We start from the raw sequence: 57671 nt of genomic DNA, 5'->3' as shown, positions 1-57671 counted from the left end.
ATGGACGGAGGGATTTCGCATGGCGGCAGGGGACTGGCAGCGCAAGATGGTTGAGTGGCTGAGGGGCCGGCAGGGGCCGGACGACCTCGCCGTGTTCTGCACCAACCTCGCGATTATCATCGTTGTGGTCAACCTCTTTGCGCGCGTGAGCCTCCTCGGCTGGATTGCGCTCGCGCTCATCGTCTACTCGATGTTTCGCATCCAGTCCAAGAACCTCGGCGCGCGCTCGCGGGAGAACGAGGCCTTTCTCAAGGCACTCGGGCCGGCTCGCCCCTGGGTTCAGAACCCTCGCGCCGCCTGGACGGAGCTGCGCACCTACAAGCACGTGAAGTGCAGCTCGTGCCACCAGAGGGTGCGCGTCCCGCGCGGAAAGGGCAAGCTCCGCGTGACGTGCCCGCGCTGCAAGAGCAAGTTTGAGGTCAAGTCCTAGCGAAGTCCTCACGCCGCTCGCAGAGTAATCGATCAACGCGAACCTTCCCGTGCTATCGTTGTTTCATCTGAGCAACTTGCATGGGGAGGTTTTCATATGATCAGCAGAAGGCGTTTTCTCGAGGTGGCCGGTGCTGGCGCGTCTGCGCTCGCCCTGGCGGCGTGCACCGGCTCCAATGACGAGCAGCCGAGCAAGCCCGCCGAGCAGCCCGAGGAGGAGCCGGAGGAGCAGGCGGAGCCCGTCCCGGTGCGCACCACCGCCCTCAAGGGCCCCACGGCCATGGGCCTTGTCAAGTTCATGAGCGAGGTCGACGCCGGCAACCTTGCCGACAACGGCTACTCGTTCCAGATCGTTGCCTCGCCGGACGAGGTCACGCCGCTCATTGCCAAGGGCGAGACGGACATTGCGGCCGTTCCCGCCAACCTCGCCTCCGTCCTCTACAACAAGACCGAGAAGGGCGTGCGCGTCATCGCGATCAACACCCTCGGCGTCCTCTACATCTGCGAGCTCGGCGACAGCGTTCAGAGCGTGGTCGACCTCAAGGGCAAGACCATCTACGCCTCCGGCAAGGGCTCCACGCCCGAGTACGGCCTTCAGTACGTGCTCGAGAAGAACGGCCTTGTGGTGGGCGAGGACGTGCAGATCGAGTGGAAGAGCGAGCACGCCGAGTGCGTCCAGGCGATCGCGACCTCCTCGGGTGACGCCGTGGCGATGCTCCCGCAGCCCTTCGTGACCACCGCGCAGACGCAAAACGACAAGATCCGCGTGGCGCTCGACCTCACCGAGGAGTGGGACGCCGTGCAGACAGGCGACGAGAAGAGCTCCATGATCACGGGCGTCGCCATCGTGCGTGCCGCGTTTGCCGACGAGAACCCCGCCGCCGTGGACGCCTTCCTCGCGCACTACGCGGAGTCGGTCGACTTTGTGAACGACAACGTTGCCGAGGGCGCCGAGCTCGTGGGCAGCTACGACATCGTCCCCGCCGCCGTTGCCGAGAAGGCCATCCCCGAGTGCAACATCGTGTGCGTCACCGGCGAGGAGATGAAGGAGCGCCTCTCTGGCTACCTTGAAGTCCTTGCCGAGCAGAACCCCGAGGCCGTGGGCGGCGCCGTTCCCGGCGACGACTTCTACTACGGCGCGTAAAGCGGTGCGCGGACGCCCTGACAGGAGTCAAAAGGCAGGTGGAGACCTCCGTATGTGGGGCGTCCGCCTGCTTGCCGTCTGCTTCTGGCTGCTCGTGTGGCAGCTGGCGGCGTGGGCCATTGACGCCCGCATCATCCTCGTGGGCCCGCTCGAGGTGCTCGCGCGCCTCGCTGCTCTCGCCACGACGGGCGAGTTCTGGGCGTCCGTGGGGCTCTCGCTGGGCCGCATTGCGCTCGGTCTCGTTGCGGGCATCGCCGCGGGCGTCGTGCTCGCGGCTGCCGCGAGCCGCGTGCGGGTTCTGCGCGAGCTGCTCGCCCCGCTCGTGGGGGCGCTCAAGGCAGTTCCCGTGGCGTCCTTCGTCATCCTGGTGCTGCTCTGGGTCTCGTCGAGCAGCCTCTCCATCGTGATTGCGTGGATCATGGCGTTTCCCATCGTCTACGCTAACGTCCTCGAGGGCATCGAGCAGACCGACTCCCAACTGCTCGAGATGGCGGACGTCTTTGGCGTGCGTCCGCTCGACCGCCTGCGGCTCATCTACCTCTCCCAGGTGCTCCCGTACTTTAGGGTTGCCGTGTCGCTCGCCCTGGGCCTCTCGTGGAAGGCGGGCATTGCCGCCGAGGTCATCGGCCTGCCCGACCTCACCATCGGCGAGCACCTCTATGACGCCAAGGTCTATCTCGACACGCCCGACCTCTTTGCGTGGACCGTTGCCATCGTTGTGGTCTCCGTGGCGCTGGAGGCCATAGTGGGCCGCGCGCTCGACGCGGCCCTCGCGCGTTGGGAGGCCAGGCCATGAGCGGAGAGCTCGCCCTCAGGGGCGTCGACAAGCGCTATGGGGACATCGTGGTCCTTACGGGTGCGAGCGCCGCCTTTGAGCCCGGTCGCGCCCACCTGCTCATGGGGCCGTCCGGCGCTGGCAAGACGACGCTCCTCCGCCTGCTTGCCGGACTCGAGCGGCCCGACGGGGGAGAGGTGACCCTGCCCTCGGGCACGCGTCTGGCGATGACCTTCCAGGAGGACCGGCTCTGCGACAACCTCACGGCCACGGCCAACATCCGGCTCCCGCACGCCCACCTGCGCGGCGCGGCGCTCGAGGCGTTTCTCGCCCGCGAACGCGAGGCCCTCGGTGCGGTGGGGCTCCCAGTTGACTCTCGGCCCGTACGCGAGCTCTCGGGCGGGCAGCGGCGTCGCGTGGCCATCCTGCGCGCCGTCCTCGCGGACGCGGACGTCCTTCTCTTTGACGAGCCCCTCAAGGGCATGGACGAGAAGACCGTCGAGCAGGTCATGGACTACGTATGCCCCCTCATTGCCGCAAAGACCGTCCTCTGGGCCACACACGACCCCCGCGAGGGCCGCTTCTTCCCCGACCCCACCCTCTGGGAAGTCCGTGACGGGGGTGTATTCCACCTGTAAGGGTGGGGCGGGACGACGTACCCCATCTGCTCAAACAGCTGCTGCGCAGAACACGCATCTGAGGTACGTCGTCCCGCCCACGCGGGCGCGCGGGCATACCTTCATCCGCGAGTTCTTGCGAAGCAAGCTGTCTGAGCGGGGAAGGTATGTCCGCGCGCCCCACCCCCGCATGTGCGATGATAGAGACCGGTGTTAGCAGAGAGAGGATTCACGTATGCACGTTATCTATCTGGCCGGGGGGATCGCCTCCGGAAAGTCGACGATATCCAGGACGCTCCAGGAGTGCGGTGCCGTGCGCATCGACCTCGACGATCTCTCGCGCGAGGCGCTCGCCGCGGACTCGCCCATCCTTCCTCAGATTATGGCCGAGTTTGGCGACGACATCCTCAACCCCGCGGGCAGCGTGAAGCGCGAGCTTCTCGCCCAGCGCGCCTTCTCCTCCACGGAGCGCGCCGTCACGCTCGAGGAGATCGAGCTGCCCCTCATTGACAAGCTCCTGCGTGAGCGCGTTGCGGAGCTCGCCGCCCAGGAGGAGGCCGAGCGGGCGGCCGATCCCGCTGTAGCCGAGAAGGTCGTGGTCGTGGAGGTGCCGCTGCTCGACCGCATGCGCGGCTCCTTTGACCTTGCCGACGAGATCATCGGCGTGGTGTGCCCGCTCAACGCGCGCCGCGCCCGCGCCGGTCAGCGCGGCATGGATCCGCGCGACTTCAACCGCAGGGTGGACCAGCAGCCGAGCGAGGCGTACATCAGGGCGCACTGCAGCCACGTCTTCAACAACATCCGCACCGCCGACGTGATGGCGCAGGAGGTTCGCGACTGGTGGGCCGAGCGCGTGGCACAGGGCTGGGAGAACGTGCCGAAGAGGGGCGCGCGTGGCTCCCAGGCATAGGCCACCCGAGCGCTTTCTCAGGTGGCACCGCGTTCTTCCCGTTGTGGCGCTTGTGCTCACGCTTGCCGTGTGCGGGGTGCTTGCGGCCACGCCCACGACGCTGGGGCGTCAGGCCCTCTATCCCGTTGACCACGCGGAGGAGATCGCGGCCGCCGCGGAGCGCCACGGCATAGATCCGGAGCTTGCCTGCGCGGTGATCAAATGCGAGTCGGGCTGGGACGAGGACGCTGTCTCCTCGGCCGGTGCCATAGGCCTCATGCAGGTCATGCCGGAAACCGCGCTGAGCCTCAACTCACTGGGGGTCGTGAGCGCGGACGAGTATGACCCCAATGCGCTCGAGGACCCCGTCGTCAACATTGAGTATGGCTGCGCCTACCTGGGCTACCTCCAGGACCGCCTCTCGTCTCTCGACGAGATAGTGGCCGCATACAACGCGGGGATCGGCTCGGTTCTGGGATGGATTGCCGACGGCGGGAGCATCCCCGAGGGGATAGAGTATGCCGAGACGCGCGCCTACCTCGAGCGGGTTCGTTCCGCCTACGACGGCTATCTTAGGAGCTATCCGGACGGCATCACGGGCGCATGAGCGAGCGGCGGACGTCGATGAGGGCGTCATCGCGGTTGAGCTCGATCATCGCGCTCGCGAGCTGCCGCGCGATGCCAAAGACCTCGGCGTCCGTGCAGGCAACGAGGGCGTCTCGCGTCCGGGTGCGCATGTCGTCGAGCCGGCCCGCGAGCAGTCCGCCCTTCTCGAGCGCGGGAATGACCTCGTCCGCCGGGAAGGGCCTCAGGCCCACGTTGGCCTCGATGAGGTCGTTCATCTCGCTGCGGGCGTTCTGGGCAATATCGGGGTGCAGCTCAATGGAGCGCTGGTAGCAGGCAACGGCGAGGTCGCTTCTCCCAAGCTTCCACTCCATGTAGGCAAGGCGATAGAAGCAGATTGCCATGTCACGCACCGTTGACGAGTAGCCGATGGCCTGTTTGAGCAGGTCGGCTGCCTCAAAGATGCGCGACTGCTCCTCGAGGCAGCGCACCTTGCAGAGCGCCGCGTCCGGCGTCACGGGAGCGATGCGCATGAGCTCGTCCGCATGGGAGAGCGCCTCCTCGTGGCGCCCGAGCACGGTGAGGGCGCGCACGAGGATGGAGTGCGCGGAGTAGTACTCGTCGGGCACGAGGCGGACCTCGCGCCCGACGTCGTCAATCGTCAGGTTGTAGGCCACGCGCTCGGCAACCGAGTTGAAGTAGCGATAGACCGTGTCCTCATCGTCAAGGTAGAGACCCGTCTCGGTGATGGGGGAGAGCACCCCCTCGAGCTGGGCGACCATCGCCTCGAGCCGCTCCGGCGTTGGCTCCTCGTCGAGCGCTGCCCCCGCCGCCCTTGCGGCAACGGCGAGCTGTCCGCCGTCAACGAAGAGCGATGCAAGCTCTCGCTTGTTGGAGATGTCCACGGTACCGTCCACCAGCGCCCGGCACACGCGATCGCAGGCCTCGACAACGCTCAGGTCTGCGGAGCTCCCGCGAAGCTCCATGAACTTGGCGACGGCCTCCTGCGTTGTCTCGCCGAGCTCCGAGGCGGCGGCGTTCCATGCGGCGGCGCGCCCCGCCTTCTCCATGATGCCGAGGTCGCATATGCGCCTAGCTCCGCAGGCGCGCACAAGCGGCTGCGGGCTCGCCGTGGCATCAAGCTCAACCTCCCTGAAGCGCCTCTGCGGGCACACGAGCTCGTTATCCGCGCTCAGGAACGGCTCGACGGCCTCGAGCCAGCCGTCGCTTCTCGGGCTCATGCGCAACGCCGGGTCCTGGGGAAGGCTTCCGTCCATCGAGCGGGCAGCGTCCATGAGGCGCCTCAGCGAATCCGGCGTGAGGTCGAGGGAGAGAAGGACGTCGTTCCAGTCCCTGACCCGGCCGTTGACAACCGCGCGCGAAACGCCCTCGCTTGGCCTCAGGGCAAGGTTCGCAAGGGCGAGCAGGAGCCACAGGGCGTAGCTGCGCGCAAGCCCCACGCACTTCTCGGCGGAGCTCGCGGCAAACGAGAGACACACTGGGCTGGGGATGCAGACGTCCACGACGGCTACGCCGGCACGGACATTGGCCTGGAAGTCAAACTCAACGCGTAGGGGAGCGGGAAGGTTCTCCACCGCATCCGCGAGGACCATGCGGTACGCCCACTCGCCGCCCTGCTGCGCGCCCTCGAGAAGGTAGCCCACAAGCGGGTTCTTCTCACCATCCCGCGGTCTGAGGTCCGCGATCTTGAGGGCGCCGCGCACGCGGCGGTCGAGCTCGCCGGTGCCTCCGGAGACGTCCTCCCCCACGTTGAGCGCCGCCTCCACGGCAATGAGCCGCTCGAGGGCGCCCTCGTCGAGCTCCGTCCCCGGGGTCGAGAGCCACCAGCGGCCGTTCCGACGAAGGCGGTTGGCGCGCACGTTGGGTGCGTCGTCCCACTCCATGAGGCCCGTTCGCGCGAGAAGGGCGCGCACGTCCGTCATGCCCGGCTGGTCCTGGCCGTGTAGCACGAGGTCGCGCAGCGTTGCCACGACGTCCTCGCTGTGAAGGAGCATGCCCTCGAGGTTGGCGCTCGGCCGCGTGGCGGGCGCCGGGGACGTCTTTGGGGAGACGCTCGCGGGGGCAGGGGGCCGCCCATCCGTCTGGGGCGCGGCGGGAGTCTTCTCGGACTTGCGGCTCACGAGGGAGAAGACGCCCAGGGCAATGAGCGCAACGCCCAGGATGATGCCCCGAGAGATGGTCCGCTGGTCATGCCAGCTCGCGTCCCCCTCGGCAAGCAGGAGCGAGACCGCCCCAAAGAGGCAGACCGCGCCCAGGACAATGGCGAGGATCCCCCACCAGGGTGGGAGCTGCGCGTCTCTGTTCTTCTCGCCACGGGCCATGGGGTCTCCTTTCCTCTTGGACCTTAAGGGTACACTCTTCACAGGACAATTTGGCAAGAGGGGAGAGCAGCCATGTCGGAAACGCCTTCTGAGGAGCGCTTTGGCGGCGAGCTCGTGCGCTTTGGCCGCGAGGGCTCCGGCGAGCCGCTCCGCGTGGTCTCGCCCTACGAGCCCGCCGGAGACCAGCCCCAGGCCATCGAGAAGCTCGCCGACGGCGTGGAGCGGGGCCTTCGCTACCAGACCCTTCTGGGCGTTACGGGCTCGGGCAAGACCTTCACCATGGCAAAGACCATCGAGAAGCTCAACCGCCCCACGCTCATCATGGAGCCCAACAAGACGCTCGCCGCACAGGTGGCAAGCGAGATGCGCGAGCTCTTTCCCAACAACGCCGTGGTCTACTTTGTCAGCTACTACGACTACTACCAGCCCGAGGCTTACGTCCCGCAGACGGACACCTACATCGAGAAGGACGCCTCCATCAACGAGGAGGTCGAGAAGCTCCGCCACCAGGCCACCTCGAGCCTGCTCTCGCGGCGCGACGTCATTGTGGTTGCGTCCGTGAGCTGCATCTACGGCATCGGCAGCCCGCAGGACTACGCGGGGCTCGCCCCCAACGTGGACAAGTCCGTGCCCCTGGAGCGAGACGACCTCATCCGCAGCCTCATCGACATCCAGTACGACCGCAACGACTACGACCTCTCCCGCGGCACCTTCCGCGTGCGCGGGGACACCGTGGACGTCTTCCCGCCCTATGCGGAAAACCCGCTGCGCATCTCCTTCTTTGGCGACGAGGTCGAGCTCATCGCCGAGGTGGACAACGTCACCGGGGAGATAGTGCGCGAGTTCGAGGCCATCCCCATCTGGCCCGCCTCGCACTACGTCACGGAGCGCCCCAAGGTCACGCACGCCCTCGAGACCATAAACGAGGAGCTCGAGCAGCGCGTGGCAGAGCTCAAGGGCGCGGACATGCTCCTCGAGGCGCAGCGACTCGCGCAGCGCACGAGCTACGACCTCGAGATGCTCGAGACGATGGGCTACTGCAACGGCATCGAGAACTACTCGCGCCACCTGGACGGCCGCAAGGCGGGCGAGCCGCCCTACACGCTCATCGACTACTTCCCCAAGGACATGCTCTGCATCATCGACGAGTCCCACGTCACGGTGCCGCAGATCCGGGGCATGTACGAGGGCGACCGCTCGCGCAAGGTGACGCTCGTGGACCACGGGTTCCGTCTCCCCTCCGCGCTTGACAACCGCCCGCTGCGCTTCGACGAGTTCGAGCAGCGCGTGCCGCAGTTCATCTACGTCTCAGCCACGCCCGGCGACTACGAGGAGTCGGTCACCCAGCAGGAGGTCGAGCAGATCATCCGCCCCACGGGCCTTCTCGACCCCAAGGTCGACGTGCGCCCCGTCAACGGGCAGATCGACGACCTCATTGACGAGATCAAGGAGCGCGTGGCCAAGAAGGAGCGCGTGCTCGTGACCACGCTCACCAAGCGCATGGCCGAGGACCTCACTGACCACCTGCTCGACGAGGGCGTGCGCGTGAACTACATGCACTCGGACACCGCCACGCTCGACCGCGTGGACATCATCCGTGACCTGCGCATGGGCAAGATCGACGTGCTCGTGGGCATCAACCTCCTGCGCGAGGGCCTTGACATCCCCGAGGTCTCGCTCGTGGCGATCCTGGACGCGGACAAGGAGGGGTTCCTGCGCAACCGCCGCTCGCTCATCCAGACGATGGGCCGCGCGGCGAGAAACGCGCAGGGCGAGGTCATCATGTACGCGGACACCATCACGGACTCCATGCGCGCGGCCATCGGCGAGACCGCGCGCCGCCGGCAGATCCAGGAGGCGTTCAACGAGGAGCACGGCATCGTGCCGCGCACGGTCAAGAAGTCAATCACGGACGTCTCGTCGTTCATCTCCGAGGCGGAGGCCACGCTCGAGGGCAAGACGCGCGACCGGCACGGCACGGGCAGTCACGGCGCCTTCGAGAGCCTCTCCGCAACCGCAGAGGCCGAGGCCACGGCGAGCTCCGTCGCGGACGAGCTTGCGGGGCTCTCGGCGAGCGAGCTTACCGACGTGGTGGACGCGCTCGAGGAGGAGATGGCCGCCGCGTCCGAGGCCATGGACTTTGAGACCGCCGCGCGCATTCGCGACCAGATCGTCGCCATCCGCACGCGTGTGGAGGGCGGGTCTGCCGAGGACGTGATCGCCCGTCTCAAGGCTGGCGCCCGCAAGGGGAGCGCCCACGCCACCCGCCGCCGCTACCGTCCCCACAAGAAGTGATGAAAAATGACCGTCACGTTTCATCGCTAGGGAGTGATTCGATGGCATCGTTTTTCTCGCCGGACGAAAAGAACGTCTTTGGGTACCTGGCTCGCTCGTTTGACACCTTTGCCGAGCGCCCGCTTTCGGACGTGGACAGCCTCGTACTGGCGTGCCTCTCGTATTACCGCTACCAGGGGGATGCCGTGCGCACGCGCGAGGGCACGCGTGTGAGTGACCTCTTCTGCGCGGAGCACCTCGACGAGATGGCGCACGGCCTCTGGGACCCCGAGGGCCTCATGAGGCTCCTCGCCCTCGTGGCGGCAAGTCCGCGCTTCAGGGACCTGCGCGTGAGCAACTACGTCGACGACTTTGACGAGGCGGCGGAGAAGCAGTTCTCCGCCTGCGTCCTGCGCCTTCCGGGCGGTGACGCCTACGTCTCGTACCGGGGGACCGACAACACGCTCGTGGGCTGGAAGGAAGACTTCAACATGGCCTTTGAGACGGGCGTGCCGTCCCAGTACGCGGCCATCGACTATCTCGAGCGCGTGGCCCCGGGCATAGAGGGGCGCATCTTCCTGGGTGGCCACTCCAAGGGCGGAAACCTCGCCGTCTGCGCGGCGGCGCGTTGCTCCGTTGGGGTGGCGGCGCGGATCGAGCGGGTCTTCTCGCATGACGGGCCGGGCTTTACCGAGGAGGCCCTGGCCGACGAGCTCTGGAAGGAGCGCGCTGGCCTCGTGTCCAAGACGGTGCCGCGCTCCTCGGTCATCGGCATGCTCTTTGAGCGCCAGGAGGACTATGCCGTGGTGGACTCTGCCACGATGGGCCTCACGCAGCACGACCCGTTCTCCTGGGTCGTGGAGGGCACGGACTTTGTGAGGTGCGACGACCTTGGGCGTGGGGCGAGCTTCGTCGACAAGGGCCTCAACGAGTGGATCGGCCGCATGACGCGAGAAGAGCGCGAGGGGTTTGTCGAGACGCTCTTCTCGGTGCTCAACGCGGCGGGGGAGGACACCTTTGCCGACCTCAGCGGCAACTGGCAGGCGTCGGTGCCGGCGATGCTCAGGCGTCTTGGCGAGCTCGAGCCGGAGGAGCGCGCCCACATCACGCGCGCCCTCTCCGCGCTCGTGGGCGCCTTCATGCCCAATGTGGAGCTCCCGCAGCTCCCTGACTTTGAGCTGCCGCAGTTTCCCGACCTGGCCGAGCTCCTGCCGGGCAAAGCGGCGGAGGCGCGGTAGGGCGCGTGCCGAGAAGGGCGAGAATCCCGCGCGCCCCTACCGCTGCGCGTACGTTGCCACGATCTTCTCGGCGGCGAGGATGCCGTCGGTGGCGGCGCTCATGATGCCGCCCGCGTAGCCGGCGCCCTCGCCCACGGGCCAGAGGCCGCGGACGCCCACGCTCTGCCCGTCGTCCCCGCGCGTGACGCGCACCGGTGAGCTCGAGCGAGTCTCCACGCCCGTGAGCACGGCATCGGTTGCGTCAAATCCGTGCAGCTTGCGGCCGAGGACGGGAATCGCGGCGCGCAGCGTCTCCGCCACGTAGGGCGGGAGGCAGGGAGTCACATCGCCCCAGGCCACGCCGCGCGGGTAGGTTGGCGTCACACGCCCGGCGCCCGTGCTCGCCACGCCCTGCAGGAAGTCTCCCACGAGCTGGGCGGGCGCCACGTAATCGCCGCCTCCGGCTTCAAACGCCGTGCGCTCGCAGGTGCGCTGAAGCTCCACGCCGGCAATGACGTCGTCTCCGGGCAGGTCGTCAGGAAAGACGTTGGCGAGAAGCCCAGAGTTGGCGTTAATTCCGGCGCGGTCCGAGAGGCTCATGCCGTTGGTGCACACGCCGCCGGGCTCGCTTGCCGCGGAGACCACATAGCCACCCGGGCACATGCAGAACGAGAAGGCGCTGCGCCCGGAGGGCAGGTGGCAGGAGAGGCTGTAGGGCGCGGCACCGAGAGCGGGGTTGCCGGCGGCGCCGCCATAGAGCGCCCGATCGATGTCCGCCTGGAGGTGCTCGATGCGCACGCCCATCGCAAAGGTCTTGCGCTCCATGGGAACGCCGCGCTCATGCAGCAGCTCAAAGACGTCGCGGGCGGAGTGCCCGCAGCACAGGACCACGCAGTCCGTGGCAACGCGCTCCTCAAAGACGCTACCGTCGTCGCGTGTGGTCAAAAGGGTCACGCCGCGCACCGCGCCATCGATGAGGTCCACGTCCGTCATGCGACAGCGGCAGCGCACCTCGCCGCCCGCCTCCTCGATCTGGTGCACGATCTCTGTCACCACGCACGGCAGCACGTCGCTGCCCACGTGAGGCTTGGCGTCCCAGAGAATCTCCCGCTGCGCCCCGGCGGCGACGAAGGTCTCAAGGATGAGGTGATGCGCGGGGCTCTTGGTGCCTGTCTGGAGCTTGCCGTCAGAGAAGGTCCCGGCACCGCCCACGCCAAACTGGATGTTGCTCTCGGGGTCGAGCGCCCCTGTCTCGTTGTGGACGCGCACGATCTTGCCGCGTCGCGTTGCGTCGTCGCCGCGCTCCACGAGCAGCGGCTCAAGGCCGGCGCGCGCGAGGGAGAGCGCGCAGAAGAGGCCCGCGCAGCCAGCGCCCACCACAACGGGGCGGGGCCGCGTCCCACGGGAGGCGGGGGAGGGGAAGCCGTACGTCCCCTCGGTGACGAGCCTCACGTTCTTCCCGGCGTGTTTCTTTGCAAGTCTGGCAAGAAGTGCCTGCTCGGCGGAGTCTCCGCCGGCAAGTTCGGCGCGCAGCGTGAAGGTGAGCTGGATGCCGTCGCGGCGGCGCGCGTCGATTGAGCGCCTCCTGCGCTCAACGCGCGTGAGGTCCTTCTCGCCAACGCGGAGCTTGCGGGCGAGGGCACGCCGGCACGCGGAAAGCTCGCGCTTATCGGTGCCGTCGAGCGCGGAGAGTGGTATGCGGATTCCGGAGACCTCAAGCATGGGCATCCTTTCGAGATGTACCTATACCGAGTGTACGAAACTCGGGGCAACTTTTTCAAAACCACCTTAGCGAGGCGACGTTTCCGCAGGTACGTTCGAACAAAAAAGACGCTCGCCCAGAAAGAAGGCCCGACTTTCGTACACTCGCGAGGAAGCGCTGCACATCGTCGAGAAGAAAGACGCGTGGAATCGTCTAACTGCGCGCCGCCGCCTGCCCCGCCACAAGACCGCTCTTCCAGGCCCAGGCGAGGTTGAAGCCGCCGCAGGCGCCGTCGACGTTGAGCGCCTCCCCACAGGCAAAGAACCCTTGCAGCTCGCGCGCCTCAAGCGTGGCGGGATCAAACTGCTCTGTGCGAAGGCCGCCACGCGTGACCTGGGCACGATTTGGATCGGCGGGTCCCGTTACAACAAAGCGCAGGTCACGGGCAAGGTCGAGCGAGTCACCCAGTACAGAGGCGATGACCGGGTCAAGAATGCCGGAGCACCCGCCGCCGCGCTCGGCGAGCAGGCACAGGCGCTTTGGGTCCGCCCCGCAGGTGAGGTCGAGCGAGATGACGTCCCCGGCAAGCGCAACGCGCGAGAGGTCAAAGACCGCGATTCCGGAGAGCCCGTAGGGGCGGAAGAGCACCTCTCCCGTCTCGCGCGCCACCTCCGTGCCGTCTCGCAGCAGGCGGGCGACCACGTGCGCGCGCCGTCCGTCGAGCGCGGCGAGGGAGACTCCCTCAGGGGCCGTGCAGGCGAGCGAGCAGAGCACAGGCTCAAACGGAGCGCAGGCGAGACCCGTTGCCGTAAGGATCTTCTCGCCGCCGCCCGCCGCAAGCACGACTGCGCGCGCGAGCGCAGAGCCGGAGCTTGCGCCCTCATAGGAGACGCGCCACGCGGAGCCACCGCGCTCGACGGATGTGACCTCGCGCCCTCCTGTCAGCAACGCTCCGGAGCGCCGCTCACGGGCGAGAAGGACCTCGCGCACGGAGGACGCCTGACGCGAGAGGGGGTAAAGCCTCCCGTCCTCATCTGCCCAGACAAGGCCGCACTCCTCAAAGAAGCCGAGCACGTCCGTGCCAAAGCGGGGGCCGCAGACAGCCTCGACAAACGCGGGGTCGTTGTAGCGGTCCCAGGCGAGGCGCGCATTCGAGAAGTTGCAGCGCCCGTTGCCCGTTGCCAGGATCGTGCGACCGCACTCGAGGGAGCGCTCGAGCACGGTGACGCTCGCGCCCGCCTCCGCGGCGGCGATGGCGGCGACGAGGCCCGATGCCCCGCCGCCAATCACGAGGACGTCGCAGTGCGCGGGGACGCTCACGGCTGTCGCGGCGGCAAGCGCCGCCTCGCGCGCCGACGACCTCGAGGTCTTTCTCGCCGAGCGTGCCAAGCTACGCGCCCTGGCTCTGGCCGCGCAGCGCGTCCATGAACTCCGCGGTGGAGACCACCACGTCCGTGGCCTCGGTAAGGATGCCCTCGGGGAGCCCGGTCTCAAAGGTGCCCGCGTCGCAGGCGGCGGCAAGCTCGGGGTTGATGCCGAGCTGCCCCAGCGCCTCAACGTCAAAGGCCTTGGCCGTCTCCTCGAGACGGCTCGGGCCGTACGGGTAGATCTTCTCGCCGCAGTGCGGGCACTCCACATAGGCCATGTTCTCCACGAGGCCGAGCACGGGCACGCTCATCATGTTGGCCATGTTGACGGCCTTGCCCACGACCATCTGAACGAGGTCCTGCGGGGAGCTCACGATGACCACGCCGTCCACGGGCAGCGACTGGAAGACGGTGAGCGCCACGTCGCCGGTTCCCGGGGGCATGTCCACGAGCAGGTAGTCCAGCTCGCCCCAGGCGCAGTCCTCCCAGAACTGCTTGATGGCGCCGGCAACGACGGGCCCGCGCCAGAGCACCGGGTCGGTCTCGTGCTCGAGCACGAGGTTGGCGCTCATGACCTTGATGCCGCCCTTGGTGAGGTTGGGGACGATGAGCTCGTCCACGCCGCGGGCGCGCTCGCCGGCAAGGCCCACCATGCGGGGGATGGAGGGGCCGGTGATGTCCGCGTCGAGGATGCCCACGCGGGCGCCGCGCCGCGCGAGGTTGACGGCGAGGATGCCGCAGACGAGCGACTTGCCCACGCCGCCCTTGCCGGAGACCACGCCGATCACGTGGCGGATGTTGGAGTAGTCGTTCTGCTTGAAGCCCGTGGGCGCCTCCGGCTGCTTCTGGCCGTGCAGCACCTCGTCAACCTCCTGGCGAAGCCTGTCCTGCTCGCTCTGGTCCATGCTCTGTCCTCTCCTCGGCCGCGGCGCGGCATGTGTGTGCTCACACGATTCTACCCAAGCGCGCCGCTGCTGGTGCGGAGTTCCGGGGAGAGGGGCGCCGAGAAACTCTGGGGTCTGTACCCGTTTTTGAGAGAGGCGGCGAGAAAAACCGGAGTCTGTACCAGTGCGCGGCATTCAGGGGGCACGCATGCGGTACAGAGGGCGGCATTTCTCGGCGCACATTCGGAAGACTGGTACAGCCGCCGGCTATTCTCGGCATGCGTGAGGTGGAGCTGGTACAGCCGCCGGCTTTTCTCGGCACCTCGGCGGGGCGCCTGGTACAGAGGACGGCTTTTCTCGCAGGCATGGGTCAAAACTGGTACAGCCGACCGTCTTTCTCGGCACACGCGACGGCGGCGACGGGGCGGCAACCGGCCCCCGATTGTCTGCGCGCCCCGCCCCCCAATGGTTCATACTGAGAGGAACGGGCGCAGCCGCGCCACAAAGAGGAGGGAGAACGCCATGATCTTCACGTCGCTTGCCCACGCCGGATCCAACGACCTCTCGGCGGCGCGCTTTGCCAAGGCCCTTGAGTTCCTTTCTCGTCCCGACCTTGCGGACCTCGAGCCCGGCCGCCACGATATCATGGGCGATGAGGTCTTTGCCAACGTCCAGGAGCTCACCACGGTTCCCGCGGGCGAGAAGAACTACGAGGCGCACCGTCGCTACGCCGACATCCACTACGTGATCAGCGGTACCGAGCTTCTGGGCGTTGCACCCATCGAGGAGTGCGCGCCCGTGGGAGAGTTCTCCGAGTCCGACGACTTTGGCCTCTACACTCCGGGCGCGCGCGAGGCTTGGGCCACGCTCGTTCCCGGCGACCTCGTGGTCACCCCGCCCTGCGACGCGCACAAGCCCGGCTGCTGCCCCGGCGAGCCCGCGCCGCTCAAGAAGATCTGCGTGAAGGTGCTCGTTGACTAGCGCCGGGCCCACGTTGCGCGGCGTTGAGTGGGGCTGCGGCTGCGGCCCCGACTGCTTCACGCTCGACGAGGACGGCTTCACGTGTCGCAAGGTGCTCGACGCTCCCGAGGTGTGGCGCGTCGAGCTCCTCATGCACGACACGTTCCTGCCTTCCGTGAACGCCTTCGTGGTGCTCGACGGGGGAGAGGCGCTCGTGGTTGACGCGGGGACGCCCGACGAGCTCAACGACACGCGCCTCATGCGCGCCCTCGTGCGGCTTGAGGTGGACCCCGAGCGCACGACGCTCTTCTGCACGCACGCCCACGTGGACCACACGGGCCTTGCACGCGAGCTCTCCGAGGCGAGCGCTCGCGTGGTCATCCCCGAGGGCGTGCTCTCTGACATGCGCCGCATGGCCGTTCCCGCGTGGCGCGACGAGATGGTGGCGCGTATGAGCTCCGAGGGCGTGAGCGAGGCGGAGGCGGTTGAGCTCGCCGACGTCATCTGGGACCATGCCATCAACTTTGAGGCCGAGAAGATTTCCTTCTCGACGGTTGCGCCGGGCGAGGAGCTGCGTTGTGGGCGTTGGAGCTTTGAGGTCGTTTCTGCCCCGGGGCACACGCCCGGCCAGTGCGTGCTGTGGGAGCCTTCCACGCGCACAGCCTTTCTCGGCGATGCGGTGCTCTTCCTGTGCTCTACCTGCATCGGGTTCTGGGGCGAGGGGGAGGACCCCATCGGAGAGCAGCTCTCTACGCTGGGCCTTCTTGCCAAAAGGGGCATCGAACACGCCTTCATGGGGCACGGTCTTCAGGAGGGAAGCGTTGCCGAGCGCTGCGAGAAGAACGCACAGCACCATGAGCGCAGGAGTGCAAGGGCACTGGCTGCAATCAAACAAACACCTGGTCAGACAGGGTTTGAGCTTGTGCCTGCGCTAGGTTGGCACGCCCCCTTTGACCATTGGGGCGAGACGCCAGCAATGACGCGGTGGTTCCTCGTTTCCGAGAGCATCGCGCACCTGGACCACCTTGTTGCCGCGGGTGCGGTCCGCCGCGAGAAGGACGGGCGCGACGTGAATCGCTACTATCCCGTGTAACGTGACAAACGCCCCTGTCACCTTTGTCATGATGACAAAGGTGACAGGGGCGTTTGTCACGAAAACCCGGCGTTTATAACAAAATATAAATCAAAAGCTCCCGTTTGGAAATCCGCTGGTACTAAAAAAGGTACCAGCGGATACAGAGTGGTATCCGAAATAAAGACCAGCTAGGCCCATGAGCTTACGCTCAGCTAACAATTCTTACCGTTGGCAAACACAATGTTCGTCAATCCTCCGCAAAATGCTATATGGAGCATAGGGCTCGCAAGAGCGTTTTGTAGGGAGTCGTGCAACATGGTGTTGCGCGAGGAACACGGAGGGAGAACCCATGAGCGCATCAATGAGTCGTCGTAACTTCATGAAGGCCGCTGCCGTCGGGGGAGGGGTTCTCCTCGGCCTTGCCGCGTGTGACGACGGCGGCACCGGCGGCGGCGAGGGTGGCGAGGGCCAGCTCGGCGGGACCCTCACGATGTACACCCCCAACTCCGAGACGCTGGTGAACAACCTCATCCCCGCGTTTGAGGAGAAGACGGGCATTACCGTCGAGCTCATCCAGGCTGGTACGGGCGAGCTCTTCAAGAAGCTCCAGTCCGAGGCCGCCAACCCCATCGCCGACGTCCTCTGGGGCGGCGCGGGCGACATGTACGCCTCCAACGCCGACCTCTTCCAGGAGTACGTCTCCTCCGAGGACGAGGGCGTCATCGAGGACTATCGCAACTCCGACGGCTTCAGCACCCACTACAGCCTTGACGGCAGCGTCTTCATCCTCAACAAGGAGCTCACGGCCGGCATGGACATCAAGGGCTATGCCGACCTGCTCAACCCCGACCTCACCGGCAAGATCGCCACTGCCGACCCGGCCAACTCCTCCTCTGCCTTCCACCATCTCACCCAGATGCTGCTTGACATGGGCGGCTATGAGTCCGACGAGGCGTGGGATTACGTGCGTCAGCTCTTCACGCTCATCCAGGGCAAGATCACCTCTAGCTCCTCCAACGTATACAAGACCGTCGCAGACGGCGAGATGGCCGTGGGCCTCTCCTATGAGGATCCTTGCGTCCAGCTCGTGAACGACGGCGCCAACGTCGAGGTCGTCTACCCGGAGGAGGGCACCATCTTCCTGCCCGCCAACACCGCCATCATCAAGGACTGCGCCAACCCCGACCAGGCCAAGGCCTGGATCGACTTCATCGTCTCCCAGGAGGCACAGAACATCATCGCCACCTCGACGACCTCCCGTCCCGTTCGCGCGGACGTTGACCTCAACGATGCCATGAAGCCGATGGACGAGATCAACACCGCCATCGAGGACGAGGCCTACGTTAACGAGCACAAGGACGAGATCGTTGCTCGCTACACCGAGATCTACACCTCCATCCAGTCCCAGTAGCGCTTCGCGGTGATCCCAGATGAGCGATATCAGAATTGAACATGCGAAGAAGGTGTACGACGGTCACACGACCGTCATCTCCGACCTTAGCCTCGTGATGCCCGACGGCGGCCTCTTCACGCTGCTCGGACCCTCCGGCTGCGGCAAGACCACCCTGCTTCGCATGATCGCCGGCTTCAACACCATCGAGGGTGGCGACTTCTACTTTGGCGACACCCGCATCAACGACATGGAGCCGAGCAAGCGCAACATCGGCATGGTGTTCCAGAACTATGCGATCTTCCCGCACCTCACTGTCCGTGACAACGTGGCCTTTGGCCTCAAGCAGCGCAAGGTCCCCAAGGACGAGATGCGCCAGCGCACGGACGAGTACCTGAGGCTCATGCAGATCGACCAGTTTGCCGAGCGCAAGCCCGACCAGCTCTCTGGCGGACAGCAGCAGCGCGTGGCGCTCGCCCGCGCCCTCGTGATCAACCCGGACGTGCTGCTCATGGACGAGCCGCTCTCCAACCTGGACGCAAAGCTGCGCCTCGAGATGCGCCAGGTCATTCGCGAGATCCAGCACCGCGTTGGCATCACCACGGTCTACGTGACGCACGACCAGGAGGAGGCCATGGCCATCTCCGACAAGATTGCCGTCATGAACCACGGTGACATCCAACAGGTCGGCGTGCCCAAGGAGCTCTACCACCGCCCGCACAACGAGTTCGTGGCAACCTTCATCGGCAAGACCAACATGATGGACGCCAAGCTCGTTCACGAGGGCGGCCACGCGGCGCTCGTCCTTGGCGGCGTCTCGCTGCCCATGCCCCAGCTCGACGGCTGCGCCAGCCAGGACGTCCGCGTGAGCGTCCGCCCGGAGGAGTTCATCAAGTGCCCCGACGGCCCCATCGAGGCCACGGTCATCGACAGCGTCTACCTCGGCTCCAGCACGGACTACTTCATGAGCACGGGCTTTGCCGAGAAGATCCAGGTGACCGAGGAGTCCACCTTCGAGGAGAACCTGCGCCCCGGCGAGAAGATCCGTCTGCGCGTGAACACCTCCAAGATCAACGTCTTCACGGCGGATGGCGCCAGGAACCTCGCGGAGGAGGTGGGCTAGGTGGAGACTCGCAGGTCCCGCTTCAACATGTGGACGCTGGTGACGCTAGTCATCTTTGTCCTCTACCTGCTCTTCCTTCTCTATCCCATCGTCATGGTGCTTGCGAAGGCCGTCTTCGTGAACGGGACGTTCTCGCTGGACAGCTTCACGGAGTTCTTCACGAACCCGTACTACAGCGAGACGCTCGCGAACAGCTTCGCCGTTTCCGTGACGGCAACGGTCTTTGCGCTGCTCCTGGGATCGAGCCTGGGATACGTCTTTGCGATGTTCCAGTTCCGCGGCAAGCAGCTGCTGCAGATTCTCATCGTCATCGCCTCGATGTCGCCGCCCTTCGTTGGCGCGTACTCCTGGATTCTTCTGCTCGGCCGCAACGGAACCATCACGAACTTCCTGATGGACGTGCTGCACTTCCCGCAGATTGAGATCTATGGCTTTGCCGGCATCGTGCTCGTCTTCACGCTCCAGCTGTTCCCGCTCGTCTTCATGTACGTGTCGGGCGCGCTCAAGAACGTTGACAGCTCGGTGCTCGAGGCCGCGGCCTCGATGGGCTGCACGGGCGTGAGGCGCTTCTTCCATGTTCTGCTCCCGCTCATGATGCCCACCGTCGTTGCCTCTGCGCTGCTCGTCTTCATGAGGGCGTTTGCGGACTTCGGCACGCCGATGCTCATCGGCGAGGGCTTCAGGACATTCCCGGTAACGATCTACCAGCAGTTCATCAGCGAGGTGGGTGGCAACGACTCGTTTGCCGCGGCACTTGCCATCGTTGCCATCGTCATCGCGCTTCTCGTCTTCCTGGGCCAGCAGATCGTGGCCAACCGCTTCTCGTTCACCATGAACTCGCTGCACCCCATCGACCCGATGCCCGTGAGGTCCTGGAAGAAGGTTCTGCTGTACGTCTTTGTGTACGGCGTGGTGTTTGTGGCCATCCTGCCGCAGCTCTACCTCGTGTACACGTCGTTCCTCAAGACGAGTGGCATGATCTTTGTCCCGGGCTACTCGCTTGACAGCTACGTCCAGGCGTTCACCCGCATGGGCTCCTCGATCATCAACACGCTGAGGATCCCGCTCATCGGTCTTGCCATCGTCCTTGTGGTGGGCACGAGCCTCTCCTACGTTGCCATCCGTCACCGCAACGTCCTCACGCGCCTCACGGATACCCTTGGGATGCTGCCCTACATCATCCCGGGCACCGTTCTTGGCATTGCGTTCATCTCGGCGTTCAACACGGGCGTCTTTGGCTCCGGGTTCCTTGCCATCACGGGGACCGTTGCCATCATGGCCATCTCGTTTGCGTTGAGGCGTCTGCCGTACACGGTGCGATCCTCCGAGGCGGCGCTGCGCCAGATTCCGGTTACGATCGAGGAGGCCGCGGAGAGCCTTGGCAGCAGCCGGCTCAACACCTTCCTCAAGATCACCGTGCCGATGATGGCATCAGGCATCGTCTCGGGCGCCATCCTCACGTGGATCACCATGATCTCCGAGCTCTCCACGTCGGTGCTGCTCTACACCGTGCGCACGAGAACCGTGACCGTGGCCATCTACACCGAGGTCATTCGCGGCAACTACGGCATCGCCGCCGCGCTCTCCACGATTCTCATGGTCTTCACCGTCGTCTCGCTCCTGCTCTTCATGAAGGTCTCCAAGAGCAAGGACATCACGATGGCGTAGGCCGGGAGAGAAAGACCCTTCTCCTCCATGCGGGGCTGCCGCGTCTCTCCCCGAGCGGCAGCCCCGTATCCGTGTCTTGCCACTCATGACAAACGCCCCTGTCACCTTTGTCATCATGACAACGGTGACAGGGGCGTTTGTCATGAATGCGAACACGCGTTGCATTTCGCGTGAAGGGTGCTCGACTCGGCTACACTGGGATACGCAGAAATCTCTCGTGAAGCAGGAGGGCACATGGCCCAGGACGCAATCGTCATCCGTGGTGCCCGCGAGCATAACCTCGCGGACGTCGACGTCGACATACCCCGCGACAAGCTCGTCGTGATCACTGGCCTTTCCGGCTCGGGCAAGTCGAGCCTCGCCTTTGATACCATCTACGCCGAGGGCCAGCGCCGCTATGTGGAGTCCCTCTCCAGCTACGCGCGTCAGTTCCTGGGACAGATGGACAAGCCAGACCTGGACAGCATCGACGGCCTCTCGCCGGCCGTCTCCATCGACCAGAAGACCACGTCGAGAAACCCGCGCTCCACGGTGGGCACCGTGACCGAGATCTACGACTACCTGCGCCTGCTCTTCGCGCGCATCGGTACCCCGCACTGCCCGGAGTGCGGCCGCCCCATCTCGCGCCAGACCACCGACCAGGTGGCCGACAAGGTCCTCGAGCGCGCGCAGGGCCGGCGCGCCCTGGTCCTGGCACCGGTGGTCTTTGACCGCAAGGGCGAGTACACCAAGCTCTTTGAGGACCTGCGCCGCGAGGGCTTCAGCCGCGTGCGCATTGACGGCGAGGTGCGCGAGCTCGGTGACGAAGAAATTCGCCTGGAGAAGAAGAACCGCCATAACATCGAGGTCGTGGTTGACCGCATCGTGGTGCGCGAGGGGAGCCTCGGGCGCATCGCGGAGTCCGTGGAGCAGGCAACCAAGCTCGCCGGCGGGCGCGTGAGCTTCTACCTCATGCCCGACCGCGACGACCCGGAGCGCATGCCCGGCGAGCTGCTCACCTACTCGCTCGCCCTGGCCTGCCCCGAGCACGGCCACTCCATGGATGACCTCCAGCCGCGCGACTTCTCCTTCAACGCCCCCTACGGCGCCTGCCCGGACTGCGACGGCCTGGGGTTCCGCAAGGTGGTGGACGCCGAGGCGCTCATCGAGGACCCCGCGCTCTCCGTTGCCGGCGGCGTCTTTGGCAGCCTCTTCGGCCACTCCAACTACTACCCGCAGGTGCTCGCCGCCGTGTGCCGTCACCTCGGCGCCTCCGAGGAGACGCCGTGGAAGGACCTCCCCAAGAAGGTCCAGTCCGCCCTTCTCGACGGCCTGGGCGCCACCAAGGTCCGTGTGGACTACCTCACGCGCGACGGCCGCAACACGCACTGGTTCACCACCTTTGCCGGCGTGCGCAAGATCCTCTTTGACAAGTACCAGGAGACCACCTCGGACACCATGCGCGCGCACCTCGAGAAGTACATCCGCGAGGTGCCGTGCTCAACCTGCAACGGCGCGCGCCTCAAGCCCGAGATTCTTGCGGTCACGGTGGGCGAGAAGAACATCTGGCAGGTCTGCGAGCTCTCCTGCCGTGAGGCGCTCGCCTTCTTTGAGGGCCTGGAGCTCACGGAGCGCCAGCGCTTCATTGCCGGCGCAGTGGTGAAGGAGATTCTCGCCCGTCTGCGCTTCCTTGTGAACGTGGGCCTGGACTACCTCACGCTCTCTCGCGCCGCGGCCACGCTCTCCGGCGGCGAGGCCCAGCGCATCCGCCTTGCAACGCAGATCGGCGCGGGCCTCATGGGTGTGCTCTACATCCTGGACGAGCCCTCGATCGGTCTGCACCAGCGCGACAACAACCGCCTCATCGAGACCCTGAAGCGCCTGCGTGACCAGGGAAACACCGTCATTGTGGTCGAGCACGACGAGGACACCATCCGCGCCGCCGACTACGTGATCGACATGGGCCCGGGCGCCGGCGAGCTTGGCGGCAAGGTCGTGGCCGCGGGCACGCCGGAGGAGATTGCCGCCTGCCCGGACTCCATCACGGGCGCCTATCTCACGGGCGAGCGCGAGATTCACCTTCCCGACAAGCGTCGCAACCCACGCAAGGGCGCCATCAAGATCACCGGCGCCTCCGCCAACAACCTGCGCAACGTTACGGCCAAGATCGAGCTCGGCACGCTCACGGTAGTCACGGGCGTCTCCGGCTCCGGCAAGAGCTCGCTCGTCACGGACACCATCGCGCCCGCGCTCACCAATGCCGTGCACCGTTCCAAGCGCCCCGTGGGGCCCTACAAGAAGCTCGAGGGCGTGGAGCTCATCGACAAGGTCATTGACATCGACCAGTCTCCCATCGGCCGCACGCCCCGCTCCAACCCGGCGACCTACATCGGTCTCTGGGACGACCTGCGTGCCCTCTTCGCCTCGCTGCCCGAGAGCCGCGCGCGCGGCTACAGCCCCGGGCGCTTCTCGTTCAACGTTCCCGGCGGCCGCTGCGAGGCCTGCAAGGGCGACGGCCAGATCAAGATCGAGATGAACTTCCTGCCCGACGTCTACGTGCCGTGCGAGGTCTGCCACGGCAAGCGCTACAACCGCGAGACGCTCGAGGTGCTCTACCACGGCAAGTCCATCTCGGACGTGCTGGACATGACCGTCCACGAGGCGCTGGCCTTCTTTGCCAACATCCCGCGCATCAAGAAAAAGCTCCAGACCCTCTATGACGTGGGCCTGGGCTACATCCACCTGGGCCAGCCCGCCACCACGCTCTCCGGTGGCGAGGCCCAGCGCGTGAAGCTCGCCAAGGAGCTGCACCGCCAGCAGACGGGCAAGACCTTCTACATCCTCGACGAGCCCACCACGGGCCTGCACTTCGAGGACGTGCGCCAGCTCGTGGACGTGCTCGAGAAGCTCGTGGACGCGGGCAACACGGTCCTGGTGATCGAGCACAACCTCGACGTCATCAAGATGGCCGACCGCGTGCTCGACATGGGACCCGAGGGCGGCGACGGTGGCGGCACCGTGGTGGCCTACGGCACGCCCGAGAAGGTCTCGCAGGTTGCGGAGAGCTACACGGGGCAGTTCCTGCGCCAGGTCCTCGCGCGCGACCGCGCCCGGGACCGCGCCAGAAACGAGCTCAGGTAGGGGGGCGCCATGGCGCGTAAGGATAAGCTCCAGAAGACCAACGCCATGCGCGAGCTCGAGGCGGCGGGCGTGCCCTTCTCGTTTGAGACCTACGAGGTGGACGAGACGGACACGTCAAACGAGCTGGGCCTGCACATCGCGCAGCGTCTTGGTGAGGACCCGGCTGCGAGCTTTAAGACGCTCGTGTGCGTGACGCCGGCGGGGGAGCACGTGGTGTGCTGCCTGCCCGTCGCCGACGAGCTCGACCTCAAGAAGGCCGCCGCTGCGGCGGGCGAGAAGAGCCTCTCGATGATGCACGTCCGCGACCTTGAGCCGGTCACGGGCTACGTGCGCGGCGGCTGCTCGCCGGTGGGCATGAAGAGGCGCTTTCCCACGCTCATCGACGAGACCGCCCAGCTCTTCGACGAGATTCACGTCTCGGGCGGCCGGCGTGGGCTCAGCCTGGTCATATCTCCGGACGAGCTTGTCCGCTTCTGCGGCGCCACGCTCGCCGACATTGTCCGCTAGCGGCGCCCTTCTCGCCGCCATTCCCATTTGTGGACGCGGGCCGACGGTTCTTCTCGCCAGGGTGTCGCTGCGGGTCCCCAATACCGTGTGAGACTCCGTGCTGGCGCAATGTGGAGTCTGGCCGGTCTTCCGGCGGGGGCGAGACCCTTTGGGGCGAGTGGTGGCACTATAAGGGAGTTAGGCACCCAGTACGAGAGGAAAGCCGCACGGTGAGTCGCAAGCCTGCCTACCAGCCCAAGCACATGAGAGCGATGCCCGTCGCCGAGAAGAACGCGCCCGCGCTCGCAGGCGCGCCGCAGGAGAGCACCCAGGAGCAGGTGGGCAGAAGTGCCGCCCTCATGAGTGCCCTCGTTATCGTGAGCCGCCTCACGGGCTTCCTGCGCACCTGGGGCCAGGCCTACGCCATCGGCGTCACCGTGATGGCGAGCTGCTACTCGGTTGCCAACAACATGCCCAACCAGCTCTACGAGCTCGTTGCCGCCGGCATGCTCACCACGGCGTTTCTGCCCGTCTACATGTCCGTGCGCAAGCGGGCGGGCATAGAGGGGGCGAGCGCCTACACGTCAAACCTCGTCTCGCTCGTCCTTCTTGTCATGGGCGCGGTCACGGTGCTCGGCTTTGTCTTTGCCGCCGAGCTCGTCTATACGCAGTCGTTTACCGCCACCGCGGAGTTTGACTTTGACCTCGCGGTCTACTTCTTCCGGTTCTTTGTCATTGAGGTCGTGCTCTACGCGCTCTCGTCGATCTTCTCGGGCGTGCTCAATGCCGAGCGAGACTACTTCTGGGGACAGGCCGCCCCCATCTTCAACAACTTCATGACCACGGCCTCGTTCTTTGCCTACGCGTTTCTTGCCGACAAGAACCCGGAGCTGGCGCTGCTCATACTGGCCCTGGGCAATCCCCTCGGCGTTGCCGTCCAGGTGCTCCTGCAGGTGCCGCCCATGCTGCGCCATGGCATCCGGCTGCGCTTTCACGTGGACCTTCGTGACCCGCTTCTGCGAGAGACCCTCAAGATCGGCGTGCCCTCCGTTGCCGTGATGCTCATGTCCGTGGCGACCACCTCGGTGCAGTCCACGGCTTCGCTTTCCGTGGTGGCAACCGGCGCCTCAGTCTCCTACTACGCGCGCCTCTGGTACACCCTGCCGTACTCCATCCTCACGGTGCCCATCACCACCGCCATGTTCACGGAGCTCTCGGACAGCTGGGCCAAGGGGGATGGCGCGTCGTTCAGGGCGGGCATCACCTCGGGCCTGGGTCAGATCCTCTTCTTCATGCTGCCCTTTGCCCTCTACCTCATCGTCTTCTCCGTCCCCCTTGTCTCCGTTCTCGCGGCGGGGAGCTTCACGCCCGAGGCGCTCCAGATGACTGCCGCCTACCTTGCCGTCTACGCGCTCTCGCTCCCGTTCTACGCGGTGTGCATGTACCTGCAGAAGGTGGCGTCCTCCATGCGCCGCATGGGACTCTACGCGTGGTCGAGCGCGCTCGCCACGGTCCTTCAGATCTGGATCCTGCTCACCTACACCACGACCTTTGGCCTCAACTTCGTGGCCTTCTCGTCGCTGCTGTTCTTTGCCCTCATCGACGTGACGATGCTCGTGAGCCTGAGGCGCACCCTTGGTCCCCTTGGGCTCTCCGCCATGCTCGTCTCGCTCGTGCGTACGGTGCTGCTCGGCGTTGCCGGCGCTGCCATGGGCATGCTCATCCTCAGGGCGCTCAACGAGTTTCTCGGTGACTGCTCGGGTGCCGCCGTGCGCTCGGTGCTCTACAGCGTGCTGGCGGGCGTGCCCTCGCTGCTCGTCACCTATGGGGGGGCCATGCTGCTCAAGGTCCCCGAGGCCGCGATGATCAGCCGCCTCGTCTCTCGTCTCGTCAGGCGCTAGGGGCATCCTCCTCGAGGTCCTTCTCGATGAGGGCCCTGAGCCTTTGGGACCTTGTCTGCCCGAGACGAGCGGCCTTTGCGTCAAAGGCGTCTACCGCCGAGACTGGGACGCGCACTCCCACGAGCTTGAGCGGCTCGGAGCTTATCCTTGGCCTTCCAACGAGGATGCGCCCCCATCGTCCCGGCATCTCTCCTTGCTCAAAGCGCTCGGCAAGCTCGTCGATGTCCGCGTCCGAGAGCTTTACGCCATCCTGCGTGACGTACTCCACTGACGGCCCCCTTCATTTCGCGAAGCGTTCGCTTTGTTGGTGGGGTTTGGGCGTGGTAGACCAGCGTGGTCCCGTCGGCGAGCCTCACTCCCACCATTTCCAGAACGCGGCCCTTCTCGTCTTCCCCAAGAGCAACGAGCGTGCCCAGGGGAAGCCTTTCGCCCACTCGCTCTCTCACGAGAAACGCGTTTGTCCATGCCGTCTCTACATCGAGCTTCGAGAGATTGGGGTGGCGAATCGGAACGCGGTCGTGGACGATAACTCGCGTGACGTCCATGCCCCACCTTTCATATAACAATAACATATAACAAAAATTAGAGCCGTTGATTAGATATACGGGCGAGAAGGGCGGCGGGCGGTGAGTCGCTGCCGCCCGCCGCCTCGGAGGGGGCCGCTCAGCGCCTCACGAAGAGCTCGTCGCAGTGGTTGATGACGATGTTGATGCCGGAGGAGCTCAGAAGGTCGTATCCATGCGGTCCGTAGAGGCCGCCGCCCTCCTCGAGGTCCTCGCCAAAGCCCGCCCAGACGTCCTCGTCGCAGGCGTTCTCGCTCTTGGTACCCTCACCGTTGGCGTTCTCGGACGCGTGTGTGGGCTCAAGGTGACCCATGAGCGCGAGGATGCGCTCCTCGAGACGCTTCTCTGCCTGCTCGGCGTCGCTCAGCTCGCGCCCCTCTTCGTCGTTTTGGTGGGACCCCTGGGGCTCGATTACCTTGTCACCGCGCGAGCGGACCTCGTCGACGAGCCCCTCCCTCCAGTCCTCGAGCCTCTCGCAGAGCAGGTAGCTGATCTCCTCGGCAAAGGTCGGGTCGAGGGCCTCGTCTGTGCCCACGTGGATGACGAGGACGTCTTCGGGCAGCTCCTCCCTCGGTGCGTTTGATCCAGCGCAGCTCACGGCGAGTCGTGCCTCCGGCCAGTACAGTGACATTGCGTGCTCCCTTCTGTCGTGGATGGGTGGCACAGCGTAGCAGGGGGTCGCTTTCCATTGTCTTTCTGGCAGCTGCCCGCTCGCTTACACCCCTGCTTGCACGCATTGCTCGGTATCCGTCTGATGAAATTGCTCGGCAGGCGGGCTCGATTAAGCCCTGGGCGGTTGATTATGGGACGTGCCGCGAACGGGCGGGTGCCCAGCCTGTACCAGCCTGTCCCGGCTGGCGAGCTTGTCTTGCCACTTTAGTGTGCTAAAGTATCTGCGTCGGTCAGGCGCGCGCAGGAGAGGGGACACGAGTGAGAGCTGGCACGCCCAGGGGCTTTCGAGACATCCTTCCGCAGGAGGCGCTCGCGCGCGAGCGCATCACGGACGTCGTGCGCTCGTGCTTCTCGTCCCATGGCTACCTGCCCGTGGAGACGCCGCTGCTCGAGGACCGCGCCGTGCTCGAGCGGGGCGGACGCATCAAGGACTCCCCGTTCCAGCTCTTTGACGCGGACGGTACCCTGCTCATGCTCCGCCCGGACCTCACCCTTCCCGTGGCGCGCCTCGTTGCGGGCCGCGTGGGTGCGGGGGACCTCCCAGCGCGCTTTCGCTACAGCGCGCCGGTGGTGCGCGAGGAGCAGTCGCTGCGCGGGCAGCCCCGTCAGTTCACGCAGCTCGGCGTCGAGCTGGTGGGAGAGGACGGCGCCGCGGCGGAGGTCGAGGTCGTGCGCCTGCTCGCCGAGGCGCTCACGGCGCTCGAGGTGCCGGACTGGCGCATCGTGTTTGGCTCGGTGACGCCGCTCACCGCCCTTCTCGAAGCCTGCGCGCCCACGGCGGACTTCCGCGAGCGGGTGCTCTCGCTCGTGCACGACTCTGACCTCGTGACGCTTGACGAGCTCATCTCCGTCACGCCCGGGCTTTCCCCGGCAGCGGCGCGGGCCATCCACGAGCTCTGCCGCATGGGCGGGGGAGTCGAGGTCATCGCGCGGCTCGACGCGCTTCTCGCCGAGGCGGGTGTTGCGGCCGACCGTCGCGGGACCGCCGAGCTCTCCGCGCTAGCGCGCGACCTCGCGGACCTCTTTGAGCAGGGTCGCCTCTCCTTTGACTTCTCGATCATCAACTCGTTTGACTACTACACGGGCATCATCTTCAAAGGGTACGCGGAGGGCATTGCCGCGAGCCTTGCCTCGGGCGGCCGCTATGACGCGGTGCTCGCCAACTTGGGGCGAGAAGGACTTGCGGCCTGCGGCTTTGCGCTCTCACTCGAGCGTCTCCAAGAGGTCCTCGGCGAGCCGGGCGAGTCGGGCGTGGTCACGCCGGGCGTGCGCCTGGCGGAGCGCCCCCTGCGCATAGCCGTCCCCAAGGGCTCACTCTTTGGCGACACGGTGCGCGCGCTCGAGGCGGCGGGGCTTCCCGTGGCAGAGCTCGAGCACCCCGGGCGCCGGCTCGTCGTGCGCGAGGGCGACGTCGAGTACGTCATCGTGCGCGCCCAGGACGCCCCTGCGTTTGTGGGGCATGGCGGGGCCGACTGCGGCATCTGCGGCAAGGACTCGCTCATCGAGGCCAACCTCGACCTGCTGCAGCTCGTTGACCTTTGCTACGGCGGCTGCCGCTTCGTGGTGGCCGAGCCCGCCTCGCGCGCCGGCGAGGCGGAGCGCAACTACGCCTGGCGCGGGACGGTGCGCGTTGCGACCAAGTACCCGCGCATCACGCAGGGCTACTACGACTCGATCGGCCAGCAGGTGGACATCGTGACGCTCCACGGCAACATCGAGCTCGGCCCCATCGTGGGCATGGCGGACCGCATCGTGGACATCACCGCCACGGGCACCACGCTCGCCGAGAACGACCTCGTGATCGTCGACGAGGTCATGGAGTGCACGGCGCGCTTCTTCGCAGGGCCCGCCGCGTATCGCTGTGACAGGAGAATCCGCGATCTCGCCGCTCGTCTCGCCGAGGTCGGAAGGGGGAGTGAGTCATGAGAAGGGTGGAGCTTTCCGGGGGGCGTCGCCTCACGCAGGCGGACCTCGACCGCTCCGGCGTCCTGCCGGCGGACGTGATATCCACTGCCGAGAAGATCGTGGACGACGTGCGCGAGCGCGGCGACGCGGCCGTGCGCGAGTACTGCCTTCGCTTTGACGGCTCATGCCCGGAGGAGTTTCGCGTGCCCGACGAGGTGGTCGCCGGCGCGCTCGACCTCGTGAGCCCTGAGTTTCTCGCTGCGCTCAAGCAGGCACGCGACCAGATTCGAGACTTCCACGAGCGCGAGCGCGAGCAGTCATGGTTCACCACCCGCGCCGACGGCACGATGCTCGGCGTGAAGGTGAGCCCGGTTGCCTCCGCCGCCGTCTACGTGCCCGGCGGGCGCGCGCAGTACCCCTCCACCGTGCTCATGGACACGATCCCCGCCAAGGTGGCGGGTGTGGAGCGCGTGGTCATGGTGACGCCGCCGCAGCGCGACGGCTCGCTTTCCGCCTACACGCTTGCCGCCGCGGCGCTCGCGGGCGTGGACGAGGTCTACGCCGTGGGCGGAGCGCAGGCCATCGCCGCGGTGGCGTACGGCACCGAGACCATCCCGGCCGTCGAGAAGATCGTGGGCCCCGGCAACGCCTACGTGGCCGCCGCCAAGCGCTACGTCTCCGGTGACGTGGGCATCGACATGGTGGCCGGCCCCTCTGAGGTCTGCGTGCTCGCCGATGCCACGGCGGACCCCGTGGTGGTTGCGGCAGACCTCATGGCGCAGGCTGAGCACGACCCGATGGCGAGCTGCTACCTCGTGACCTGCGACGCCGAGCTTCCGGAGCGCGTGCTCGTGGCCGTTGAGCGCCTCGTCTCGCAGAGCCCGCGCGAGAAAATCACCCGCACGAGCCTCGACGAGCGCGGCGTCATCGTGGTTGCGGACTCCCTGGACGCCGCCGTGGACGCCGTCAACGTGGTGGCCCCCGAGCACCTTGAGCTCCACTGCGAGGACGCCATGGCCCTTCTCGGCCGCGTGCGCAACGCCGGGGCCATCTTCGTGGGCGCCTGGAGCTCCGAGCCGCTGGGCGACTACGTGGCCGGTCCCAACCACACGCTGCCCACGGGCGGCACCGCGCGCTGGGCAAACCCGCTCGGCGTCTACGACTTCCAGAAGCGCTCGAGCGTGATCTGCTACACGCCCGAGGGGCTTCTCGCCGACGCCCCCGCGGCGCAGACGCTCGCCCAGGCCGAGGGCCTCTGGGCCCACGCGCTCTCCGTCGGCCTGCGCCGCCGCATTGCCGAGGGCGGCACGTTCGACGTCGATGACGTCCACCGCGTCGCCTGGCCCGAGGCGCTGCGTGGGGACAGCCCCGTCGCGGCGTTGGGGGACTGATATGGACGCCAGCGATCGCCTGCGGCCCGTGCTGCGCTCCTTCGAGCCGTACGACCCCGCCTTCTCGCCGTGTCGCGTGAACCTCTCGGCCAACGAGAACACCCATGAGCTGCCGGCGGAGGTTCGCTCCGCCATTGGTGCGGCCTTCCGCGCCACGCCGCTCAACCGCTACCCGGACCCCATGGCAAATGCCCTGCGCGACGCCCTCGCCGCTCGCCACGGCGTCTCGCGCGAGCGCATCTGCGTGGGCAACGGCGGCGACGAGCTGCTCTTCAACCTACTCTTTGCCTTTGGCGGGCCGGAGCGCACGCTCGTGACCTGCCCGCCGGACTTTGCCGAGTACGCCAACTTTGCCGCGATGTGCGAGACGCCCGTGACGGGCGTCTGGCGCGACGCCGAGGACTTCTCGATTGACGGGGACGCGCTCGTTGCTGCCGCACGCGACGCCGCGCTCGTGATTCTCACCTCGCCCAACAACCCCACGGGCGACCTCGTTGACCGCGCGCTGGTTGAGCGCCTGCTCGCGGAGACGGACGCGCTCGTGCTCGTGGACGAGGCCTACGTTGAGTTTGCCCCGGAGGGCTCGAGCGTCGTCGACCTCGTGGCGACAAACCCGCGCCTCATGGTGCTGCGCACCCTCTCCAAGGCGTTTGGCCTCGCTGGCCTTCGCGTTGGCTATCTCGTGGCGAACCCGGCCGTCGTCGACGCGCTCGGCGCCGTTCGTCAGATATACTCCGTTGACGTGGTGGCACAGGCCGTTGCCCTCGCTGCCGTTGAGACGCGCTCTGCGCTCGCGCCCGTGATCTCGGACATCGTCTCCGAGCGGGAGCGCCTGATCGCGGGCCTTGCGAACCTTGCGGGCGTGCGCACGTGGCCCTCCGCCACCAACTTCGTGCTCGCCCGCGTGCCGCGAGCCGCCGAGGTTCGGCGCCGCCTGCGCGACGAGCACTCCGTCCTCGTGCGCGACTTCAGCTCCGCGCCGGGGCTTGAGGGGTGCCTGAGGCTTTCCGTCGGCACGCGCGACGAGAACGACGCACTTCTCGACGCGCTCGCCACGATCTTGAGGGAGGAAGCATGACAAGGACCGCAAAGGTCGTTCGCGCAACGTCCGAGACCGACATCGGGGTCTTTGTTGACCTGGACGGCACCGGCAGCGCCGACGTGGAGACGGGCGTGGGCTTTTTTGACCACATGCTCTGCGCGCTGGCGCGCCACTCGCTCGTGGACCTCACCGTGCGTGCCAAGGGCGACGTGCACGTTGACGACCACCACACCGTCGAGGACACGGGCATCGTGCTCGGCCAGGCCCTGCGCGAGGCGCTGGGCGACAAGCGCGGCATCCGCCGCTTTGGAAGCGTGATGGTGCCGCTCGACGAGGCGCTCGTCATGGCCGCCGTTGACATCTCCGGTCGTGGGGAGCTCTTCTGGGACGTCCCAATCGGCCCGGACAAGGTGGGGACGTTTGATACCGAGCTGGCCCATGAGTTCTTTGCCGGCTTTGCCCGTGACGCGGGCATTACCCTTCACCTGCGGCTCGTTTGCGGCGAGAATGCGCACCACATCATCGAGGCAACGTTCAAGGCCGCGGCGCGCGCCCTGCGCGAGGCCGTGGAGAGCGACCCTCGCGTTGAGGGCGTCCCCTCCACCAAGGGGAGCCTCTGATGGCGCACGGGATCGTCATCGTTGACTACCACAAGGGCAACCTGAGCTCCGTTGAGCGCGGCCTCACGGACGCGGGCGGCGAGGTCGTGGTCTCGGACGACCCGGCGGTCATTGCCGATGCCTCGGGCGTGGTCCTTCCCGGCGTGGGCAGCTTTGGCGACGCGATGGCGTTTCTGCGCGAGAGCGGCGAGGCGGAGGCGATTCTTTCTGCCATCGACCGAGACGTGCCGTTCCTGGGCATCTGCCTGGGCCTGCAGCTGCTCTTCGAGCGCGGCAGCGAGACGAGCGACGGCTCGTGGGAGGAGGGCCTCGGCGTCTTCTCCGGCTCCGCCACGCGTCTGGAGTCAACGCGGCTCAAGGTGCCGCACGTTGGCTGGGACCAGATTCACCTCACGCCGAGAGGTCGCGCGTGTCGGCTCTTCCGCGGCGTGCCCGAGGGGGCAAACGTCTACTTCACGCACTCCTTTGCCCTTGACGATGACGTTGAGCAGGGCGTCGTTGCCGCGCGCACGCACTACGTGAGGAGCTTTGCCTCGGCGGTCTGGGACGGCAACGTCTTTGGCGTGCAGTTCCACCCCGAGAAGTCCTCGGCTGTGGGGGCGCAGATCCTCTCCAACTTCGTCGACGTCGTGCGAGGTGGCAGATGATTCTCTTTCCGGCGATCGACCTCGTGGGCGGGCGGGTCGTCCGTCTCGCCCGAGGAGATCGCGCACACATGGACGTCTACTCGAGCGATCCGGTCTCGGTTGCCGAGAAGTTCCGTGACGCCGGCGCCGAGTGGGTTCACGTGGTCGACCTCTCGGCAACGCTCGAGGAGGACGAGGCGGCCCGCACGGCCAACGATGCCGCCATTCGCGCGATCTGCGCGGTCGAGGGCGTCTCGGTGGACGCAGGCGGCGGCGTGCGCTCCATGGCGGCGGTCGAGCGCCTTGCGGGCCTTGGCGTGCGCCGCGTTGCCATTGGGACGGCGCTGGTGCGCGACCCCGCGTTCGCCGCCGAGGCTGCGCGAACGTTTGGCGAGCTCGTCGTGGCCGACGTTGCCGCCCGCGGGGGAGAGGTGCGCGTGAACGGCTGGCGCGAGGGAGCGGCCCTTGCCGCCGACGAGCTCGTGGCGCGCCTTGCCGAGCTGGGATATCGCCATCTCGTCTTTACCGACGTGGCGCGCGACGGCATGCGCTGCGGCGTTGACGCGGGGGCGTACCGCCGCATCGCCGAGGTCGCGGGCTTTCCCGTGGTGGCCTCGGGCGGCATCGCGAGCCTGGACGACCTGCGCGCGCTTTCGGCGCTCGGGCCGGACGTGGTGGAGGGCGCCATCACCGGACGCGCCCTCTACGAAGGGTCCTTCTCGCTTGAGGACGCCCTCGCTGCGTGCCGGTAGCTACGTTGTCCTTCTCGTCCCACGTTGTCCTTTGCCCTGTCGCATTCTCCGAGTTTTGGGCAACATTTTTGATATTCGACATACACCTGATGCGGGAACCCGGGCTCCCTCGACCTTTTTATCTGGGGTTTTCCAATGCGGAGTCTTATTGAGGCCGTCAGGTGTATGCCGAATATCAAAAATGTTGCCCAAAACGAGCAAAAGAAGACTTCCTCAGGTAGCGCGGCTCTCCCATTGCCTGCAATCGTGATGGTCGCCAGGACTGGTTCCACTGTTACGACCCGGGGGCGATGTGCCCAGGGGTGAGATTTTCGCGGTAACCTTGCCAATGAGGTTACCGTGCGGCAAGGCCCGACCAGAGCGAAAGGACGCCACATGCTCACCAAACGAGTCATCCCCTGCCTGGACGTTCACAACGGGCGCGTGGTGAAGGGCGTCAACTTTGTCGACCTGCGCGACGCTGGCGACCCGGTGGAGCTTGCGCGCGCCTACGACCGCGAGGGCGCCGACGAGGTCGTCTTTCTGGACATCACGGCAACCTCGGATGACCGAGCCACCACGATCGACCTCGCGGCCCGCGCCGCCGCCGAGCTGCGCATCCCCTTCACGGTGGGCGGGGGCTTTCGCGACGTGGCGGGATGTCGGCAGATGATCGCCGCGGGATCGGACAAGGTCTCGCTCAACTCCGCCGCCGTGCGCGAGCCGTCCCTGCTCACGGCCGCCGCGAGCGCCTTTGGCTCCCAGGCTGTCATCTGCGCGATCGACGCCAAGCGCGTGGGCAAGGCCGACAAGTGGGAGGTCTACCTCGCGGGCGGCCGTGTGGCTACGGGCATCGATGCCGTGGAGTGGGCGACCGAGGCGGCCCGTCGTGGCGCCGGCGAGATCCTGCTCACGAGCATGGACCGCGACGGCACCAAGGACGGCTTTGACCTCGCGCTCACCCGTGCCGTGGCGCGCGCCGTGCCCATTCCGGTGATCGCCTCGGGTGGCGTGGGCACGCTCGAGCACTTTGCCGAGGGCATCATCGAGGGCGAGGCGGACGCGGTTCTCGCCGCGAGCGTCTTCCACTTTGGCACCTTCACCATCCGCCAGGTCAAGGAGTACATGGCCAGTCAGGGCATCCCCGTGCGCCTGGACTTCTAGCCTCGTCTGTCCGCCCTTCTCGCCAGACCTCATTTTGCCGAGCGTGCTGCAATCGAGAATAACGGGCCTCTTGCAGGCTCTTTTCTTCGATTCCTGCGCACTCGGTGATTTCGATTTGCCACAAGTTCTCTAAAGCGGGGCGTTGGGTCCACGCTTACGCCAACGACGTGGCGAGCGGCTCCGCCACGGGACGTCCGTCTTTGCCGAGCCTGACGACGAGCGGACGCGCCTGGGCGGGGTCCTCGTGGGGGAAGTCCGCGCGATAGTGGGCGCCGCGGCTCTCCGTGCGGGCGAGCATGGCGGCGACGAGGGCTCGTGCCGAGAGGATCGAGTTTGCCGCATGGGCAGACTTGACCCGCGCGTTCTTCTCGTCCAGCGTGTTGAGGACGCGGCTCATCTCGCGAAGCCCATCCTTCGTGCGCCCGAGCAGGCAGTGCTCGTCCATGGCGCTCCTCAGCTCGCGGAGGTCCATCTTCCAGGCGTTGAAAAGTGACAGTCCCTTTTCATCACGTGTGGGGCGGGAAGCGGCGGCTGCGCGACCGGCGGCGTGACCAAAGACCAGGCCGTTTGCGCTCGAGAGGCCGCCGATGCGGTCGGCCCCGTGCATGCCGCCGGTAGCCTCGCCGCAGGCGTAGAGCCCGGGCACGCCGGTGAAGCCGTGCTCGTCAACGAGGATTCCTCCGTTGGAGGCATGGGCGTATGGGGCGATGCGCAGGCCCTCGTCTGGGCGCCTTCCAAACGCATCCTCAAACCACGAGAAGTACGTCTGCATGAACTCTGGCAGGTGCCCTGGAAGGTCGTAGCTCACCGCCGCGCCCCGCTCTCCCGCGGCGGCAAGCGAAAGATCGACCACGCAATCCGGGAGGCTTGCCGTGAAGGGGCCGTGCCCGCCGCGCGAGTCGAGCAGCTCGGCTGCGTCTGGCGCGTCAAACCCCTCAACGTGCGCGTAGCGGAACGTCCGCTCGTTGAAGACGACGTTTCTCACCGGCTCCACGAGGCCGGGCATGATCTGGATGAACTCGATGTTGATGAGGCGTGCGCCGTGACGCAGCGCGACTGCGGCTGCGGTGCCCGTCACGTCGGGCATGATGAGGGTGCGCGAGAAGAGCCCGCCAAAGCCACCCGTCGCCAGGATTACCGCGCCGGCGCTCATCACCCGCGCGGTGCCGTCGCTCAAGCTGGAGAGGACGGCACCGCATACGCGGCCGTCTTCCTCCACCAGGTCGAGAAGCTCGTGGCGGGGGAGCGTTGTGACGCCCGCCCGGGCGAGTGCCGCCTCGGTCGCGCTGCGATACGACTCGCGGCCAAGCCCGTGCCAGCGGCGGCACGTGCGATCAAAGCAGGGGATGAAGTCACGCTCATCGGGGTTGTCCGCGCCGCGAAGCTCAACGCCGCGCTCTTCGAGTCGAGAAATCGCCGGCGCCACGCCGCGGACGAGGGCCCGCGCGAGCTCGGGCACCGCCATGCCACGCCCAACCTCAAGAATCGTCTTTACGAAGTCGTCCTCGTCCTTCTCGCCGTTTGGGCCCACAAGGCCGAGGCCCCACGTTCCCGGGAAGAAGCTCGAGCCAGAGAAGGTCTTGCCCGCGCTTGCGAGAAGGACGCGCGCACCAGACTCCGCCGCGGCGAGGGCCGCCTCGCACCCCGCGATGCCCGCGCCCACCACGAGCACGTCACAGCTTGGTGCCGCCTTCTCGCATGCCATCTGATGCTCCTTGCGCTTGTAGTAAAGTGAGGGGTCGGAAGAACGGAGGACGTCGTGACCACGTGCGAGCACGATTATACCTACGCGGGCGAGCGCCTTGAGCCCCTGGCCCCCGACGCCGCGGGCGTCCGCTTTGACGAGCGGGGCCTCGTGCCCGCTGTCGTCCAGCAGGAGGGCTCCGGCGAGGTGCTCATGGTCGCGTGGATGAGCAGGGAGTCGCTGCGTCTTACCCTGGAGACGGGAACCACCTGGTTCTGGAGCCGCAGCCGTCAGGAGCTTTGGAACAAGGGTGCTACGAGCGGTAACGTTCAGCGCGTGAGGCGCGTGCTCGTGGACTGCGACGCCGACACGCTGCTCGTGGTGGTGGACTCGCCCGGGCCGGCATGCCACACCGGGCACCGCAGCTGCTTCTACCGTAAACTGACTCAGGAGGGCCGCGGGTGACAGGGTTGACAAAGGTGACAGGGTAGATTGTTGACAAAGGTGACAGGGTAGATTGTCACCATGGGTTCTATGGTGACAATCTACCCTGTCACCTTTGTCAACCCTGTCACCTTTGTCATCACCGCACCGTCGCGCATTAGCCTTATGGAGGGCATATGGGAGAGAGAACTGCCAACGTGCAGGACGGCCGCATCGGCGAGACGCTCGAGGGCCTCGCGTCTGTCATCCGCGGCAGGCGCGGCGCGTCGCCCGAGACGTCCTACACCGCACGTCTTCTGCAGGGCCCCGAGGACACGCTCCTCAAGAAGGTGACCGAGGAGGCCACCGAGGTCGCGCTCGCCTGCAAGGACAACGACCACGACCACATTCGCTACGAGGCGGCCGACCTCGTCTACCACCTGCTCGTCACCCTGGAGCGCTACGGCGTCACCATTGGCGAGCTTGCCGGCGAGCTCGACGCCCGTCATCGCTAGGAGCGCCCGTGAAGAAGTCATCGACCGCATTCTCGCGCACCGACCTCCTCCCCGTCATCGTGGGCGGGGACATCAGCGTCTATGCTCTCGGCCGCCAGTTCCACGAGGCCTTTGGCGTGCGCTCCGTGGCGCTCGGCACCGGCGTGATCGCCGCAATCGAGCACTCGAGCATCTTCGACGTGCGGCTCGTGCCGGACTTTGCCCCAAAGACGCTCCTCGCCGAGGTGGGCCGCATTGCCAACGAGCTTGCCGAGAAGCGCCCGGGTGCCACCGTGGCGCTTCTCGCCAACACGGACGCCACCATCGAGGACATCATCTCCGTGAGAGACGAGCTCCCCGACAACGTGGTGTGTCCCGTTCCGGACCGCAGGGCCTTTGACCTCGTCTCCAACAAGGTCTCCTTTGCCCGACTCTGCGAGCGGCACGGCCTTCTCACGCCCGCCACCCAGATCGTGAGCCTTGCCGGTGAGGGGGGCGTCCCGCCCACTGATCTCGAGTTTCCCGTTGTCGCAAAGCCCGCGAGCTCGGCGGAGTACTTCTCGCTTCTGGGACGCGGCTTCAGGAAGGTCTACCTCATGGAGTCCCAGGAGGCGCTTGACCGCCTCTGGAGCGCGCTGCGCGAGGAAGGCTTTGCCGGGGACTTCCTCGTTCAGGAGTGCGTCCGCGGAGACGACACGCACATGGGCGCCATCACCCTGTACTTTGGCCGTGACGGCGAGGCGCTTCTCGCCGGCTGCGCCCAGACGCTGCTCGAGGACCACGCGCCCTCGCTCAAGGGCAACGCGGTCGCCATGGTCACGCGCGACTTCCCGGAGCTTGTGGAGAAGTCCGTCGAGCTGCTGCGCTCCGTTGGGTACCGCGGCTTTGCCGAGGTGGACATCAAGCTCGACCCGCGCACCGGTGAGTGGCTCTTCTTTGAGGTAAACCCGCGCATCGGGCGCAACTCCTATTATCTGGTGGCGGGTGGCGTCAACCCCATGAGGGTGATGGTGGCAGACCTCGTCGACCACCAGCGCGTCGTTCCCGTACACGCCACGAGAAGGGCGCTCTACACGCTCGTCCCCTGGGCGCTCCTGCGCCGCTACCTGAGCGGGAGGCTGCTTGACGAGGTGAGCGCGCTCGTCTCCTCCGGCAGCGTCTTCGACCCGCAGCGCTACGCGCCGGACATGGGGATTCGTCGCAGGGTTGATGTGGAACTCACGGAGATGAACCACTTCAGGAAGTTTAGGCGATACTATCCCAAGGTTAGCGATACCTCGTTCTAGGACGGTCCTAGAGAACGGAGACACATATGAGCCATTTCCTGCAGTCGCCTGAGTGGGAGGCCTTCCAGAGGGACCTCGGGCTCGAGACCGAGCGCGCGTCCGGCGACGGCTGGGTGGTCATGGGCGTCGAGGAGACAGGAGCGGCAAAGACCACCCGCCTCTACGTCCCGTACGGCCCGGGGTTCTCGAACCTCTCCGCCCTTGAGGAGGCGCTCGCCGCTGCCGAGAAGATCGCCGCCGCGCACGATGACGTCTACGTTCGCGTGGAGCCGGTGGGCGACACGCCCGAGGCGGAGGAGGGCGCCGAGGGGCTCCTCGAGCGCGCGGGCTATCACAAGGCCCGCCACCTCCAGGCAGAGGACACCTGGATTCTGGACGTCACGCCCGAGAAGGACGAGATTCTCAAGGGCATGGACCCCAACCATCGCCGTCGCTACCGCGGTGCCGAGAAGCGCGGCGTGACGATTCGCGTGAGCCACGATCCGGCTGACATCCACTACCTCACCACCTTCATGGACGACGTCGAGGAGCGCGACGACGTTGAGCTGCGCCCCGACGACTACATCCAGGCGTTTGCCGCCTCCCTCATGCCCTCCGGAACCGCTGCGCTCTACCTCGCCGAGGTTGCGCTCAAGGATGAGGAGGGCAACCCCACCGGCGAGAAGCGCGTGGTTGCCGCCGACCTCGTCTGCTATGACGAGGACACCTGCTACCTCATGCACAACGGCACCGACCGCGACTTCTACAAGCTCGGGGCCAACGTCATCATGCAGGTGCAGATCGTGCTCGACGCCCATGACCTCGGCAAGAGCCACGTTGACTTCTATGGCATCGCCCCCGAGGACGCGGGCCCCGATCACCCCTGGGCGGGCTTCTCCAAGTTCAAGATGGCCTTCGGCGGCGCGCGCCGCCACTACCTCGGCACGTGGGAGAAGCCGCTGAAGAAGCTCCGCTACAGCATCTACGAGGCCGGGCGCAAGGTGCTCGACCAGTAGCGCCGCGGGGTAGGAGCGTGGCGGCAGGGGAGAGAGACGATCTCGAGAGGGGCGCGCGCGAGCCGTCCCTCTCGCCGCATGTCGAGCCCACGCTCGCCGAGCAGGTGGCGCTCGTCCCCACCGACCCCGGCTGCTATCTCTGGAAGGACGCCAAGGGCGAGGTCGTCTACGTGGGCAAGGCCAAGAACCTGCGCGCCCGCATGCGCCAGTACGTGACGCTGCAGGATGATCGCGAGAAGATCCCCCTCATGATGCAGGTGGTCAAGTCCTTTGACTACGTGGTCGTGGGGTCCGAGCACGAGGCTCTTGTCCTCGAGCGCAACCTCATCGCGCAGTACCACCCGTACTTCAACGTGGACTACAAGGATGACAAGTCCTACCCCTTCATTGCCATCACAGAGTCCGACGTCTTCCCCGCAATCAAGTACACGCGCGAGAAGCACCGGAAGGGCACGCGCTACTTTGGGCCCTACACCGACGCCAGGGCCGCCCGCGAGACCATCGACACGCTGCGCAAGGTGGTGCCCATCTGCATGGCCACCTGCGCGGAGTGGAAGCGCGCGCGGCGCATCCTCGAGCGCGAGCCCGACCAGGCCGCAGTGGCCAACCTGCTGCTTGCCAAGCGCTGCCGCCCCTGCTTTGACTACCACGTGGGGCGCGGCCCCGGCGTGTGCGCCGGCATGATAGATACGGTGGAGTACGCGCGCCACGTGCGCCAGGTCGAGCGCTTTCTCCAGGGCAACCGCTCGGAGATCGTGGGCGAGCTCACCGACCAGATGCGGGAGGCAGCCGCGGACCTTGACTTCGAGAAGGCCGGGCGCATCAAAGCCCGCCTTGACAGCCTCGACGCACTCGACGACCGCCAGCAGGTGGTCTTCTCGTCAAACGTGAGCCTGGATCTCATCGGGTTCTACCGAGAGGAGACCATCAGCTGCGCCTGCGTCTTTGTGGTGCGCGAGGGCCGCACGGTGCGCTCGGTTGAGTTTGTCTTGGACAAGGGCCTCGACGTGGGGGAGGAGGAGCTCGTCTCGGGCTTTGTCAAGCGCTACTACGACGAGACCGCCGACATCCCCGCCGAGGTGGACGTTGACTGCGAGCTCTCCGACGCGGACGTCATTGAGGGCTGGCTTGCCGAGAAGCGCGGCCACGGCGTCCGCATCCACCGACCGCAGCGCGGCGAGAAGCGCCATCTGCTCGACATGGCCGCCGCCAACGCGCGCCACGCCCTCATGCGCTACATGGTGCGCACCGGCTACGCCGACGACCGCACCAACCAGGCGCTGCTCCAGCTGGAGAGCGCGCTTGCCCTGGACGCGCCCCCCATGAGGATCGAGTGCTTTGACATCTCCACGCTGCACGGGCGTTTTACGGTGGCTTCGATGGTCGTCTTTACCAACGGAAGGCCCGACAAGTCCCAGTACCGTCGCTTCAAGATACGGGCGAAGCTCGATGAGGCAAACGACTTCGTCTCCATGTCCGAGGTGCTGGGGAGGCGCTACGCGCCCGAGCGCATGGCCGATGAGCGCTTTGGCTCAAGGCCCGATCTTCTTGTCGTGGATGGCGGCAAGCCGCAGCTCACGGCTGCCATGAACCAGCTTGCGGAGCTAGGGCTCGATATTCCGGTCTGCGGCCTTGCCAAGTCCGACGAGGAGATCTTCGTCCCCTGGGACGAGACGCCCGTGGTTTTGCCTTCGGGCTCGCCCTCGCTCTACCTCATAAAGCAGGTGCGTGACGAGTCCCACCGCTTTGCCATCACCTTCCATCGCGAGCTGCGTGACAAGGCGATGACGGTTTCCGTGCTCGACGACGTACCCGGCGTGGGACCCAAGCGCAAGCGCGCACTCATGAAGCGTTTTGGCTCGCTCAAGAAGCTTCGCACCGCCACTGTGGAGGAGATTGCCGAGGTACCCGGGGTGACACGTGCCGTTGCTGAATCGATTTATGAGACCCTAAGGTCTACTGAATAAATACCAGTTACTGAAAGTCTCTACAACTTAGTTGCAAATGTTGACGCAACGCGGTCAATAAGCTGGGGATTATTTAAACTCATTGTGAAAGTTAAGAAAAACCAATGAGCGTACAAACCACATGTAACAAGCATACCAGATAACAATCTCCTTACAAGTCAGTACCGCCCGGGGCACTTGTTGATGCCGTTGGTCGGCTTTTTGGATATGGAATCAATCTCACATTAGTAACGTAAAGGCACTAAGGGACGGCCGCCGTCTGGAGGTGGCCGCAGGAGGAGAAAAGGAAGCACAATGAAGAAGCTATTTGACAGCGCCGTGTCTCGTCGCTCGTTCCTCGGCGGTGCTGCCGCGGTGAGCGCGCTCGGCCTGGCCGCGTGCGGTGGCAACGACACCCCGTCCGGCGGCGAGGGCGGGGGCGAGGGCGGCGAGACCACCTCTGGTGGCGGCACCATCACCGCTGGCTCCGCGTACGCTCCCTCCGAGTACAACCCGACGAAGACCTCCTCGGCCTTCTGCCTCGGCTCCAACTGGCACGTCCTCGAGGGCCTCTACGGCACCGATCCGCACGACTACTCCACCTTCCCCGAGCTCGCCACGGGCGACCCGGAGCAGGTCGACGAGACCACCTTCACTGTCACCCTGCGTGAGGGCGCCGCGTTCTCCAACGGCAACGCCGTGACCACCGCCGACGTCGTCGAGTCCTTCGACCGCACCAAGGCTGACGCCACCTACTCCGCGTTCCTCTCGCCGATCGACTCGCTCGAGGCCACGGACGACACCACCATCACCGTGAAGACCGCCATCGCCAACTTCTCGCTCCTCAAGGAGCGCCTGGCGCTCGTCCGCGTCTTCCCCGCCGGCACCTCCGACGAGGAGCTCTCCAACCAGCCCGTCGGCTCCGGCCCCTGGATGTACAGCACGATCACCGACGACGCCGTCGACCTCGTGCCCAACCCCAACTACAACGGCTCCTATCCTGCCGAGGACGCTGGCCTGCACTATGACATCCTCGTCGACGCCACCGCGCGCATGACCGCTCAGCAGCAGGGCCAGACGCTCGTCATGGAGTCCGTCACCGCCGACGCCATCCCGACCATCGAGTCCGCCGGCTGCAAGGTCGACAAGGTCCAGGGCTTTGGTACCCGCTTCATCATGTTCAACACCGCCAAGGCGCCGTGGGACAACGTCACCGCCCGTCAGGCCGTGATGTACGCCCTCAACACGGACCTCATGGTCGAGAACATCTTCGCGGGCCTTGCCGCCACCGCCTCCTCCTACATTCCGAAGGACTTCCCCAACTACCAGGAGGCCGCGACGGTCTACACCTATGACCAGGAGAAGGCCAAGACCCTGCTCGACGAGGCCGGCGTGACCCCGGGCGACCTCAAGATCCGCTGCACGGACAACACCCAGGCTTCCGCCATGGCCACCCAGGCGCAGCAGGACCTCGCTGCCCTCGGCTTCAACGCCACCATCGCCGAGGAGACCTCCGCTGCCACCTACGCCGCCATCGACGGCGGCACGGATGACTTCGACATCCTCATCGCCCCGGGCGACCCGTCCTGCTGGGGCGCCGACCCCGACCTGCTCCTCAACTGGTGGTACGGCGACAACGTCTGGCAGCAGACTCGTACCGGCTGGGGCACCTCCGAGGAGTTCGCTCAGATTCGCGAGCTCATGAACGCCGCCCTCGGCCAGTCCGGTGACGAGCAGCAGGCCACCTGGAAGCAGGTCTACGATCTCATCGCCGACAACTGCGTCCTCTACCCGCTCATCCACGTCCAGACCGCCACGGCCTCTTGGGACGATGCCTCCAAGAACCCGCTGGGCACCGCCATCGAGGGCTTCGAGGGCATTGGCACCACGGGCATGAGCTTCATCGGCTGCAAGACGGTTACCGCGTAGCCTCAAGCAACGCCCCGTTCCCCACTGAAAGGCTGGGGATCCACAAGGACGTTCGAGGGGCCCGGGCAAGGTTAAGCTCGGGCCCCTCTTTTGAACTGTAGGCATATGAGAGAGGAGAGGGTATGAACAACCTCCTGCGCCTCATCGGTCGGCGCATCATCGCGCTGCCGATCATGGCCCTGGGCGTTACCCTGCTCGTGTTCTTCCTCATGTCCTTCACCGACCCCTCCATCCCCGCGCGCACCGCACTTGGCGAGGGCGCGTCGCCGGAGCAGGTCGAGGAGTACATGGAGGAGCACGGCATGAACGACCCGTGGCCCGTCCGCTACGTCGACTACATCGTCGGCCTCTGCCAGGGCGACCTGGGCACCTATGGCACGCGTCAGACCCCGGTCTCCGACGCCATCGCCTCGGCCCTGCCCATCACCATGCAGCTCACGTTCTTCGGCCTTCTGATCGCTGCCGTCTTCTCGTTTACCCTGGGCGTGATATCGGCAATCTATAGAGACAAATGGCCTGACCAGATAATCCGAGTGATATCGATTGCGGGCATCGCGACGCCGTCCTTTTGGCTGGCGGTTCTCCTCATCCTCCTCGTGACCATGGCCGGCCTCACGAGGGTCTTCCCCTCTGCCGGCGCGCTTCCCGACCTCTTCACCAACCCCGGCGGCTACTTCGGCCGCATGATCATGCCCGCCATCGCCCTGGCCTTCCCGGTCATCGGCCAGATGACGCGTATCGTGCGTACCGCCATGGTCGAGGAGCTCGACAAGGACTACGTGCAGACGGCTCGCGGCTCGGGCATCCCCGAGAACGTCGTCATCGCCAAGAACGTTCTGCGCAACGCTCTCATTACGCCCATCACCACGCTCGGCCTCAAGATCGGCTACCTCATGGGCGGCGCGGTCGTCATCGAGGTCATCTTCGCCCTTCCCGGCATGGGCACCCTCATCCAGAGGGGCATCACCGGCGGCGAGATCATGCTCGTCCAGGGCGTCGTCGTGGTCGTGGCTCTGGCCTTCGTCATCATCAACATCGTGGTTGACATGCTGTACCTGCTGATCAACCCGCGCATTAGGACGGTGTAGGCCCCATGACAAAGATCAGAGAAAAGCAGACCCAGACGCTCGAGAAGGCTGCCGCCAAGGGCCTGAAGCTCGGTGGCCTCAAGAAGATGAGCGTCCCCAGCAAGATCTCGCTCGTCCTTCTCGTCCTGGTGGCGCTCTCCGCCATCCTGGCCCCTGTGCTCGCGCCGCATGACCCGCTCGAGATCACGGTTGCCTACCAGCCGCCCTCGGCCGAGCATATCTTCGGCACGGACAACATCGGCCGCGACATCCTCTCTCGTATGCTCTACGGCGGTCAGTACTCGCTCGTGATCGGCTTTGGCGCCACGCTCTTCGCGCTCGTGCTCGGCTCGGTCATCGGTGCCCTCGCCGCGGTCTCTCGCAAGGCCGTCTCTGAGGTCATCATGCGCGTCCTCGACGTCATCATGTCCATCCCGGGCATCGCCCTCGCGGCCATCCTGGTCCTCATCCTGGGCAACTCCGTCCCGGCCATCATCTTCTCGATCGGCTTCATGTATACGCCGCAGATCGCGCGCATCGTCCGCGCCAACGTGGTGTCCGAGTACGGCGAGGACTACGTCCGCGCGGTCATCGTCGCCGGCGCCCGCGCCCCGTGGATCCTCACGAAGCACGTCCTGCGCAACTGCATCGCGCCGATCATGGTCTTCACGGTCACGCTCGTCGCTGACGCCATCATCTTCGAGGCCTCGCTGACCTTCATCGGCGCCGGCATCGCCGAGCCCACCGCCACGTGGGGCAACATCCTCTCGTCCGCGCGTGACGGCGTCCTTCTCGGCCGCTGGTGGCAGGCGCTCTTCCCGGGCATCGCGATCATGGTCACCTGCCTTGCGCTCAACATCCTCTCCGAGGGTCTGACCGACGCCATGGCCGCCGCCCCGTCCGCTCCCGTGAGCAACGAGAACGCCGACAGCCGTCGCGAGGCCGACCTTCTCGTGGCCGACCCGGTCCGTGCCTACAAGGAGCAGGCCGACTCTCTCGCCCGTCGCCTCGGGGCACTCCGCGAGGTGGAGCTTGCCCGTACCGACCGTCGCGTGCCCGACTACTCCGTCGAGCCCATCCTTCAGGTCAAGAACCTCTCCATTGGCTTCCCGCGCCACGGTGACGTCCACGTTGTGGACAACGTCTCCTTTGACGTGCGCCCGGGCCAGTGCATGGCACTCGTGGGCGAGTCCGGCTGCGGCAAGTCCATCACCACCAAGACCATCATGAACCTCCTGCCCGACAACGCCCGCATCGAGGGCCAGATCCTCTACAAGGGCAAGGACCTCCTCAAGCTCACCAAGGAGGAGCACCGCAAGCTGCTGGGCCACGAGCTCGCGATGGTCTACCAGGACTCCCTGTCCTCGCTCAACCCGTCCATGCTCATCTCCGCCCAGATGAAGCAGCTCACGAGCCGCGGCGGCACCCGTAGCGCCGAGGAGCTCCTCGAGCTCGTCGGCCTCGACCCCAAGCGCACGCTCGAGAGCTACCCGCACGAGCTCTCCGGTGGCCAGTGCCAGCGCGTCATCATCGCCATGGCGCTCACGAGGAACCCGTCGCTCGTCATCTGCGACGAGCCCACCACGGCCCTCGACGTCACGGTTCAGAAGCAGGTCATCAAGCTCCTGAACGACCTTCAGAAGCAGCTCGGCTTCGCGATGATCTTCGTGTCCCACGACCTGGCCCTCGTTGCTGAGGTCGCCTCCGAGATCACCGTCATGTACGCCGGTCAGGTCATCGAGTCCGCCCCCACCAAGGAGCTGCTCACCAACCCGATCCACGAGTACACCCAGGGTCTTCTCGGCGCCGTCCTCTCCATCGAGGCACACGACGGCACGCGCCTGCACCAGGTTCCCGGCTCCGTCCCGAGCCCGGCGGACTTCCCCAAGGGCGACCGCTTTGCCCCGCGCTCGAGCCACCCGACGGTGGGCCTCGACGTCCATCCCATCCTCAAGCCCGTTCCCGGCGCCGTCCACCACTACGTCTCGGAGATCCCGGACGAGGAGCTCGCGAAGAACGGTCTCGTTTCCCGACTGGAGGTGAGGTAGATGGCAGAGAAGACCACCGAGCAGATGCCCATCATCTTCCTGGACAACATCTCGGTCACGTTCAAGTCCCGCACGGGCTCGCTCTTCCACCCCAACCACGTGCACGCCGTCAACGGCCTCACGCTCAAGCTCATGCCCGGCGAGACGATCGGTATCGTCGGCGAGTCCGGCTGCGGCAAGTCCACGACGGCCAACGTCATGTGCGGCCTTCAGTCGCCGACCGACGGTCACGTCTACTTCAAGGGTGACGACGTCACGAAGCGCACCGCGGAGCTTCGCAAGAAGATCGGCCGCGTGGTCTCCGTCGTGTTCCAGAACCCGGCCACGGCCCTGAACCCGCGCATGTCAGTCCATGACCAGCTGCTTGACCCCCTGGTGGTCCATAAGGTGGGCACCGAGGACGAGCGCGAGGCGCGCGTTCGCGAGCTTCTTGGCATCGTCGGACTGCCGTCCTCGGCGATGTACGCCCTCCCGGGCCAGCTCTCCGGCGGCCAGCGCCAGCGCGTCGCCATTGCGCGTGCCCTGTCGCTCCAGCCCGACGTCATCATCGCCGACGAGCCAACGTCGGCCCTCGACGTCTCCGTCCGCGCGCAGATTCTGAACCTGCTTACGGACCTCAAGAAGGAGCTTGGCCTTGCCATGGTCTTCATCAGTCATGACATCCAGACGGAGCGCTACATCTCCGACCGCATCGTCGTCATGAACCACGGCCAGATTATGGAGCAGGGCCCCGCGAAGCAGATCTTCGAGGATCCGCAGGACGCCTACACCAAGACGCTTCTCGGAGCGGCGCCGTCGCTGCTTCACCCCAACCTGGGCAAGTAGGCTCCAACCGTTCCATCTGCGGGCGCGCCGCAAGGCGCGCCCGCTTTGCGAAATCGGCCGGCGGCATGTTCTTCTCGCCGCGCATGGCCTAGCATCTGAGTGCTCCATCCCATAACCGGGCCACCCCCGCCCACGGAGAAAGGATTAGCATGGCAGACCTTAAGATCACGGGCGTCGTTCCTCCCGTCGTTGTTCCCGACACCCCCGACCACCAGCTCGACGTTCCCTCCTTTGAGCGTCTCATCAACCGCATGATCGACGCCGGCGTTGACGGCCTCTTCTTCCTCGGCTCCTCCGGCGAGGTCGTCTTCTCCACCGACGAGCGCCGCCGTCAGATCATCTCCGAGGCCATCCGCATCGTCGACCACCGCGTGCCCGTCCTCGTGGGCATCATCGACACCGAGACCGAGCGCGTCCTCGAGCACGGCAAGGTTGCCCAGGAGCTTGGCGCCGACGCCCTCGTGGCCACCGCCCCGTTCTACGCGCTCGGCGGCATGACCGAGGTCGAGGAGCACTTCCGCATCCTGCACGAGGAGCTTGACCTCCCCATCTTTGCCTATGACATTCCCGTGTGCGTTCACACCAAGCTTCCGTGGCCGCTGCTCGTCAAGCTTGGCAAGGAGGGCGTGCTCGCCGGCGTCAAGGACTCCTCTGGTGACGACATCTCCTTCCGCTACCTCTGCCAGGAGAACGAGAAGGCCGGTCACCCGCTGTCGCTGCTCACCGGCCACGAGATCGTGGTCGACGGCGCGTACCTCTCCGGCGCCGACGGTTCCGTCCCCGGCCTCGCCAACGTTGAGCCCGCGGGCTACGTCCGCATGTGGAAGGCCGCGCAGGCCGGCGACTGGGCCACGGTCAAGGCAGAGCAGGACCGCCTGAACGAGATCTCCCACATCTTTGACGTCACCTCCGGCGTGCAGGGCTATGCCGGTGGCGTGGGCGCCTTCAAGACCGCGCTCTGGCTCCTGGGCGTCTTTGACTCCAACATCATGCCGCGCCCGGTCAAGGCCCTCGAGGGCGACAACGTCGAGGCCATCAAGAAGGTCCTCGTTGACAACGGCCTTCTCTAGGAGGCACCCATGAGCCAGACCATCGTTGCCGTTGACATCGGCGGCACCAAGATTGCGTGCGGGCTCGTCACCCTGGGAGGGGAGGCCCCCGTCATCGAGAAGGTCCAGAAGGTCCCCACCGAGGCCATGAAGGGCGGCGAGTATGTGCTCGCGACCGTCCTGGCGCAGGTGAAGGCTGCCATCGAGCGCGCAGGCGAGAAGCCCGTGGGCGTTGGCATCTCCTCGGCCGGCGTGGTGAACCCCCGAAACGGTGACATCACCTTTGCCAACGAGCTCATGCCCGGCTGGGGCGGCACCCATCTCGGTGCCGAGGTCACCGCTGCGACCGGTCTCCCGTGCCGCGTTCTCAACGACGTTCACGCGCACGCGCTGGGCGAGGCCCGCTGGGGTGGCGGCCGCGATGCCAAGAGCTGCCTCGTCGCCGCTGTTGGGACCGGCATCGGCGGCGCGTTCGTCGAGTACGGCAAGATCATGCTCGGCGCTCACGACGAGGCCGGCCACATTGGCCACGTCTGCTGCCCGGCCGCCGCTGGCGTTCCGTGCTCCTGCGGTGCAACCGGGCACCTCGAGCCCATCGCTGCCGGCCCCGGCATCATCCGCGAGTACGTGCGCCTGGGCGGTGACGCCGAGAAGCCTGACGGCACGCCGATGGACGGCGCCGAGATCGACCGCCGTGCCGCTGCCGGTGACAAGGCCGCCAAGGCGGCGGAGTCCCGTGCCGGCCGCGCGCTCGGTGAGGTCCTGGGCAGCATGTGCAACATGCTCGACCCCGACGTCGTGATTCTCTCCGGTTCCGTGGCGCAGTGCGGCCCGGACTGGTCCGACTCCATGGCGGAGGCCTTCAAGGGCCAGGCCATGCCGCCCGTTGCCACCACGCCCATCGTTGGTGGCGAGCTTGGCGGCGACGCCCCGCTCGTCGGTGCGGCCGAGAACTTCGTTTGCTCCGGCTACGCCGAAGTCTCCGACTAGCCTCGCGGAAAACCTGACAAAGGTGACAGGGTAGTTTGTCAGGTTTTCCCGCCGTATCCGCCGTTTAAAACCTGACAAACTACCCTGTCACCTTTGTCAGGTTTTCTCGGAAGGGAAGGTGCCATGCCCATCTCACCGCTCGTTCAGTCGCTCAAGGGGAAGCTCATCGTCTCCGTCCAGGCCTATCCCGGCGAGCCGCTGCGCCACCCCGAGACCATGGCGCAGATGTCGCGCGCCTGCGAGCTCGGCGGCGCTGCTGCCATCCGCTGCCAGGGCCTCTCTGACATTGCGGCTATCAAGGGTCGTGTGGAGATTCCCGTCATCGGCCTCTGGAAGGAGGGTCACGAGGGCGTCTACATCACGCCCACGCTGCGCCACGCCATGGCGTGCGTGAACGCCGGCGCCGACGTGGTTGCCCTCGACGCCACGGACCGCCCGCGCCCGGACGGCCGCACCTTCGAGGAGACCGTCGAGGCCATCCGCGCCCAGAGCGACGTTCTCATCATGGCCGACTGCATGACCATCGAGGACATTCGTCGTGCCGTCGCCTGCGGCTGCGACCTCGTGTCCACGACGCTCTCCCACAACAAGGCCGCCATCGACACCACGCTCGAGGACGGTCCCGACGTGCCGCTGCTCAAGCAGGCCACCTCGGAGTTCCCCGATTACCCGATCATCTGCGAGGGCCACGTCCACACCCCGGCCGACGCCAAGACTGCCATCGACGCGGGCGCCTGGGCCGTCGTCGTGGGTACCGGTATCACGCACCCCACCTCGCTCACCAGCTGGTTCAAGGCTGCCATCGAGTAGGGGAGTACCACAACTTGCACGGCCTGGGGCCGCGGGTTCTTCTCGCCCGTGGCCCCTCTTTCATGTTGTGCCCATACGGGCAGGTTCCGGACGGTCTGGGTGTCCAGAACGTCCACAAACTGCCCGCAGGTGGAGTACGGGCAGGTTGTGGACGGTTCTTCTCGGTAGAACGTCCAGAACCTGCCCGTATCTTGGGACGGGGCGAGTTGCGGACGTTTCACGGCGCAATGCTCTGCGCAAAGTTGCTCATATCTGACCGAATATGACCATTTAGGGTAATTCTGCTACCGTTCGCCGTCAGAATGCATAAACGTGCGCAAAAATGAAAGAAATTGCGCAAAAATGAGAATCACCGAGTAGGACCCAGTAGGTGAGGAGGCCACATGCAAGACACCGAGAAGAACGCACCGCTCGACTCTGCGGCCGCGGCATCCGCCGCCTTTGCCGCCGTTGAGAGCCAGCCGTTCCCCGAGGACATCTTCACGGCCCCGCAGCTGAGGTGGGCCGTCATCGGCTGCGGCGTCATTGCCAACCAGATGGCCTCCGCCCTCGCGCTCGCAGGCCGCCACCTCCGCGGGGTCGCAAACCGTACCCACGAGAAGGCCGTCTCATTTGCCGAGAAGTACGGCGTGGAGCGCGTCTATGACACCGTCGAGGAGCTTTACTCCGATCCCTCCATCGACGCGATCTACATCACCACGCCGCACAACACGCACATCCGCTACCTACGCGGTGCCCTTGCTGCCGGCAAGCACGTGCTCTGTGAGAAGTCCATCACGCTCAACTCCGCCGAGCTCAAGGAGGCGCGCGAGCTCGCGGACGCCAACGGCGTTGTGCTCATGGACGCAACGACCATCCTCCACATGCCGCTCTACCAGGAGCTCCTTCGCCGCGCCCGTGCGGGGGAGTTTGGCCGCATGAACCTCGCGCAGCTCAACTTTGGCTCCTACAAGGGGTACGGCGACCTCACCAACCGCTTCTACAACATCAACCTCGCGGGCGGCGCGATGCTCGACATTGGCGTCTACGCGCTCAGCCTCATGCGCCTCTTCATGGAGAGCCAGCCCACCGAGGTGGTCTCGCTCGGCAACCTCGCCGTCACGGGCGTGGACGAGGCCGGCGGGATCGTGTGTCGCAACGCCGAGGGCCAGCTCGGCGTGGTCTCGCTCACCCTGCACTCCAAGCAGCCCAAGCGCGCGGTCCTCTCGTTCGACCGCTGCTACGTTGAGGTCATGGAGTACCCGCGCGCGGACACCGCCACGATCGTGTGGACCGAGGACGGTCGCCGCGAGACCGTCAGCGCCGGAGCCTCCGGTTACGCGCTCTGCTACGAGATGGCCGACCTCGAGGCAGCGGCGGCGGGAGACACCGAGAAGCGCGTGCTTCTCGACTACGCGTCCGACGTCATGGATCTCATGACCGCCCTCCGCCGCGCGTGGGGCGTCACCTATCCCGAGGAGGCCTAGCATGCTGGCAGAGGAGCGCCTCGCGCGCATCGTGGAGATGGTCGCGCGACAGGGGACGGCAACCGTCACGGAGCTCGCCGCCGCCCTCGACATCTCAGAGTCCACCATCCGCCGCGACCTGGACAAGCTCGACCAGGCGCACCGTCTGGTGAAGGTTCACGGCGGCGCCACGACGCTCGAGTCCGCGCACCTCACGCGCGACCTCACGCTCGAGGAGCGCCATGGTCTGCACGCCGAGGAGAAGCGCGCCATCTGCGCCTTTGCCGCCACGCTCGTGGGCCCCGATGACCTCGTCTACCTTGACGCTGGCTCCACCGTGGAGGAGCTCATCAACCATCTGACCGAGCGCGGCGCCCGCTACGTCACCGACTCCGTCTCGCACGCCATGAAGCTTGCGGCCCGCGGCTTTCACGTCACGGTTCTGGGCGGTGAGCTCAAGAGCGCCACGGAGTCCCTCGTGGGACCGGACACCATCGCGGCGCTCTCGCGCTATCACTTCACCATTGGCTTCTGGGGCGTGAACGGCATCACCCCGGAGAACGGCCTCACCTCGCCGGAGAGCAACGAGGCCCTGATTAAGCAGCTCACCATGGAGCACACGGCCCGTCGCTACGTGCTCACGGACGCCACCAAGTTTGACAACACGAGCCTCGTGAGGTTTGGCGCCTTTGACTCCGCCACGATCGTCACCTGCGGGGACGTCCCCGAGAAGTACAAGGCATTCGACAACGTCGTGGAGGTGGCGCTGTGATCTGCACCGTAACGTTCAACCCGTCGCTCGACTACATCGTCCGCGTGGACGACATGCGCCTCGGGACCATCAACCGGACAACGTACGAGAAGGTCCTGCCGGGTGGAAAGGGCGTGAACGTCTCCATCGTGCTCGGCAACCTCGGGCACGCGAGCCGCGCGCTCGGCTTTGTGGCGGGATTCACGGGCGACGAGCTCTGCCGTCTGTGCGCCGAGGCGGGCGTGGACTGCGACTTCATCCGCGTCGCGGAGGGCATGACGCGCATCAACGCCAAGGTCAAGAGCAACGAGGAGACCGAGCTCAACGGCCAGGGACCAAACATCACCGAGAAGGACGTCGAGGAGCTCTTCTCCAAGATCGACGCGCTGGGCGAGGGCGACACGCTCGTCATCTCGGGCTCCGTTCCCTCCGCGCTGCCGCACGACATGTACGAGCGCATCATGGCGCGCCTCAATGGCCGTGGCGTGCGCGTGGTCGTTGACGCGGAGCGCGACCTGCTCACGCGGGTCCTGCCGTACCGCCCCTTCCTCGTGAAGCCCAACAACCACGAGCTCGGTGACATCTTTGGCGTCACGCTGCGCACGCGCGACGAGGTCGTTCCGTACGCGCGGAAGCTCCGGGAGATGGGGGCGGCCAACGTGCTCGTCTCCATGGCGGGGGAGGGCGGCGTGCTCGTCGCCGAGACGGGCGAGGTCTTTGAGAGCCCCGCCGCCAAGGGGACCGTGGTCAACTCCGTGGGCGCGGGCGACTCGTCCGTGGCCGGGTTCCTCGCGGGCCTCATGGAGACCGGCAGCTACGAGACCGCCTTCAAGATGGCACTCGCAACGGGCTCTGCCAGCGCGTTCTCGGATCACCTGGCCACAAGGCCGGAGGTGGAGGCGTTGATCGCTTCTTCGTAGCAGTCCGCCGCCGGGCGCGGGGCGATAAGACCCGGCGCTCGGACAGCTTCGCCGCTAAGGGCGCGTCTGCAGAACTCGCGGCGGGCCTTATCGCCCCGCGCCTGGCGGCTACCAACTAGGAACAGCGCTCTTCTCGCATCCCGAAGGCCTTGGGGCACGGGGTCGGGGGAGGCGTGTGCGAATCGTCAGCAGTGGGCGGCTGTGGCTGCCTTGGGGAGAAAGGGTTGTGGAATGAGAATCACGGATTTGCTTAAGCCTGAGTCGATTGGGATCGGGGGTGCGCCGGCGTCTAAGGAGGAGGCCATCGACGAGCTCGTCGAGCTTATGGACAAGGGCGGCAACGTGGCCGACAAGGCGGCCTATGCCGCGGCGGTGCGCGAGCGCGAGGCTCAGTTCTCCACGGGCCTCGGCGACGGCATTGCCATCCCGCACGCCAAGACGGCGGCGGTCTCTGCCCCGGGCCTCGCGGCCATGACGGTTCCCGCCGGCGTTGACTACGAGTCCGCGGACGGCGAGCCTGCCACGCTGCTCTTCCTCATCGCCGCGCCGGAGGGGGAGGCCAACACGCACCTCGAGGTGCTGAGCCGCCTCTCCACGCTGCTCCTGGGCGCAGACTTCTGCGCCGCCCTGCGCGCCGCCAAGACGCCTGCGGAGTTCCGCTCCCTCGTGGATGCCGAGGAGGACAAGCACCTCGCCGAGGAGAGGGCCAAGGCTGCCGGTGCCGCCGCGCGTGACGCCGCGGGTTACGACGTGCTTGCCATCACGGCCTGCCCCACGGGCATCGCCCACACCTACATGACTGCCGAGGCGCTGGAGAAGAAGGCCGCCGAGATGGGCGTGCGCATCAAGGTGGAGACTCAGGGCTCGGGCGGCGCCAAGAACGTCATCACCGCTCAGGACATCGCCGGCGCCAAGGGCGTGATCATTGCCGCCGACAAGAACATCGACCTCGCGCGCTTTGACGGGATGCCCGTCTACAGCTGCTCGGTCACTCGCGGCATCAACGAGCCCGAGGCGCTCATCAACATCGTGATGAACGGCGAGGCGGCCGTGTACCACCACGCCGGCGGCTCCTCCGACGCCGCTTCGGCGAGCGTGGAGGGCGAGGGCATCGGCCGCACCATCTACAAGAACCTCATGAACGGCGTCTCGCACATGCTGCCGTTTGTGATCGGCGGTGGCATCCTCACGGCCATCGCGTTCCTCATTGACCAGCCGGGCCTCGGCACCGCGGCCTACGGCTCGTCCATCCCGGCGGCCGCGCTCTTCAAGACCATCGGCAACGAGGCCTTCGGCTTCATGCTGCCCATCCTCGCGGGCTACATCTCCATGTCCATCGCGGACAGGCCCGGCCTTGCGCCCGGCTTTGTGGGCGGCATCTTCGCCAAGGTGGGCTATGACTTTGCCTACCTCTCCACGCTCGACACCTCCGGGCTCATCTCCGGCGGCTTCATCGCGGCGCTCTTCGCGGGCTTTGCCGCGGGCTACATGACGCTCGGCATCGAGCGGCTCTGCGACCGGCTCCCGTCCTCGCTCGAGGGCATCAAGCCGATGCTCATCTACCCGATTCTCGGCGTGCTCGCCATCGGAGTGGTCATGCTCGCCCTGAACCCGCTCTTCGCCCTCATCAACACCGCGCTCAACAACTTCCTGCGCGGCCTGGGCACCAACAACATCGTCCTTCTCGGCCTTGTTCTGGGCGGCATGATGTCCGTCGACATGGGCGGCCCCTTCAACAAGGCGGCCTACGTCTTTGGCACCGCGGCGCTTGACCCCGCGAGCGGCCTTGGCACCACCGGCCAGATGATGATGGCCTCCGTCATGGTGGGCGGCATGGTCCCGCCGCTGGTCATCGCTCTCTCCACCACCTTCTTCAAGAACCGCTGGACCAAGACCGACCGCAACGCCGGCATCGTGAACTACATCATGGGCCTGTCCTTCATCTCTGAGGGCGCCATCCCCTTTGCCGCCGCCGACCCCGGCCACGTGCTGCCCTCCTGTATCATCGGCTCCGCCGTTGCCGGCGCGCTCTCCGCGCTCTTTGGCTGCACCAGCCCCGCCCCGCACGGCGGCGCCTGGGTCACCCCGGTCATCGGCAACGGCCTCATGTGGCTGCTCGCCGCGCTGATCGGCTCCGTGGTGGGCTGCCTGATCATCTCCTTCTGGAAGAAGCCCCTTCCGCCCGAGGAGAGCGGCTTGGAGAAGTAAGCACGGCTCGTTGTCCCCTCGCTCCTCCTTCTTGCGCGCCGGGTCTCACGGGCCCGGCGCGTTCTGTTGTCCCTGCGCCATCGGCTGCCCCGCCTCTCCGTCGACCCCTGTCAAATCGCGGCGGTTTTGGGCAAAATGTTTGATGCTCAGCCAGATAGAGCGTGTCCTTCTCGGCTTGAGGGCTCTTCTGACCTGCGGTTTTGCGGCCGAGAAGTGCGGGCCCTTCTCGGCTGACGCTCTGTTTGGGGCTCAGATATAAAATCTATTGCCCAAAACCTCCTCAAAGTGCCACGGTGGGCACGTGCGAGAAGCGCGCAGGCCCTCAAAACCCAAAACCTGCCCTTTTGGTGCAGAGAAGAACGACCCCGGCGCCCACGGCCCGTTGCGCGACCCTGTGTCCACCCCGCCCGCCATGCCGTATACTCAAGGAGTATAGTAACAACCTAATTTAACTGCGGAAACGTTGGTCGATTGTCCTAAATCGTCCCAAGCGAGCCATTATCACGCGCACGGTAGCGCATCCAGGCATCCGCGACCGCCGCCGCGAAGACCTCCCATCGCGGGCGGTCGTAGTGTATCTCGCCGACGTTTCGGCCCACGTGGCCCATCATTGCCTCGAGCATGTCCTCTGCCACTCCCAACTCCCAGCGCATGTAGGTGCGCCACGAGTTTCGGAGATTGCGGAATGGGATGGGTGAGAGGCCCGCGTCAGCGAGTCTGGCATCCCACGCGCGACCGGCTACGGCAGACCCGATGGGCTCTCCGCAGCCATTGTCGCACAGCCACTCGGCGTCCACCGCGAGCACGTCTGCCGCCCACGGCTCGGGCACCACAACCGGGCGCTCTGAGGAGCGAGTCTTTAATCGGTCAGCGACGTGGCCATAGCGGTCAACCTGTCGCACGATGTCTACCACAGCGAGCGTCATGCCGTGAACCTCCGTCTCTCGCACTTCAGCGCGGAGCGGCCCCAATGACTCGCCGACGCGGCACGACGCAAGACCGCACATTATCGCCGGTATGTATGCGGCTGTTCCCCTCACCGCGTCGAGGGCCGCAAGAAGCTCCGAGAGGGTGTACACGTCCTTGCTGTGCTCGCGTCCCGTGCGGCGCGGTATGCGGTAGTCCTCGCGGGCCACATTGGTTGGAGCGGCTTCGTAGAGGACGCACTTGGCAAGGACGCGCCCCATCAAAGCGAGTGACTTCCTCGCGCTCTCCGTGGTCATGCCCATCAGCCACTGCTGAACCCCCAGCGGGCGTATGTCGGTAACCGGTGTGTTACCCCATGCTGGGCAGACATGGGCGCGCCACGTGGACTCGTACATGGTCATGGAATGCGGAGCCATGTCCCCGGACTCCACGCGCTCGCGCAGCTCGGGGAGATACCACGCCTCGTAAGCCTGGCGCAGCGTGGGCGTGGGCCTATCCGCGCTGTGCTCCACGCGCAGCCGCGCCAGCGTCTCGTCGCCGTCGCGGCGCGAGCCGACGATGGTCATGGAGTGACGCGTGTAGCCGCGCCCGTCGTGGAGGTCGGCCCAGTAGCGCAGGCGGCGCCTGCCGTTTCCGGCGTCCTCGTTGGAGCCCCAGGTACTTCGTGCCCTGCGTCGTGGCATAATGGTGCCCTCCATCCTGTCGAGGGGTGGACCCTTTCGCGCTCGCAGGCTTGTCTTGGCGGACCCTGCGGGCGCGGTTTTTTGTGGCTAGGCTATGGGGCGGTCCCCCTCGGTGAGAGTCAGCGGCACACGCACGCCATCAACTACGGCGGTGTAGTCCGTGGATCCCTCACGGAGCATGAAGGGTACGGCCACGCGCACGGTCTGGCCGTCCTCGTACAGCTCGAAGCTGTAGTCGAAGCCTAGGCCGTACTCCCCGTAGCTGAAACCGGTGTTGGCCGGGGTGAGTGTCACGCCGTCGGAGTCCTCCAGCCACATCCTTCCGAGACGCATGGACGGGGTGGAGGTATCAACGCCGTCGTTTGTCAGCTTGAAGAGCAGGAAGCCCATGCAGTAGCCATCGCCGAATCCGCTGTTCTCGGTTGCCCGCTGACTCCATTCGAGGCCATCAACCGTGATAAGGAACTGCCCGCCGGTATTTGCGGCGTAGGAGATTTGCTCGCCCACCGCCGCCGTCTTAACCTCCGGCTCCGCTTCTTCCTCCACCACC

48 protein-coding genes (1 of these 48 cut by a window edge) are annotated in these 57671 nt (G+C 66.2%); 39 read left to right on the top strand and 9 right to left on the bottom strand.

Features of this window, described 5'->3' with window-relative positions:
- The first annotated feature begins 19 nt into the window (after positions 1–19).
- The 6 genes from QUW25_RS02885 (at position 20) to QUW25_RS02860 (ending at position 4461) form a co-directional block, all read left to right on the top strand.
- A complete protein-coding gene (locus QUW25_RS02885) occupies positions 20–430 on the top strand; it encodes a hypothetical protein (protein ID WP_289510730.1) in 411 nt (136 codons plus the stop codon).
- Positions 431–526: 96 nt separating this feature from the next.
- The gene (locus tag QUW25_RS02880; protein WP_289510729.1) at positions 527–1573 is read left to right on the top strand and encodes an ABC transporter substrate-binding protein; all 1047 of its coding nucleotides are present in this window, start codon (positions 527–529) and stop codon (positions 1571–1573) included.
- A gap of 52 nt (positions 1574–1625) precedes the next feature.
- Positions 1626–2369 (top strand): ABC transporter permease, encoded by a 744-nt coding sequence (locus tag QUW25_RS02875; RefSeq protein ID WP_289510728.1) that lies wholly within the window; start codon positions 1626–1628, stop codon positions 2367–2369.
- Positions 2366–2986: an ATP-binding cassette domain-containing protein gene (locus tag QUW25_RS02870; protein ID WP_289510727.1), complete on the top strand. Its 621-nt coding sequence runs from the start codon at positions 2366–2368 to the stop codon at positions 2984–2986. The genes QUW25_RS02875 and QUW25_RS02870 overlap by 4 nt, the downstream gene beginning before the upstream one ends.
- Before the next feature lie 214 nt (positions 2987–3200).
- Positions 3201–3875 carry a dephospho-CoA kinase gene (gene coaE, locus QUW25_RS02865; protein ID WP_289510726.1) on the top strand — a complete coding sequence of 225 codons (675 nt, stop codon included), beginning with the start codon at positions 3201–3203 and terminating at the stop codon, positions 3873–3875.
- Positions 3859–4461: a lytic transglycosylase domain-containing protein gene (locus QUW25_RS02860; RefSeq protein ID WP_289510725.1), complete on the top strand. Its 603-nt coding sequence runs from the start codon at positions 3859–3861 to the stop codon at positions 4459–4461. The genes coaE and QUW25_RS02860 overlap by 17 nt, the downstream gene beginning before the upstream one ends.
- Here the strand turns inward: QUW25_RS02860 and QUW25_RS02855 are convergent.
- Complete coding sequence (locus tag QUW25_RS02855; RefSeq protein WP_289510724.1) at positions 4448–6760, bottom strand: DUF308 domain-containing protein; 2313 nt, start codon at positions 6758–6760, stop codon at positions 4448–4450. The two genes, QUW25_RS02860 and QUW25_RS02855, sit on opposite strands and share 14 nt — an antisense overlap.
- Positions 6761–6832: 72 nt before the next feature.
- Here QUW25_RS02855 and uvrB point away from each other — a divergent pair, with 72 nt between their 5' ends.
- On the top strand, positions 6833–9055 hold the full coding sequence (gene uvrB / locus QUW25_RS02850) for an excinuclease ABC subunit UvrB (protein WP_289510723.1): 2223 nt from the start codon (positions 6833–6835) through the stop codon (positions 9053–9055).
- Between the two features lie 41 nt (positions 9056–9096).
- Positions 9097–10272, top strand: a complete 1176-nt coding sequence (locus QUW25_RS02845; RefSeq protein WP_289510722.1) for an Mbeg1-like protein — start codon at positions 9097–9099, stop codon at positions 10270–10272.
- Between the two features lie 36 nt (positions 10273–10308).
- On the opposite strand, the gene QUW25_RS02840 is transcribed toward QUW25_RS02845, so the two are convergent.
- The 3 genes from QUW25_RS02840 to QUW25_RS02830 all read right to left on the bottom strand — a co-directional run bounded on the left by QUW25_RS02840 (position 10309) and on the right by QUW25_RS02830 (position 14225).
- On the bottom strand, positions 10309–11973 hold the full coding sequence (locus QUW25_RS02840) for an NAD(P)/FAD-dependent oxidoreductase (protein WP_289510721.1): 1665 nt from the start codon (positions 11971–11973) through the stop codon (positions 10309–10311).
- Positions 11974–12166: 193 nt separating this feature from the next.
- On the bottom strand, positions 12167–13342 hold the full coding sequence (locus tag QUW25_RS02835; RefSeq protein WP_289510720.1) for an FAD-dependent oxidoreductase: 1176 nt from the start codon (positions 13340–13342) through the stop codon (positions 12167–12169).
- 1 nt (position 13343) lies between these two features.
- Positions 13344–14225 carry an Mrp/NBP35 family ATP-binding protein gene (locus QUW25_RS02830; RefSeq protein WP_289510719.1) on the bottom strand — a complete coding sequence of 294 codons (882 nt, stop codon included), beginning with the start codon at positions 14223–14225 and terminating at the stop codon, positions 13344–13346.
- 501 nt (positions 14226–14726) lie between these two features.
- Between QUW25_RS02830 and QUW25_RS02825 the strand changes: the two genes are divergently transcribed.
- The 8 genes from QUW25_RS02825 (at position 14727) to murJ (ending at position 25927) form a co-directional block, all read left to right on the top strand.
- Entirely contained in the window at positions 14727–15185 is a 459-nt protein-coding gene (locus tag QUW25_RS02825; RefSeq protein ID WP_289510718.1) for a YhcH/YjgK/YiaL family protein, read from the top strand.
- A complete protein-coding gene (locus tag QUW25_RS02820) occupies positions 15178–16257 on the top strand; it encodes an MBL fold metallo-hydrolase (protein ID WP_289510717.1) in 1080 nt (359 codons plus the stop codon). Before QUW25_RS02825 ends, QUW25_RS02820 begins: the two co-directional genes overlap by 8 nt.
- Before the next feature lie 331 nt (positions 16258–16588).
- On the top strand, positions 16589–17650 hold the full coding sequence (locus QUW25_RS02815; RefSeq protein WP_289510716.1) for a substrate-binding domain-containing protein: 1062 nt from the start codon (positions 16589–16591) through the stop codon (positions 17648–17650).
- Between the two features lie 19 nt (positions 17651–17669).
- On the top strand, positions 17670–18752 hold the full coding sequence (locus QUW25_RS02810; RefSeq protein ID WP_289510715.1) for an ABC transporter ATP-binding protein: 1083 nt from the start codon (positions 17670–17672) through the stop codon (positions 18750–18752).
- On the top strand, positions 18753–20420 hold the full coding sequence (locus QUW25_RS02805) for an ABC transporter permease (RefSeq protein ID WP_289510714.1): 1668 nt from the start codon (positions 18753–18755) through the stop codon (positions 20418–20420). It abuts the gene before it with no gap.
- Positions 20421–20654: 234 nt separating this feature from the next.
- Positions 20655–23540, top strand: a complete 2886-nt coding sequence (uvrA, locus tag QUW25_RS02800; RefSeq protein WP_289510713.1) for an excinuclease ABC subunit UvrA — start codon at positions 20655–20657, stop codon at positions 23538–23540.
- Positions 23541–23549: 9 nt separating this feature from the next.
- Positions 23550–24047, top strand: a complete 498-nt coding sequence (gene ybaK / locus QUW25_RS02795; protein WP_289510712.1) for a Cys-tRNA(Pro) deacylase — start codon at positions 23550–23552, stop codon at positions 24045–24047.
- Positions 24048–24256: 209 nt separating this feature from the next.
- Entirely contained in the window at positions 24257–25927 is a 1671-nt protein-coding gene (murJ, locus tag QUW25_RS02790) for a murein biosynthesis integral membrane protein MurJ (RefSeq protein WP_289510711.1), read from the top strand.
- Here murJ and QUW25_RS02785 read toward each other — a convergent pair.
- Together QUW25_RS02785 and QUW25_RS02780 are read right to left on the bottom strand one after the other, a co-directional pair.
- Complete coding sequence (locus tag QUW25_RS02785; RefSeq protein WP_289510710.1) at positions 25917–26195, bottom strand: ribbon-helix-helix protein, CopG family; 279 nt, start codon at positions 26193–26195, stop codon at positions 25917–25919. The genes murJ and QUW25_RS02785 overlap by 11 nt on opposite strands.
- A 395-nt stretch (positions 26196–26590) precedes the next feature.
- Positions 26591–27121 carry a hypothetical protein gene (locus QUW25_RS02780; RefSeq protein ID WP_289510709.1) on the bottom strand — a complete coding sequence of 177 codons (531 nt, stop codon included), beginning with the start codon at positions 27119–27121 and terminating at the stop codon, positions 26591–26593.
- Between the two features lie 299 nt (positions 27122–27420).
- Between QUW25_RS02780 and hisG the strand changes: the two genes are divergently transcribed.
- The 7 genes from hisG to hisF all read left to right on the top strand — a co-directional run bounded on the left by hisG (position 27421) and on the right by hisF (position 34641).
- Entirely contained in the window at positions 27421–29088 is a 1668-nt protein-coding gene (gene hisG, locus QUW25_RS02775) for an ATP phosphoribosyltransferase (RefSeq protein ID WP_289510708.1), read from the top strand.
- Positions 29085–30458 carry a histidinol dehydrogenase gene (gene hisD / locus QUW25_RS02770; protein ID WP_289510707.1) on the top strand — a complete coding sequence of 458 codons (1374 nt, stop codon included), beginning with the start codon at positions 29085–29087 and terminating at the stop codon, positions 30456–30458. The genes hisG and hisD overlap by 4 nt, the downstream gene beginning before the upstream one ends.
- A gap of 1 nt (position 30459) precedes the next feature.
- A complete protein-coding gene (hisC, locus tag QUW25_RS02765; protein ID WP_289510706.1) occupies positions 30460–31536 on the top strand; it encodes a histidinol-phosphate transaminase in 1077 nt (358 codons plus the stop codon).
- Positions 31533–32120, top strand: coding sequence for an imidazoleglycerol-phosphate dehydratase HisB (gene hisB, locus QUW25_RS02760; protein ID WP_289510705.1), 588 nt, complete (start codon positions 31533–31535; stop codon positions 32118–32120). Before hisC ends, hisB begins: the two co-directional genes overlap by 4 nt.
- The gene (hisH, locus tag QUW25_RS02755) at positions 32120–32767 is read left to right on the top strand and encodes an imidazole glycerol phosphate synthase subunit HisH (RefSeq protein WP_289510704.1); all 648 of its coding nucleotides are present in this window, start codon (positions 32120–32122) and stop codon (positions 32765–32767) included. Before hisB ends, hisH begins: the two co-directional genes overlap by 1 nt.
- Positions 32764–33498, top strand: a complete 735-nt coding sequence (locus QUW25_RS02750; protein ID WP_289510703.1) for a 1-(5-phosphoribosyl)-5-[(5-phosphoribosylamino)methylideneamino] imidazole-4-carboxamide isomerase — start codon at positions 32764–32766, stop codon at positions 33496–33498. The genes hisH and QUW25_RS02750 overlap by 4 nt, the downstream gene beginning before the upstream one ends.
- Before the next feature lie 375 nt (positions 33499–33873).
- Positions 33874–34641: an imidazole glycerol phosphate synthase subunit HisF gene (gene hisF, locus QUW25_RS02745; protein ID WP_289510702.1), complete on the top strand. Its 768-nt coding sequence runs from the start codon at positions 33874–33876 to the stop codon at positions 34639–34641.
- Positions 34642–34795: 154 nt separating this feature from the next.
- Here the strand turns inward: hisF and QUW25_RS02740 are convergent, their stop codons facing one another.
- Positions 34796–36346: an FAD-binding protein gene (locus QUW25_RS02740; RefSeq protein WP_289510701.1), complete on the bottom strand. Its 1551-nt coding sequence runs from the start codon at positions 36344–36346 to the stop codon at positions 34796–34798.
- Positions 36347–36400: 54 nt separating this feature from the next.
- Between QUW25_RS02740 and hisI the strand changes: the two genes are divergently transcribed.
- The 16 genes from hisI to QUW25_RS02660 all read left to right on the top strand — a co-directional run bounded on the left by hisI (position 36401) and on the right by QUW25_RS02660 (position 55511).
- Positions 36401–36790 (top strand): phosphoribosyl-AMP cyclohydrolase, encoded by a 390-nt coding sequence (gene hisI, locus QUW25_RS02735; RefSeq protein WP_289510700.1) that lies wholly within the window; start codon positions 36401–36403, stop codon positions 36788–36790.
- Between the two features lie 155 nt (positions 36791–36945).
- The gene (hisE, locus tag QUW25_RS02730; protein ID WP_289510699.1) at positions 36946–37263 is read left to right on the top strand and encodes a phosphoribosyl-ATP diphosphatase; all 318 of its coding nucleotides are present in this window, start codon (positions 36946–36948) and stop codon (positions 37261–37263) included.
- Positions 37264–37271: 8 nt separating this feature from the next.
- The gene (locus tag QUW25_RS02725; RefSeq protein ID WP_289510698.1) at positions 37272–38528 is read left to right on the top strand and encodes a carboxylate--amine ligase; all 1257 of its coding nucleotides are present in this window, start codon (positions 37272–37274) and stop codon (positions 38526–38528) included.
- A 26-nt stretch (positions 38529–38554) separates the two neighbouring features.
- On the top strand, positions 38555–39523 hold the full coding sequence (locus QUW25_RS02720; protein ID WP_289510697.1) for a lipid II:glycine glycyltransferase FemX: 969 nt from the start codon (positions 38555–38557) through the stop codon (positions 39521–39523).
- Between the two features lie 104 nt (positions 39524–39627).
- The gene (gene uvrC, locus QUW25_RS02715) at positions 39628–41490 is read left to right on the top strand and encodes an excinuclease ABC subunit UvrC (protein WP_289510740.1); all 1863 of its coding nucleotides are present in this window, start codon (positions 39628–39630) and stop codon (positions 41488–41490) included.
- 294 nt (positions 41491–41784) lie between these two features.
- Positions 41785–43398 carry an ABC transporter substrate-binding protein gene (locus tag QUW25_RS02710; protein WP_289510696.1) on the top strand — a complete coding sequence of 538 codons (1614 nt, stop codon included), beginning with the start codon at positions 41785–41787 and terminating at the stop codon, positions 43396–43398.
- A 122-nt stretch (positions 43399–43520) separates the two neighbouring features.
- Positions 43521–44486, top strand: coding sequence for an ABC transporter permease (locus QUW25_RS02705; RefSeq protein WP_289510695.1), 966 nt, complete (start codon positions 43521–43523; stop codon positions 44484–44486).
- Positions 44487–44491: 5 nt separating this feature from the next.
- Entirely contained in the window at positions 44492–46513 is a 2022-nt protein-coding gene (locus QUW25_RS02700; protein WP_289510694.1) for a dipeptide/oligopeptide/nickel ABC transporter permease/ATP-binding protein, read from the top strand.
- On the top strand, positions 46514–47338 hold the full coding sequence (locus QUW25_RS02695; protein ID WP_289510693.1) for an ABC transporter ATP-binding protein: 825 nt from the start codon (positions 46514–46516) through the stop codon (positions 47336–47338).
- A 149-nt stretch (positions 47339–47487) separates the two neighbouring features.
- Positions 47488–48408: a dihydrodipicolinate synthase family protein gene (locus QUW25_RS02690; protein WP_289510692.1), complete on the top strand. Its 921-nt coding sequence runs from the start codon at positions 47488–47490 to the stop codon at positions 48406–48408.
- 9 nt (positions 48409–48417) lie between these two features.
- Positions 48418–49377, top strand: coding sequence for an ROK family protein (locus QUW25_RS02685; protein ID WP_289510691.1), 960 nt, complete (start codon positions 48418–48420; stop codon positions 49375–49377).
- 123 nt (positions 49378–49500) lie between these two features.
- Positions 49501–50187, top strand: a complete 687-nt coding sequence (locus tag QUW25_RS02680) for an N-acetylmannosamine-6-phosphate 2-epimerase (RefSeq protein WP_289510690.1) — start codon at positions 49501–49503, stop codon at positions 50185–50187.
- Between the two features lie 383 nt (positions 50188–50570).
- On the top strand, positions 50571–51653 hold the full coding sequence (locus QUW25_RS02675; RefSeq protein WP_289510689.1) for a Gfo/Idh/MocA family protein: 1083 nt from the start codon (positions 50571–50573) through the stop codon (positions 51651–51653).
- A 1-nt stretch (position 51654) separates the two neighbouring features.
- Positions 51655–52404: a DeoR/GlpR family DNA-binding transcription regulator gene (locus QUW25_RS02670; RefSeq protein ID WP_289510688.1), complete on the top strand. Its 750-nt coding sequence runs from the start codon at positions 51655–51657 to the stop codon at positions 52402–52404.
- The gene (pfkB, locus tag QUW25_RS02665; RefSeq protein ID WP_289510687.1) at positions 52401–53303 is read left to right on the top strand and encodes a 1-phosphofructokinase; all 903 of its coding nucleotides are present in this window, start codon (positions 52401–52403) and stop codon (positions 53301–53303) included. Before QUW25_RS02670 ends, pfkB begins: the two co-directional genes overlap by 4 nt.
- Before the next feature lie 231 nt (positions 53304–53534).
- A complete protein-coding gene (locus QUW25_RS02660) occupies positions 53535–55511 on the top strand; it encodes a PTS fructose transporter subunit IIABC (protein ID WP_289510686.1) in 1977 nt (658 codons plus the stop codon).
- Between the two features lie 476 nt (positions 55512–55987).
- On the opposite strand, the gene QUW25_RS02655 is transcribed toward QUW25_RS02660, so the two are convergent.
- Together QUW25_RS02655 and QUW25_RS02650 are read right to left on the bottom strand one after the other, a co-directional pair.
- A complete protein-coding gene (locus QUW25_RS02655; RefSeq protein WP_289510685.1) occupies positions 55988–57121 on the bottom strand; it encodes a hypothetical protein in 1134 nt (377 codons plus the stop codon).
- 87 nt (positions 57122–57208) lie between these two features.
- Positions 57209–57671, bottom strand: the 3' portion of a protein-coding gene (locus QUW25_RS02650) for a hypothetical protein (protein WP_289510684.1). 131 nt of this gene lie beyond the right edge of the window; only the last 463 of its 594 coding nucleotides appear in the window; its start codon lies off the right edge, out of view; it ends in the stop codon at positions 57209–57211.

This window comes from Thermophilibacter provencensis, assembly GCF_030372065.1.
Taxonomy (GTDB): Bacteria; Actinomycetota; Coriobacteriia; order Coriobacteriales; family Atopobiaceae; genus Thermophilibacter; species Thermophilibacter provencensis_A.
Note: the sequence above shows the minus strand (reverse complement) of the source record. Positions and strands in the feature narration are given on the sequence as shown.

Excerpts from the sequence above, each read along its gene's own strand:
- hisD (WP_289510707.1), top strand. The coding sequence starts at position 29,085 with ATGAGAAGGGTGGAGCTTTCCGGGGGGCGTCGCCTCACGCAGGCGGAC.
- QUW25_RS02690 (WP_289510692.1), top strand. The coding sequence starts at position 47,488 with ATGGCAGACCTTAAGATCACGGGCGTCGTTCCTCCCGTCGTTGTTCCC.
- QUW25_RS02870 (WP_289510727.1), top strand. The coding sequence starts at position 2,366 with ATGAGCGGAGAGCTCGCCCTCAGGGGCGTCGACAAGCGCTATGGGGAC.
- QUW25_RS02840 (WP_289510721.1), bottom strand. The coding sequence starts at position 11,973 with ATGCTTGAGGTCTCCGGAATCCGCATACCACTCTCCGCGCTCGACGGC.
- QUW25_RS02710 (WP_289510696.1), top strand. The coding sequence starts at position 41,785 with ATGAAGAAGCTATTTGACAGCGCCGTGTCTCGTCGCTCGTTCCTCGGC.
- hisC (WP_289510706.1), top strand. The coding sequence starts at position 30,460 with ATGGACGCCAGCGATCGCCTGCGGCCCGTGCTGCGCTCCTTCGAGCCG.
- QUW25_RS02675 (WP_289510689.1), top strand. The coding sequence starts at position 50,571 with ATGCAAGACACCGAGAAGAACGCACCGCTCGACTCTGCGGCCGCGGCA.
- QUW25_RS02750 (WP_289510703.1), top strand. The coding sequence starts at position 32,764 with ATGATTCTCTTTCCGGCGATCGACCTCGTGGGCGGGCGGGTCGTCCGT.
- QUW25_RS02830 (WP_289510719.1), bottom strand. The coding sequence starts at position 14,225 with ATGGACCAGAGCGAGCAGGACAGGCTTCGCCAGGAGGTTGACGAGGTG.
- QUW25_RS02885 (WP_289510730.1), top strand. The coding sequence starts at position 20 with ATGGCGGCAGGGGACTGGCAGCGCAAGATGGTTGAGTGGCTGAGGGGC.
- hisF (WP_289510702.1), top strand. The coding sequence starts at position 33,874 with ATGCTCACCAAACGAGTCATCCCCTGCCTGGACGTTCACAACGGGCGC.
- QUW25_RS02810 (WP_289510715.1), top strand. The coding sequence starts at position 17,670 with ATGAGCGATATCAGAATTGAACATGCGAAGAAGGTGTACGACGGTCAC.
- QUW25_RS02695 (WP_289510693.1), top strand. The coding sequence starts at position 46,514 with ATGGCAGAGAAGACCACCGAGCAGATGCCCATCATCTTCCTGGACAAC.
- coaE (WP_289510726.1), top strand. The coding sequence starts at position 3,201 with ATGCACGTTATCTATCTGGCCGGGGGGATCGCCTCCGGAAAGTCGACG.
- QUW25_RS02685 (WP_289510691.1), top strand. The coding sequence starts at position 48,418 with ATGAGCCAGACCATCGTTGCCGTTGACATCGGCGGCACCAAGATTGCG.
- QUW25_RS02740 (WP_289510701.1), bottom strand. The coding sequence starts at position 36,346 with ATGGCATGCGAGAAGGCGGCACCAAGCTGTGACGTGCTCGTGGTGGGC.
- hisE (WP_289510699.1), top strand. The coding sequence starts at position 36,946 with ATGGGAGAGAGAACTGCCAACGTGCAGGACGGCCGCATCGGCGAGACG.
- uvrA (WP_289510713.1), top strand. The coding sequence starts at position 20,655 with ATGGCCCAGGACGCAATCGTCATCCGTGGTGCCCGCGAGCATAACCTC.
- uvrB (WP_289510723.1), top strand. The coding sequence starts at position 6,833 with ATGTCGGAAACGCCTTCTGAGGAGCGCTTTGGCGGCGAGCTCGTGCGC.
- QUW25_RS02780 (WP_289510709.1), bottom strand. The coding sequence starts at position 27,121 with ATGTCACTGTACTGGCCGGAGGCACGACTCGCCGTGAGCTGCGCTGGA.
- QUW25_RS02720 (WP_289510697.1), top strand. The coding sequence starts at position 38,555 with ATGAGCCATTTCCTGCAGTCGCCTGAGTGGGAGGCCTTCCAGAGGGAC.
- QUW25_RS02815 (WP_289510716.1), top strand. The coding sequence starts at position 16,589 with ATGAGCGCATCAATGAGTCGTCGTAACTTCATGAAGGCCGCTGCCGTC.
- QUW25_RS02845 (WP_289510722.1), top strand. The coding sequence starts at position 9,097 with ATGGCATCGTTTTTCTCGCCGGACGAAAAGAACGTCTTTGGGTACCTG.
- hisH (WP_289510704.1), top strand. The coding sequence starts at position 32,120 with ATGGCGCACGGGATCGTCATCGTTGACTACCACAAGGGCAACCTGAGC.
- QUW25_RS02880 (WP_289510729.1), top strand. The coding sequence starts at position 527 with ATGATCAGCAGAAGGCGTTTTCTCGAGGTGGCCGGTGCTGGCGCGTCT.
- QUW25_RS02700 (WP_289510694.1), top strand. The coding sequence starts at position 44,492 with ATGACAAAGATCAGAGAAAAGCAGACCCAGACGCTCGAGAAGGCTGCC.
- hisB (WP_289510705.1), top strand. The coding sequence starts at position 31,533 with ATGACAAGGACCGCAAAGGTCGTTCGCGCAACGTCCGAGACCGACATC.
- QUW25_RS02855 (WP_289510724.1), bottom strand. The coding sequence starts at position 6,760 with ATGGCCCGTGGCGAGAAGAACAGAGACGCGCAGCTCCCACCCTGGTGG.
- QUW25_RS02825 (WP_289510718.1), top strand. The coding sequence starts at position 14,727 with ATGATCTTCACGTCGCTTGCCCACGCCGGATCCAACGACCTCTCGGCG.
- QUW25_RS02705 (WP_289510695.1), top strand. The coding sequence starts at position 43,521 with ATGAACAACCTCCTGCGCCTCATCGGTCGGCGCATCATCGCGCTGCCG.
- QUW25_RS02660 (WP_289510686.1), top strand. The coding sequence starts at position 53,535 with ATGAGAATCACGGATTTGCTTAAGCCTGAGTCGATTGGGATCGGGGGT.
- ybaK (WP_289510712.1), top strand. The coding sequence starts at position 23,550 with ATGGCGCGTAAGGATAAGCTCCAGAAGACCAACGCCATGCGCGAGCTC.
- QUW25_RS02670 (WP_289510688.1), top strand. The coding sequence starts at position 51,655 with ATGCTGGCAGAGGAGCGCCTCGCGCGCATCGTGGAGATGGTCGCGCGA.
- QUW25_RS02875 (WP_289510728.1), top strand. The coding sequence starts at position 1,626 with ATGTGGGGCGTCCGCCTGCTTGCCGTCTGCTTCTGGCTGCTCGTGTGG.
- QUW25_RS02680 (WP_289510690.1), top strand. The coding sequence starts at position 49,501 with ATGCCCATCTCACCGCTCGTTCAGTCGCTCAAGGGGAAGCTCATCGTC.
- QUW25_RS02655 (WP_289510685.1), bottom strand. The coding sequence starts at position 57,121 with ATGCCACGACGCAGGGCACGAAGTACCTGGGGCTCCAACGAGGACGCC.